57 protein-coding genes, 1 tRNA gene and 1 other annotated feature (2 of these 59 only partly in view) are annotated in these 57,671 nt (G+C 35.6%); of the genes, 42 read left to right on the top strand and 16 right to left on the bottom strand.

The features are described from left to right. Nucleotides 1-21, bottom strand: partial view of an MFS transporter gene (locus HNR32_RS13980; RefSeq protein ID WP_260162409.1) — the beginning only. 420 nt of this gene lie to the left of the window's left edge; the window shows 21 of its 441 coding nt (coding positions 1-21); it begins with the start codon at nucleotides 19-21; its stop codon lies beyond the left edge, outside the window. Further along, nucleotides 1-217, bottom strand: partial view of an MFS transporter gene (locus tag HNR32_RS13975; protein WP_260162408.1) — the 5' portion only. It extends 8 nt beyond the left edge of the window; only the first 217 of its 225 coding nucleotides appear in the window; it begins with the start codon at nucleotides 215-217; the stop codon falls past the left edge of the window. Before HNR32_RS13975 ends, HNR32_RS13980 begins: the two co-directional genes overlap by 29 nt. A 261-nt stretch (nucleotides 218-478) precedes the next feature. On the opposite strand from HNR32_RS13975, the gene HNR32_RS00280 reads away from it, so the two are divergent. Continuing rightward, complete coding sequence (locus tag HNR32_RS00280) at nucleotides 479-1,369, top strand: helix-turn-helix domain-containing protein (RefSeq protein WP_183858792.1); 891 nt, start codon at nucleotides 479-481, stop codon at nucleotides 1,367-1,369. Between the two features lie 250 nt (nucleotides 1,370-1,619). Here the strand turns inward: HNR32_RS00280 and HNR32_RS00275 are convergent, their stop codons facing one another. The 3 genes from HNR32_RS00275 to uxaC form a co-directional block, all read right to left on the bottom strand. Further along, nucleotides 1,620-2,546 carry an EamA family transporter gene (locus HNR32_RS00275; protein WP_183858791.1) on the bottom strand — a complete coding sequence of 309 codons (927 nt, stop codon included), beginning with the start codon at nucleotides 2,544-2,546 and terminating at the stop codon, nucleotides 1,620-1,622. 198 nt (nucleotides 2,547-2,744) lie between these two features. Next, nucleotides 2,745-4,193 carry a glycoside-pentoside-hexuronide (GPH):cation symporter gene (locus HNR32_RS00270; protein ID WP_183858790.1) on the bottom strand — a complete coding sequence of 483 codons (1,449 nt, stop codon included), beginning with the start codon at nucleotides 4,191-4,193 and terminating at the stop codon, nucleotides 2,745-2,747. A 124-nt stretch (nucleotides 4,194-4,317) separates the two neighbouring features. Then, nucleotides 4,318-5,727, bottom strand: coding sequence for a glucuronate isomerase (gene uxaC / locus HNR32_RS00265; protein WP_183858789.1), 1,410 nt, complete (start codon nucleotides 5,725-5,727; stop codon nucleotides 4,318-4,320). A 389-nt stretch (nucleotides 5,728-6,116) separates the two neighbouring features. On the opposite strand from uxaC, the gene HNR32_RS00260 reads away from it, so the two are divergent. The 5 genes from HNR32_RS00260 (at nucleotide 6,117) to HNR32_RS00240 (ending at nucleotide 9,375) form a co-directional block, all read left to right on the top strand. Beyond that, the gene (locus HNR32_RS00260; protein ID WP_183858788.1) at nucleotides 6,117-7,103 is read left to right on the top strand and encodes a LacI family DNA-binding transcriptional regulator; all 987 of its coding nucleotides are present in this window, start codon (nucleotides 6,117-6,119) and stop codon (nucleotides 7,101-7,103) included. A 124-nt stretch (nucleotides 7,104-7,227) separates the two neighbouring features. Next, nucleotides 7,228-8,175, top strand: coding sequence for a permease (locus tag HNR32_RS00255; RefSeq protein WP_183858787.1), 948 nt, complete (start codon nucleotides 7,228-7,230; stop codon nucleotides 8,173-8,175). Nucleotides 8,176-8,184: 9 nt separating this feature from the next. Next, nucleotides 8,185-8,508, top strand: coding sequence for an ArsR/SmtB family transcription factor (locus tag HNR32_RS00250; protein ID WP_183858786.1), 324 nt, complete (start codon nucleotides 8,185-8,187; stop codon nucleotides 8,506-8,508). A 25-nt stretch (nucleotides 8,509-8,533) separates the two neighbouring features. Beyond that, nucleotides 8,534-8,761 (top strand): thioredoxin family protein, encoded by a 228-nt coding sequence (locus HNR32_RS00245; protein WP_183858785.1) that lies wholly within the window; start codon nucleotides 8,534-8,536, stop codon nucleotides 8,759-8,761. Nucleotides 8,762-8,982: 221 nt separating this feature from the next. Next, nucleotides 8,983-9,375: a PTS-dependent dihydroxyacetone kinase phosphotransferase subunit DhaM gene (locus HNR32_RS00240; RefSeq protein WP_183858784.1), complete on the top strand. Its 393-nt coding sequence runs from the start codon at nucleotides 8,983-8,985 to the stop codon at nucleotides 9,373-9,375. A 42-nt stretch (nucleotides 9,376-9,417) separates the two neighbouring features. On the opposite strand, the gene HNR32_RS00235 is transcribed toward HNR32_RS00240, so the two are convergent. Genes HNR32_RS00235 through HNR32_RS00225 form a run of 3 tightly spaced genes read right to left on the bottom strand, consistent with a single transcriptional unit; the run spans nucleotide 9,418 to nucleotide 12,521 of the window. Continuing rightward, on the bottom strand, nucleotides 9,418-10,071 hold the full coding sequence (locus tag HNR32_RS00235; protein ID WP_183858783.1) for a hypothetical protein: 654 nt from the start codon (nucleotides 10,069-10,071) through the stop codon (nucleotides 9,418-9,420). Nucleotides 10,072-10,095: 24 nt separating this feature from the next. Beyond that, nucleotides 10,096-10,305 carry a hypothetical protein gene (locus HNR32_RS00230; protein WP_183858782.1) on the bottom strand — a complete coding sequence of 70 codons (210 nt, stop codon included), beginning with the start codon at nucleotides 10,303-10,305 and terminating at the stop codon, nucleotides 10,096-10,098. A 23-nt stretch (nucleotides 10,306-10,328) separates the two neighbouring features. Beyond that, a complete protein-coding gene (locus HNR32_RS00225) occupies nucleotides 10,329-12,521 on the bottom strand; it encodes a heavy metal translocating P-type ATPase (protein WP_183858781.1) in 2,193 nt (730 codons plus the stop codon). Nucleotides 12,522-12,734: 213 nt separating this feature from the next. Between HNR32_RS00225 and ispE the strand changes: the two genes are divergently transcribed. The 12 genes from ispE (at nucleotide 12,735) to HNR32_RS00165 (ending at nucleotide 26,321) form a co-directional block, all read left to right on the top strand. Beyond that, nucleotides 12,735-13,604, top strand: coding sequence for a 4-(cytidine 5'-diphospho)-2-C-methyl-D-erythritol kinase (gene ispE, locus HNR32_RS00220; RefSeq protein WP_231038212.1), 870 nt, complete (start codon nucleotides 12,735-12,737; stop codon nucleotides 13,602-13,604). 24 nt (nucleotides 13,605-13,628) lie between these two features. Then, nucleotides 13,629-14,324: a GntR family transcriptional regulator gene (locus tag HNR32_RS00215; protein ID WP_183858906.1), complete on the top strand. Its 696-nt coding sequence runs from the start codon at nucleotides 13,629-13,631 to the stop codon at nucleotides 14,322-14,324. Further along, on the top strand, nucleotides 14,317-15,693 hold the full coding sequence (gene glmU / locus HNR32_RS00210) for a bifunctional UDP-N-acetylglucosamine diphosphorylase/glucosamine-1-phosphate N-acetyltransferase GlmU (RefSeq protein WP_311636151.1): 1,377 nt from the start codon (nucleotides 14,317-14,319) through the stop codon (nucleotides 15,691-15,693). Before HNR32_RS00215 ends, glmU begins: the two co-directional genes overlap by 8 nt. Nucleotides 15,694-15,859: 166 nt before the next feature. Then, a complete protein-coding gene (locus tag HNR32_RS00205; RefSeq protein WP_183858779.1) occupies nucleotides 15,860-16,834 on the top strand; it encodes a ribose-phosphate diphosphokinase in 975 nt (324 codons plus the stop codon). Nucleotides 16,835-16,941: 107 nt separating this feature from the next. Further along, on the top strand, nucleotides 16,942-17,757 hold the full coding sequence (locus HNR32_RS00200) for an undecaprenyl-diphosphate phosphatase (RefSeq protein ID WP_375782626.1): 816 nt from the start codon (nucleotides 16,942-16,944) through the stop codon (nucleotides 17,755-17,757). Between the two features lie 123 nt (nucleotides 17,758-17,880). Then, nucleotides 17,881-18,507, top strand: coding sequence for a GGDEF domain-containing protein (locus HNR32_RS00195; protein WP_183858777.1), 627 nt, complete (start codon nucleotides 17,881-17,883; stop codon nucleotides 18,505-18,507). Further along, nucleotides 18,504-19,202, top strand: coding sequence for an EAL domain-containing protein (locus HNR32_RS00190; protein ID WP_260162407.1), 699 nt, complete (start codon nucleotides 18,504-18,506; stop codon nucleotides 19,200-19,202). The genes HNR32_RS00195 and HNR32_RS00190 overlap by 4 nt, the downstream gene beginning before the upstream one ends. A 109-nt stretch (nucleotides 19,203-19,311) precedes the next feature. Next, nucleotides 19,312-19,896: an aminoacyl-tRNA hydrolase gene (pth, locus tag HNR32_RS00185; RefSeq protein ID WP_183858775.1), complete on the top strand. Its 585-nt coding sequence runs from the start codon at nucleotides 19,312-19,314 to the stop codon at nucleotides 19,894-19,896. Nucleotides 19,897-19,907: 11 nt separating this feature from the next. Further along, a complete protein-coding gene (locus tag HNR32_RS00180) occupies nucleotides 19,908-21,116 on the top strand; it encodes a radical SAM family protein (RefSeq protein WP_183858774.1) in 1,209 nt (402 codons plus the stop codon). A gap of 430 nt (nucleotides 21,117-21,546) precedes the next feature. Beyond that, a complete protein-coding gene (locus HNR32_RS00175; protein WP_183858773.1) occupies nucleotides 21,547-22,329 on the top strand; it encodes a CheR family methyltransferase in 783 nt (260 codons plus the stop codon). Between the two features lie 108 nt (nucleotides 22,330-22,437). Further along, nucleotides 22,438-23,577 (top strand): exonuclease SbcCD subunit D, encoded by a 1,140-nt coding sequence (locus tag HNR32_RS00170; RefSeq protein ID WP_183858772.1) that lies wholly within the window; start codon nucleotides 22,438-22,440, stop codon nucleotides 23,575-23,577. Beyond that, nucleotides 23,577-26,321: an AAA family ATPase gene (locus tag HNR32_RS00165; RefSeq protein WP_183858771.1), complete on the top strand. Its 2,745-nt coding sequence runs from the start codon at nucleotides 23,577-23,579 to the stop codon at nucleotides 26,319-26,321. Before HNR32_RS00170 ends, HNR32_RS00165 begins: the two co-directional genes overlap by 1 nt. A 35-nt stretch (nucleotides 26,322-26,356) precedes the next feature. Here the strand turns inward: HNR32_RS00165 and nrdG are convergent, their stop codons facing one another. The 5 genes from nrdG to HNR32_RS00140 form a co-directional block, all read right to left on the bottom strand. After that, entirely contained in the window at nucleotides 26,357-26,860 is a 504-nt protein-coding gene (nrdG, locus tag HNR32_RS00160; RefSeq protein ID WP_183858770.1) for an anaerobic ribonucleoside-triphosphate reductase activating protein, read from the bottom strand. Then, nucleotides 26,847-27,131 carry an anaerobic ribonucleoside-triphosphate reductase gene (nrdD, locus tag HNR32_RS00155; RefSeq protein ID WP_183858769.1) on the bottom strand — a complete coding sequence of 95 codons (285 nt, stop codon included), beginning with the start codon at nucleotides 27,129-27,131 and terminating at the stop codon, nucleotides 26,847-26,849. The genes nrdG and nrdD overlap by 14 nt, the downstream gene beginning before the upstream one ends. 33 nt (nucleotides 27,132-27,164) lie before the next feature. Next, nucleotides 27,165-29,435 carry an anaerobic ribonucleoside triphosphate reductase gene (locus HNR32_RS00150; protein WP_183858768.1) on the bottom strand — a complete coding sequence of 757 codons (2,271 nt, stop codon included), beginning with the start codon at nucleotides 29,433-29,435 and terminating at the stop codon, nucleotides 27,165-27,167. A gap of 326 nt (nucleotides 29,436-29,761) precedes the next feature. Further along, the gene (locus HNR32_RS00145; protein WP_183858767.1) at nucleotides 29,762-30,478 is read right to left on the bottom strand and encodes a glucosaminidase domain-containing protein; all 717 of its coding nucleotides are present in this window, start codon (nucleotides 30,476-30,478) and stop codon (nucleotides 29,762-29,764) included. Between the two features lie 17 nt (nucleotides 30,479-30,495). Next, nucleotides 30,496-31,800: an NCS2 family permease gene (locus HNR32_RS00140; protein WP_183858766.1), complete on the bottom strand. Its 1,305-nt coding sequence runs from the start codon at nucleotides 31,798-31,800 to the stop codon at nucleotides 30,496-30,498. A 356-nt stretch (nucleotides 31,801-32,156) separates the two neighbouring features. Between HNR32_RS00140 and HNR32_RS00135 the strand changes: the two genes are divergently transcribed. Next, entirely contained in the window at nucleotides 32,157-32,783 is a 627-nt protein-coding gene (locus tag HNR32_RS00135) for a hypothetical protein (RefSeq protein ID WP_183858765.1), read from the top strand. Between the two features lie 46 nt (nucleotides 32,784-32,829). Here HNR32_RS00135 and HNR32_RS00130 read toward each other — a convergent pair whose 3' ends face one another. Both HNR32_RS00130 and HNR32_RS00125 read right to left on the bottom strand, forming a co-directional pair. Next, on the bottom strand, nucleotides 32,830-33,597 hold the full coding sequence (locus tag HNR32_RS00130; RefSeq protein WP_221300523.1) for an amino acid ABC transporter ATP-binding protein: 768 nt from the start codon (nucleotides 33,595-33,597) through the stop codon (nucleotides 32,830-32,832). A 2-nt stretch (nucleotides 33,598-33,599) separates the two neighbouring features. Next, nucleotides 33,600-34,244: an amino acid ABC transporter permease gene (locus HNR32_RS00125; RefSeq protein ID WP_183858764.1), complete on the bottom strand. Its 645-nt coding sequence runs from the start codon at nucleotides 34,242-34,244 to the stop codon at nucleotides 33,600-33,602. Between the two features lie 242 nt (nucleotides 34,245-34,486). Here HNR32_RS00125 and HNR32_RS00120 point away from each other — a divergent pair, with 242 nt between their 5' ends. Further along, nucleotides 34,487-35,284, top strand: a complete 798-nt coding sequence (locus HNR32_RS00120) for an amino acid ABC transporter substrate-binding protein (RefSeq protein WP_183858763.1) — start codon at nucleotides 34,487-34,489, stop codon at nucleotides 35,282-35,284. A gap of 55 nt (nucleotides 35,285-35,339) precedes the next feature. On the opposite strand, the gene HNR32_RS00115 is transcribed toward HNR32_RS00120, so the two are convergent. Further along, entirely contained in the window at nucleotides 35,340-35,735 is a 396-nt protein-coding gene (locus HNR32_RS00115; protein WP_183858762.1) for a nitrous oxide-stimulated promoter family protein, read from the bottom strand. 198 nt (nucleotides 35,736-35,933) lie between these two features. On the opposite strand from HNR32_RS00115, the gene HNR32_RS00110 reads away from it, so the two are divergent. The 22 genes from HNR32_RS00110 to aroF all read left to right on the top strand — a co-directional run bounded on the left by HNR32_RS00110 (nucleotide 35,934) and on the right by aroF (nucleotide 57,275). Next, entirely contained in the window at nucleotides 35,934-36,995 is a 1,062-nt protein-coding gene (locus HNR32_RS00110; protein ID WP_183858761.1) for a methionine ABC transporter ATP-binding protein, read from the top strand. Further along, a complete protein-coding gene (locus HNR32_RS00105; RefSeq protein ID WP_183858760.1) occupies nucleotides 36,964-37,617 on the top strand; it encodes a methionine ABC transporter permease in 654 nt (217 codons plus the stop codon). Before HNR32_RS00110 ends, HNR32_RS00105 begins: the two co-directional genes overlap by 32 nt. Before the next feature lie 78 nt (nucleotides 37,618-37,695). Further along, nucleotides 37,696-38,514, top strand: coding sequence for a MetQ/NlpA family ABC transporter substrate-binding protein (locus HNR32_RS00100; RefSeq protein ID WP_183858759.1), 819 nt, complete (start codon nucleotides 37,696-37,698; stop codon nucleotides 38,512-38,514). A 290-nt stretch (nucleotides 38,515-38,804) separates the two neighbouring features. After that, on the top strand, nucleotides 38,805-39,980 hold the full coding sequence (locus HNR32_RS00095) for a type III PLP-dependent enzyme (protein ID WP_183858758.1): 1,176 nt from the start codon (nucleotides 38,805-38,807) through the stop codon (nucleotides 39,978-39,980). Nucleotides 39,981-40,331: 351 nt separating this feature from the next. Further along, nucleotides 40,332-41,789, top strand: coding sequence for an aminotransferase class I/II-fold pyridoxal phosphate-dependent enzyme (locus HNR32_RS00090; protein ID WP_183858757.1), 1,458 nt, complete (start codon nucleotides 40,332-40,334; stop codon nucleotides 41,787-41,789). Next, nucleotides 41,779-42,447 carry a dTMP kinase gene (locus HNR32_RS00085; RefSeq protein WP_183858756.1) on the top strand — a complete coding sequence of 223 codons (669 nt, stop codon included), beginning with the start codon at nucleotides 41,779-41,781 and terminating at the stop codon, nucleotides 42,445-42,447. Before HNR32_RS00090 ends, HNR32_RS00085 begins: the two co-directional genes overlap by 11 nt. Nucleotides 42,448-42,712: 265 nt before the next feature. After that, complete coding sequence (locus HNR32_RS00080) at nucleotides 42,713-43,168, top strand: YaaR family protein (RefSeq protein ID WP_183858755.1); 456 nt, start codon at nucleotides 42,713-42,715, stop codon at nucleotides 43,166-43,168. After that, nucleotides 43,168-44,151, top strand: coding sequence for a DNA polymerase III subunit delta' (holB, locus tag HNR32_RS00075; RefSeq protein WP_183858754.1), 984 nt, complete (start codon nucleotides 43,168-43,170; stop codon nucleotides 44,149-44,151). The genes HNR32_RS00080 and holB overlap by 1 nt, the downstream gene beginning before the upstream one ends. A gap of 12 nt (nucleotides 44,152-44,163) precedes the next feature. Beyond that, nucleotides 44,164-44,994 (top strand): PSP1 domain-containing protein, encoded by an 831-nt coding sequence (locus tag HNR32_RS00070; protein ID WP_183858753.1) that lies wholly within the window; start codon nucleotides 44,164-44,166, stop codon nucleotides 44,992-44,994. Next, entirely contained in the window at nucleotides 44,978-45,721 is a 744-nt protein-coding gene (locus HNR32_RS00065) for a tRNA1(Val) (adenine(37)-N6)-methyltransferase (RefSeq protein WP_231038222.1), read from the top strand. Before HNR32_RS00070 ends, HNR32_RS00065 begins: the two co-directional genes overlap by 17 nt. Nucleotides 45,722-45,742: 21 nt before the next feature. Beyond that, nucleotides 45,743-46,819, top strand: a complete 1,077-nt coding sequence (locus HNR32_RS00060) for a PAS domain-containing protein (RefSeq protein ID WP_183858752.1) — start codon at nucleotides 45,743-45,745, stop codon at nucleotides 46,817-46,819. Between the two features lie 63 nt (nucleotides 46,820-46,882). Next, on the top strand, nucleotides 46,883-47,494 hold the full coding sequence (locus HNR32_RS00055) for a GGDEF domain-containing protein (RefSeq protein ID WP_183858751.1): 612 nt from the start codon (nucleotides 46,883-46,885) through the stop codon (nucleotides 47,492-47,494). Between the two features lie 91 nt (nucleotides 47,495-47,585). Beyond that, entirely contained in the window at nucleotides 47,586-48,452 is an 867-nt protein-coding gene (gene rsmI, locus HNR32_RS00050; RefSeq protein ID WP_183858750.1) for a 16S rRNA (cytidine(1402)-2'-O)-methyltransferase, read from the top strand. A gap of 104 nt (nucleotides 48,453-48,556) precedes the next feature. Next, nucleotides 48,557-50,497, top strand: a complete 1,941-nt coding sequence (gene metG / locus HNR32_RS00045) for a methionine--tRNA ligase (protein WP_183858749.1) — start codon at nucleotides 48,557-48,559, stop codon at nucleotides 50,495-50,497. After that, a complete protein-coding gene (locus tag HNR32_RS00040; protein ID WP_183858748.1) occupies nucleotides 50,497-51,264 on the top strand; it encodes a TatD family hydrolase in 768 nt (255 codons plus the stop codon). The genes metG and HNR32_RS00040 overlap by 1 nt, the downstream gene beginning before the upstream one ends. A 164-nt stretch (nucleotides 51,265-51,428) precedes the next feature. After that, the gene (locus HNR32_RS13970) at nucleotides 51,429-52,415 is read left to right on the top strand and encodes a resuscitation-promoting factor (RefSeq protein WP_183858747.1); all 987 of its coding nucleotides are present in this window, start codon (nucleotides 51,429-51,431) and stop codon (nucleotides 52,413-52,415) included. A gap of 165 nt (nucleotides 52,416-52,580) precedes the next feature. Beyond that, a complete protein-coding gene (gene rnmV / locus HNR32_RS00030) occupies nucleotides 52,581-53,144 on the top strand; it encodes a ribonuclease M5 (protein WP_183858746.1) in 564 nt (187 codons plus the stop codon). Further along, on the top strand, nucleotides 53,129-53,983 hold the full coding sequence (gene rsmA / locus HNR32_RS00025) for a 16S rRNA (adenine(1518)-N(6)/adenine(1519)-N(6))-dimethyltransferase RsmA (RefSeq protein ID WP_183858745.1): 855 nt from the start codon (nucleotides 53,129-53,131) through the stop codon (nucleotides 53,981-53,983). The genes rnmV and rsmA overlap by 16 nt, the downstream gene beginning before the upstream one ends. 33 nt (nucleotides 53,984-54,016) lie before the next feature. Next, nucleotides 54,017-54,772, top strand: a complete 756-nt coding sequence (locus HNR32_RS00020; RefSeq protein WP_183858744.1) for an exodeoxyribonuclease III — start codon at nucleotides 54,017-54,019, stop codon at nucleotides 54,770-54,772. A 63-nt stretch (nucleotides 54,773-54,835) separates the two neighbouring features. Next, nucleotides 54,836-54,922, top strand: a tRNA-Leu gene (locus HNR32_RS00015). A 173-nt stretch (nucleotides 54,923-55,095) separates the two neighbouring features. After that, nucleotides 55,096-55,342: a binding site (T-box leader), on the top strand. A 42-nt stretch (nucleotides 55,343-55,384) separates the two neighbouring features. Next, nucleotides 55,385-56,221, top strand: coding sequence for a prephenate dehydratase (pheA, locus tag HNR32_RS00010; RefSeq protein WP_183858743.1), 837 nt, complete (start codon nucleotides 55,385-55,387; stop codon nucleotides 56,219-56,221). A 22-nt stretch (nucleotides 56,222-56,243) separates the two neighbouring features. Beyond that, nucleotides 56,244-57,275 (top strand): 3-deoxy-7-phosphoheptulonate synthase, encoded by a 1,032-nt coding sequence (aroF, locus tag HNR32_RS00005; protein WP_183858742.1) that lies wholly within the window; start codon nucleotides 56,244-56,246, stop codon nucleotides 57,273-57,275. Nucleotides 57,276-57,671: the final 396 nt, after the last annotated feature.

The following is a 57,671-nucleotide window of genomic DNA, read 5'->3' as shown; positions in this document are numbered from 1 at the left end:
GAATCCCCATACTGGGGGCATCTATGGCATCTAATAATCGAGTAGCCAACAAAATTGTGCCAGTCACGCCAATAGATAATCCGTAAACATCAGTATAGAAATAAAGCAGATATGAACCAATAATGCAATATAGTAAATTACCGCAGCCGTCGGTCAAAGCATAACTGAGACGACAAACCAACGGCAGCTGTTTTTCATGAACAGAATTATCTTTCATAGTATTCACCTTGTTTAGATAAAATAGATTTTAGAGAACATAGTTGTACAACTTGTATGTAGTATATTATATTTTTTGAAAAAAAATAATTAATAAAATAGACAGAAAATATAATATAATTAACATAATAAGTATAATATAATTAACATTTTTTGTAGGAAATTTAATTTTTTAAGAGATAAAAAACATCAGATAATAAAATATATAAATAAAAATTGCCGATCTAAGTAATATAATAAAATGCACATGGAGGGAGTAAAGATGTACATAATATTTGAATGTCCACCATTGCCATATTTAATTGTCGGGGGAATATCATTATATAGGAAAGGAGATAGTCATTTACGCCGTATTATGCCACATACATTTGATGTTATTTATGTAAAAAGTGGTCGCTTATATATGGAAGAAGATAGGAATAGATTTATTGTGGAAAAAAATCAATATCTTATATTACCACCACAGCGACTTCATAAAGGCTATAAATGCTGTGATAGTGAAACAGATTTTTATTGGCTGCATTTTTATACGACAGGAGATTTCTTTTTTGCCCAGCAACCGTTATATAATCGCAATGCTCCACAAAAAGCAAATTACCAGTTTACTAAAGAGCCTTTTCATATATCAATAGCACAATATGGTGACGTTAATAAAGAAAATTCAGGGGAATTAGAAAAATGTTTAGATAAAATAGTGCAGGTAAGAATTGATAAAAATATTCATCGTAAAAATTTTTATGCTTCGGCAGTTTCGCAGATAAAAAATCAACAGTTATTTTTTACGATATTAACATTACTATGTGATACTGAACGCTTGGTAAATAAAAAAAATACAGCAGAAAATATTTTTGATTACTTACAGTTGCATTATCGTGAAGCTTTTGATTTAAAAAAATTGGCAGATATTTTTTCATTTCATCCAGGTCATATTATACGCTGTGTAAAAAAGCAATATGGTATAACGCCACTGCAATTATTTTTGCATTTACGCATAGAAAAAGCACAGCAATTATTACAAGAAAATAAAATGCCAATTGAAACTATTGCTGAGCAAATAGGTTTTAATGATAAAGCTTATTTTTCTAAGCAGTTTAAAAAAATAGTAGGAACGACACCATCAGATTATCGAAAAAAATTTTTTAGTAGTAATTAGTAATTTTTATTTATAAAAATTTTAAAAAATTCGATAAATAATAAAGCAGCTGGCTGGACAGAAAGCCTATGCGGATATATATCAAAAAGATAAAGATATTAATGCCAAAAACCATTTGCAGGCATACAATCCAGCAGGAAATTATGCTGGTGATATGATTGCCAAAATCGTGAATGAAGTTTTTGCACATTAAAATAATAATGCCGTCGGTCATATGATATTAATGGTATGACTGACGGCATTATTTATATTAAGTTTTATTATGAGTGGGTTTAAAATTTTTTATTAATATACTGGAAAAATTTTCTAGATATTTTTGACCAAAGACATGAATTAAAAGTCCCAGCATAACTAATAGTACACCGATAATTTGATAAACTGATAAATGTTCATTAAATAAAATAGCTGAGCTGGCAATACCGACAACAGGAACTAAGAGCGCAAGCGGGGAAACAAGACCAGCTGGATATTTGGCTAGAAGCTTACTCCAGATAACATAGCCAACCAAGCTGGCGATATATGCTAAGTAAATCAGTGAGGAAATTGTTGTTATGTCAGCTAAATGCCAGGCGTTTAACCATGCGGCAGGCCCCTCGATAAAATACGATAAGATGAGCAAGGGAATAATAGCAATGGCGCCTGACCAGACGACTAGTGATAAGGCAGAATAGGCAGGAGTACCAATACTTGATTTGCGGGTTATGATATTCCCCATGGCCCAGCTGGCAGCAGCACCTACAGTTAAAATAAATCCCAGTAAGGTCATATTAACGCCATGCTGTGCACCAATGACAGCCATACCACAGGCAGCTGTCAATAGGCCAAGAATATGGTTAATATGCCATTTTTCGGCTAAAAGCGCAGCCGCAAATATCAGGGTAAAGAAAACCTGCGCTTGTATTATTAGAGAGGCAAGCCCTGATGGCATTCCCAGCTTCATGCCCATAAACAAAAAGGCGAATTGTCCGGTATTTATAGTAAGGCCTAAGGCAATAAGCCAGCGCCAAGCAATAGGTGGACGCGGTATGATAAAAATCAAGGGGAAAGTTACGGCACAAAAGCGTAGTGAGCCTAACAATAATGGTGGAACAGTATTAAGGCCGATGTGTATGGCAATGAAATTTAGTCCCCATATAACAACGGTCAATAGCCCTAAGCATGTATCTTTCTTATTCATGGTAAAACCTCCCCATATAATTGTTTATATTTATAAAATTGCCTGATAAGAAGTTTTATAAATGAGTATTGATATATATTAACATTTGTTGATAGAACAGGCAATATAAAGAAAATTATATAGTGGAATTTGCGAAAAAAATGAGCCGTTAAATACATAGAAACAGTATTTAACGGCTCGTTTTTATAAATTATAATATTATTCTATTTTTCCTTTTTCCCAAAGACCATTACTAAGATCATCGGCAACTTTGCGATAATTTTTATCGGATAATTTATAAAAGATGCCAATTATAATCGCAGCGGCACCGAGAGCAATACCAGGATAAAGTGTCATGGCAGCTTTGATGCCCGTAAGTGTTTCAGGGGATTGAGTCGAATTAGCCATATAACCAGTTAATACTAAAATACCAGAGCTTATGATAGCCGCAATTGCTTGGGCAATTTTGCGGGAGAAATTAAAAGCAGCATAAGTAATCCCTTCTTTGCGTATGCCATTATGCCATTCACCATAGTCAATAACATCGGAGACAAAGGCCCAGGTAATACCATTAGGAATTGCCAAGGCAACGTAACCAATAGTAACTAAAATAACAAAAGCATAAATATTGGTTGTAATTACAAAATTGAGAATATTAGCAATAAAACCTATTATTAAACCAGTAACCGCGGTTTTTTTCTTGCCAAATTTACTGACTAATTTAGGGATAAGGAGAATGCCTAAAACTGAGCAGCCCATCATGATACCGTTTACTATAGGCTGTAGAGCCATACTGCCTAAATTATATTGGCAGAAGAAGATCATCATTTGATTATTGGTATTCATAGCAGATATTGTAAATAAAGTCATTAAGATAAGACACAGCAGGGGCTTGTTGGTGAAAACTACCTTGAGATAAGCGGAAAAGCCGGCTTTTTGTTCAGCTTTGGTGTTACGCATTACTGGTACATGTTCTTTGGTATTGCGATAACATATATAAAAACCAAGAACACCTATTATCGCCATAAATATAGCAGCGACAAAAAAACCATGATGAGGATTGTCAAAAGACATTACAATGGGAACAAAAGCAATGCCGGTGATTAATTGAGCGCCGATAGAGCCTGCTTGACGAGTGGTGGCCAGCTGGCTGCGTTCGTTGACATCACGGGTCATTACGCTGGCTAAGGAACCATAGGGAATATTGGTAAAAGAATAAACAAGTCCCCAAGCCATGTAGGCACCATAGGCAAATAATATTTTTTCTGGTGTGGAAAAATTCGGCATAGTAAAAGTAACAATAGTTAAAAGTGCAAGCAATATACTTGATATCATCATTACCGGTCGGAATTTACCACGGGCACCGATATTTTTCCGTTTATCAATTAAAGAACCAGCAATAGGATCCATAAAAGCATCAAATATTTTGGTGAAAGCAAATATGCCGGCAACAGCAGCTGCTGGTATGATGCAGATATCTATCCAGTATTTTGTTAAATAGGCTTGGCCTAAGTCGAACATAAAACCGTTGCCGAAATCGCCGAAACCATAGGAAATTTTTTCTTTCCAGGATAGTTTTTTGAAATGGGATATTTGTGATTCAACTACCTGTGTACCATTTTCTTCATGTGACACGCTGCCAGATGGATGCGGTATTGCATGTTGCATATATATATCCTCCTAAAATAAATAATATTTATAAAATTCAATGAATTATATTTAATATAGTTATTTAAGCTGCAATATTTACATTTTATTACTGTTAATAAAATGTAAATATTGTTGTTAATGATTATAAGGTAAATTTAAAATAATTTATGGCATTATTATATGAGATATTTTGGACTAATTTGCCAAGGTAATTAAGATCATTAGGATATTCACCATTTTCTACTAAATTACCTATGAAATTACAAAGAATACGGCGATAATATTCATGACGGGGATATGACAGGAAAGAGCGTGAATCAGTTACCATGCCTAAGATATTGCCAAAAACAGATAAATTAGCGATACTGGTCATCTGATTAAGGATACCATTTTTAGTATCATTAAACCACCAGGAGCAGCCTTGCTGAATTTTGCCATATATATCAGGCCCCTGAAAGGAGCCAATTATCGAACCTATTAAAGCATTATCTGCCGGATTAAGCGAATATAAAATAGTTTTTGGCAGAATATTTTTGTATTGCAGGGCATTGAGAAAAGCAACAATCCCTTCTGCGCAATTATAAGTTGCAATACAATCAAAGCCGGTATCAGGCCCCAATTTATCAAACATAATTTTACTGTTATTGCGCAGAGCAGAGTAATGGATTTGCATAGCCCAGTTGCGTTTACTATATTCTTCGGCTAAAAAAGATAATAAGCAGGTTTGGTATTGTTCTTTTTCTTGGAGGCTGATTACTCCATTATGCAAGGCTTTTTGTACAATGCTGTTTATAGTTCCTTCGTCAGCAGGAGTATAGAACATATATTCTAAGGCATGGTCAGTAACCCGGCAGCCCATTTGTGCAAAATAATCCATACGCAGCTTCATTGCAGCACGAATATTATCCATAGTTTTTATGGTAAAACCAACAATTTTTTCCAATTTATTTATGTAATCGGAAAAAGTGCTGCTGTCAATACGCATAAGGGCATCAGGACGCATTGCCGGAAAAACTTTGGCTGAGCAGAGCTTTTCCGCTTGTATTTGTTTATGCCATTGCAAATCATCTGCTGGATCATCAGTAGTACAAATAATCTTTACATTTGATTTGGCAATTAAACCTTGTACGCGAAATGAATCCTGCTGTAGTTTTTCATTGCAGATATTCCATATTTCTTCAGCATTATGTTCGTTTATGATTAAATCACAGTCAAAAAAACGTTTTAGTTCCAAATGAGTCCAATGATATAGGGGATTGCCAATTGATTTTGAAAGGGCTTTCACAAATTCTAGAAATTTTTCTTTATCAGAACAAGTATTGCCAGTAATTTTTTCTTCGGGAGTACCATTACTGCGTATCAAACGCCATTTGTAATGGTCACCACCCAGCCAAACCTGGGTAATATTGCTGAATTGTTTGTTTTGGGCGATTTCCTGCGGTGAGATATGGCAGTGGTAATCTATTATGGGCATTTTTTGGGCATAGTCATGAAATAATATTTTAGCAGTAGGGCTTTCTAATATAAAATCATCATCCATAAAACTTTTCATATATTTACCTTCTTTTTATAATGTAAGCACTTACAATTTATAAACATAAAATACCACTTTAAAACATGTTTGTCAATATATAAAAAAAATTCAGTTAATTCAATAAAAAATAAATACAATTATATTATGTTTCGCATTGTGCTAATTGAAATTTAGATGCCTGAAAGGCTCCCCTGTAGGGGAGCTGGCAGCAAAGCTGCCTGAGGGGTTAACCCTTCCAACTTGACTTCGTCAAGCCACCTTCCCTATGCTGTAGTTCTTAGTGCTTTAGCACTTTAGAAATACAGTACACACTGTGCAGGGACGGCTTTAAGGACACACTAGTTTATTAACTAGCACAACACGAATTATGTTATAATAATGTAAAAACTAACAGGTCGGGGTACAATATGACAATATATGATGTTGCTAAAGAATGCGGGGTATCTATTGCTACGGTATCACGGGTATTAAATGGCAGCGGCAGGGTAAGTTCTAAGACAAAAGAAAAAGTTTTGGCTGTAATGAAAAAACAAAATTATCAGCCTAATCCGTTTGCACGAGGATTGGGGCTTGATAGCATGAAAATGATCGGGGTAATATGCACAGATGTATCGGATGCTTTTTATGCTAAAGCAGTTTCACTTATTGAAGAATATTCGCGACAAATAGATTGGAATGTCCTTTTAACTTGTACAGGCCATGGCAAGGAGGAAAAATACAAATTTGTTGAGTTTTTATTAAATAAACATATTGATGCCTTAATAATTATTGGAACACCATTTGTGCATAAAAAAGATCTGTATCATTTTGAAAAACTTGGGAGTAGAATTCCTATAATAATGATTAACAGCTATATGGAGCTGCCAAATGTATATGGGATTATCTGCGATGAAGCGGCAGCAGTGCAGGATGCTGTTGATAAATTACAGCAGCAGGGCTGTAATTCAATTGCCTATTTTTATGATTCTTTAACATATAGTGGACGGCAAAAACTCACGGGTTACCGAGCTGGAATAAAAAAATATCATTTGAACGCAAAATGTGAGCTGGAATATAAGGTTGAAAAATCATTTGAACAGATGAATACGCTTATAAAAAAATTACTTGCCGAAAAAGTTTTTTTTGATGCTTTAGTTACGTCAGAAGATATTTTAGCAATTGCTGCCCAGAAAATCTTGTTGCAGGAAAATAGGACTATGCCTATTATCGGCTGTAACAATTCTATTTTGGCCCAGTGTTCTACGCCTGCATTAAGTAGTATTGACAACAGGCTGGATATTTTATGTAAGGCGGCAATAGAGGTTTTAACCAAATTAATGAATAATGAAACAGTGCCGACAAAGATGCTGTTTACAGCTAATTTAGTCGAACGTGAAAGTTTCCAAGCGAAATAATAAGATGATATTTGCTGTTTGTAAAATAAAAAGCATGATTTATGATTATAAACAGCAATATTTTATTGCAATTTTCATTAATATATTATAATATTATCATATAGTTATATAGAAGGAGGAAAATATGTTACAGACATTAGCGGATACGCTGGTATATGATTTATTAGGATTATCAGCCCAAAGTATGTTGGGAGCAGCTTTAAATTTTTTTATTTATGATAGTATAAAAATATTTTTAATGCTGTCTATTATTATTTTTTTTGTATCAATATTGCGCTCATATTTTCCAGCGGAACGAACTAAAAAACTTTTAAGCCATAGACGGCAGTTTTTTGGCAATATAGCGGCAGCTTTATTAGGGATAGTAACACCGTTTTGTTCATGTTCGGCTGTACCGGTTTTTATTGGCTTTATTGAGTCGGGAGTACCGCTTGGGATTACATTTTCTTTTTTGATAGCGTCCCCCATGGTAAATGAAGTAGCCGTAATAATGCTCTGGGGCTTGTTGGGATGGAAAATCATGTTGATATATATTATATCAGGGTTAGTGATTGCCATAATTGCTGGTATTATAATGGGACGACTAAGACTGGAAAGATTTGTACAGGACTATGTTTATGAAATGAAACTGGGAGAAAATGAAATTGCTGATCAATCCTTAAGGGAACGCATGGAGTATGCTGCAAATTATACTAGACAAATATTAAAAAAGGTAGGGCTTTATGTAATAATAGCAATTGCCATTGGTGGTTTTATCCATGGCTATGCTCCAGAAGATTTATTAGTTCAGTATGCTGGGCGTGACAGTATTTTAGCAGTACCCGCAGCAGTATTAATAGGAGTGCCTTTATATTCCAATGCCGCGGGTATAATGCCTATTATTACAGTGCTTATTCAAAAAGGTCTGAGTTTGGGAACGGCACTGGCATTTATGATGGCGGTGACAGCATTGAGTTTTCCTGAAATGATTATTCTGCGCAATGTTTTAAAAACACCATTGTTAGTCATTTTTGTGGTAATATTATTTATAAGCATTATGTTTACAGGATATTTATTTAATTTTTTAATGTAGGAGGCTCTTATGGCTGAGGATATCGTATTTAAATTGTCAGCAGATTTTTTTAAGACACTGGGACACCCGGTGCGAATAAAAATATTAAATCTGCTAAAAGGCGGCGAGTTATGCGTTTGTGAGATGATAGATAAAATTGATATAGAGCAGTCCAACCTATCACAGCATTTAGGAATGCTAAAAAAACAGGGCATTATCGACTCACGCAAGGATGGACAGCGGGTCATTTATTGGATTGCCTATCCACAGGTATTGGAGCTTCTGGGGATTGTTGAAATGATATTGAGTAAGCAGATAAACGCCAGTCATAATTTGTTGAAATTTTTACAATAACATAGAAAAGAAAGGATTGTTTATAATGAAAATTGAGATTTTAGGTATGGGTTGTGCAAAATGCAAGGATTTATATATGGCGGCTGAGCAGGCCGTACAGGAAGTGGGAATAGAAGCTCAGATAAACAAAGTAGAAGATATAAAGCAAATAATGCAGTATGGTGTTATGACCACTCCGGCATTAGTTATAGATGGCAAGGTAAGAGCTGCGGGCAAAGTCATATCAAAAGATGAAATAAAACAAATGTTATAAAAAATAGCTTTTATTGTGTATGATTTAAAAAAATATTGTATAATATGCATTGGCCAAAGGATATATGATATAATAAATATATCTTTTGGCTATATATTTTTAATAGGTATAAATAATAAAACCATTTGTTTAAGGATTATAATTACTAAGGAAAGTAGTCGTTGTTCATAATGGTAATTTCAAGATTATTTAAATAATTCAATAAGCAAGGTGGATGATATATGGTAGAAATAGTAATTATATCACATAGCTTAAAAGCAGCTGAAGGAATAAGAGATATTGCTAAGGAAATGGCAATTCCCGGACAGGTAATTGAAGCTGTTGGCGGTGATAAGGGAAAATTAGGAATAGATTTGGATATGGTTGAAGAAACTATTGAAGGATTAGAGAAAAAAGATGGTGTTGTTATATTTGTTGATTTAAATAGTGCTATTATTTGTGCCGAAATGATAAAGTTAAAAGATAATATAAATAATGCTAAAATATTTATTGCTGATGCACCTATTTTAGAAGGAACTATTGTGGCAACAGTAGAGGCGTCGTTAGGCAGTTCGGTGGAAAAAGTGTTAAAGGTTGCTGAACAAGTAAAGTATTTGTCAAAGAAAAATATGTAAAAAACCAGCTTGTGCTTTTAGCATAAGCTGGTTTTTTACATATTATAACGTATCGGTAATACTGCCAGGTTGTAAATCACTCGTTAATACTTTTTGCCATTCGGCAATTATCGAATGGGGAATTGTATAACTTTTTTCAATTGTAGTAGAATTTTTTTCCAGTGATTGTTTTACATAAATTTTTTGCATCTGGCCATTTTTATCTTTTTTATAATCTACATTACTGCCATTGGTAATTACAGGGAAAATAACATTTACGGTATCAGCAGTGTACAATGCATCAAGGTCAGCGCTTTTTAGTTTGAATGAAATAAAATATTGGTCATTATAATAAACTTTTTTTAACGGTAAAACATGTGTTTGCCCATCTTTTGTATATTCAATTTGGGGTGGGCAGTCCTTATCAAATAATAAATCAATTAATTCAGTCTTGGAAGTTATATCTAATTCAATATGGGCACGGAAGTTTGTTTTGCTGCGATTATAAAAGCGTGTTGATTTTACATAAATAGAAAAAATATCTGCTGTTTTGATGGCAGTGGTTTGAGCGGGACTATTTTCAGATAGTGGTTCCTTGTAGGTAAAGGCACTTTCCATAGCAACGGTGTTGTTGACTTCACTTTGACGAATTTCGGCATTAGCTTTTAGTGGAACAATAAAAAAGAGCAGTAATAAAACAAATAAGATTTTTTTCATAGATTCAATATCCTTTAATTTTTTTTAAGAGTGTTCGATTTTGCTGATAGTAAATCCCTCATCTTTGAGGGCATCATATAATATGCTTTCCTCAGTGGAACAATCTAGTGATATATAGTTGTCTGTTAAGTTTGTTTCATAAATTTTATGCATGCCTTCCAAGTCACCCAGTGCGGCAATTATACATTTAGCACAATCTTCATCAAAGGATTTTTCAATATAGAGTTTAAGCATAGTATTACCCTCCCTGTAAGCAATTATTTATTAAAAATCAATGTGGTAAATATAGTTCTGCCCATAATTAAAATATTGATTATGGCACAAAGACAAGCTGCGGTTATGGGTGAAAGACTTATTGATATCCAGTGATAAATACCGCCAGCAGCAATTATACCACCTATTATACTCATTAATAAAGCTAAAAGAATATTTTGTTTCATACTTTTTATTGATTTGCGAGCAAAAGTGATAATATGGCAAAGACTGCTGAAATTATCGTTGAGGCAAACTATATCAGCGGCATCAATAGCAATACTATCAGGATTTTTGTTATTAAAAAGTATGCCAATATCAGAGGTTTTAAACGCATCTGTATCACGGCCCTTATTACTGATAAAAGCAATTGTGAGTCCCCGTGTATGCAATAAAGCAATTTCTTTGGCTTTATCAGTTAAGGATAATTCCGAGCGGAACTGATTTATTCCAAGTTTTTTGGCAAGCGCCTTAGCGGTATGGTTGTCATCACTGGTAAACAGGATAGTATTTATTTTATTTAAATTATGTAGTTCATGCGATAAGTCATTGCGCAGCGGATCTTCAATTATTAAGACACCATGACAATATTTGTCAAGCGAAATAAATATTGGAGTGAAACCATCACGAGCAGCCTGATAAGCTTTGTCTTTTAATTCAGCGCTTATATTAATACCTTCAGCTTTAAGCCAGGCAGCTTTGCCTACGCGAATAATTTCTCTGTTAATAATAGCTTCAACACCATTACCGGCAATTAACTGCGACGAAGAAATACGCTGAGTATGAACTTTATTTTTTATTGCAGAATTTATTATAGCTGAGGCTAGATGGTGTTCATGACCATATTCGGCACTAGCGGCTAATGCCAACAGGCTTTTTGGTAATAGACCCTCTGGATGAAGGGCGATTACTTTGGATTGACCGGTAGTTATAATGCCGGATTTTCCTAAAATGAGAGTATCAATATTACCAAGATTGCTTAAGGCACCAATATTTTTAATAAAGATACCAAGGCGAGCGCATCTTATTATAGCAGCACTTAACAATAAATTCTTGGCTGCAACAATATTGTATGGACAAATAATGATTGTTACTGCGGCAAAAATTGTTATTATAAATGATGACGATTTGCCGGCAAAAAACCAATAGGAAGCAGCAATACATGCTACGAATAATGATAGGATAGTAAGAATATTACTAAGCTTGTTTATACGGGGATAGGCAGCTGGCGAATTTATTAATGCATTATAAGATAGTTGTCGTAGTTTATATAAAAGAGTATTGGAATTGGCAGCAGTGATACGGTATTGAAAAGTACCCTTGATGTTTTTCGTCTGAGCATAAACTAAGTCATTAGTTGATTTAGCTTTAAGGGAGGAATCGCCAGTAATGATTGACTCATCTATCTGGGCATTGCCCCACGAGATTTCACCGTCAGCCGGAAGAATATTGCCGGGTTTTATTATAAGAATATCATCCTTTTGTAGTTCAGCAATGGGAATGGTTTTTTCTTCATCGCTATCAAGATCAAGCCGGCATGCCGTTGCTGGCAGATTACCTATAGGATATTCAGCTGTACGAAAAAATTCTTTTTTTATTATATCGGCGATAAGCCTTAGTGTTGTTGACAGCACCAATATAGTAATCAGCGGCATAAAATAAAGTTTATCGTAGGACTGCATAAATAATTGGTAGCAGCTAAATAAAAATAAACTGCAGGTGCTTACAGCAATGGGTAAATCGGGTGAGAGACTTTTTTTAAATAAAGATTTAAAACTATGGGCATAATAGTAGTAATTTAGCAGCATTGTTATAAGGGCAAGTGTTAATTGACTATAGGGGATAAATTCTGTACGGAATAGCTGCATAACGTTTGTTGACAAAAATAATTTTTCACTATCCGAAAAATATAGTAATAAGCAGAAAATAAATATTATTATAGATAAAATAGCGGAAAAAACTTTTATTTTTGAGAAAAATAGTGGAATTTTTTCGATAAAAGCGGCTTCGTAGCCGGCAGTGTTTAAAATAGTAAGTGTAAAATCAGGGTCAAGTTTTTTGGCAACAATTATAACTTGGTTATTTTCAGGAACAAAACTAATATTTTTAATAGCAAAGTGTGAGGAAAAAAGCAAATTTATATCGTTGCTGTTAAAATCAATTGATGTGTTATAAAGCTGAAAAATATATTGTAACATAAGGGGTATCCTCTAAATGATAATTATTAGTAAGAAAAATTATAATTTTAATATATTAAATTATAAAATAGGATTATTTCAACTTCATTATGCGATTTATAACTAATATTGTCAAGAAGAAAGGGAGAAAGTATTGCTGTTTGCGGAAAAAATTGTTACAATCTTATTATATTTGTATATAATAGAAGTATTTCCCAATGGAGTGAATTGTTTTTGAAAATAACAGCTAATGGAAAGATAAATTTAACACTGGATATTCTTGGTAAACGTGATGATGGTTATCATGAAGTAGAAATGATTATGCAAGCGATAGATTTGCATGATGTAATTATGGTTGAAAAAAATGATAGTTGCGATATAATACTAGATTGTAAAGTAGACGGTGTCGACGATGATAAAGATAATCTTATATATAAAGCGGCCCAATTATTTTTAAAAACATATGATGTAAATTGTGGAGTAAATATATCCCTGCAAAAAAATATCCCGATAGCTGCCGGTCTGGCCGGTGGCAGTGCTGACGCAGCAGCGGTACTGCGCGGCTTAAATGAGTTGTTTGCTTTAAATAAAAGCGATGACGATTTATGCGAACTGGGCGGGCAGTTAGGCTCAGATATTCCTTTTTGTATAAAGGGGGGGACAATGCTGGCAACAGGCCGCGGTGAAAAAATTGCAGCTGTTGATGCGATGCCGGATTGTGCCTTTGTAGTAGTAAAACCTAAAATAGGTGTTTCCACAGCCTGGGTATATAATAATTATAAAGCGGAAATAGTTGAGCAGCATCCGGCAACAAAATCCATGCTGGCGGCGTTATGCAATAAGAGTTTGGATACAATATGCAAAACCTTGGATAATGTCTTGGAAAGTGTAACTATAAATAGATATCCTCAGCTGCAGGAGTATAAAAAAATGCTTTGTACATATGGGGCCAAGGCAGCACTTATGTCCGGCAGCGGTCCTAGTGTTTTTGCTGTTTGTGATGATAAAAAAAAGGCTGAAGATGTAGCCCAAAAATTTGCGGCAAAATATAAAGATCTCAGTGTATATGTGACATCACCCGTAAATGAAAATAAGGGGAGATAAAAAGTGGAAACAAGAAAAAAACTTATGCCTATAAAGCTTGACAGCTATCAACCGTTGCGGGAAGTTGTTTTTGAAACTATGCGCAATGCAATAAGGACAGGAATATTAAGACCCGGTCAGCGTTTGATGGAGATACATGTAGCGGAAGAATTAGGTGTAAGCCGCACACCAGTGCGCGAAGCAATCCGCAAACTGGAACTAGAAGGCTATGTTATAATGATGCCGCGGCGGGGAACATATGTAGCTAATTTATCTATTCGTGATGTCAATGAAGTATTTGAGATACGAACTGCTTTGGACTCACTGGCTAATGGTTTGGCTGCTGAACGCATTTCTGATGATGAGCTTGAGGAATTACAGCGTTTACTGGTAAAAATAGGTGAATATATCGAAAAAAATGACATGAATAAAATAGTAGAGATCGATACTAAATTTCATGATTTATTATATAAAGCCAGCCGTAACAATCGATTGGTGGGAATTATTTCCAATCTACGTGAACAGCTGACCAGTTATCGAACCAAGTCAATGTCTTATCCGGGACGTTTGCGGGAAACGCTCGATGAGCATCGCCGTATTGTCGATACGATTGCTCAGGGCAATGTTTTGGAGGCACAAAAAGCAGCCGAAAAACATATGGAAAAATCCGAGCAGACATTATTAAAAAGCATGAAAGATTTACAGCAAGATGATGATATAGAAGAAAAGGAAAGTGAATAATTTGAGTACTGGGGAATTTTCTACAATAATATTAGCAGCTGGTAAAGGCACACGCATGAAATCTGATTTGCCAAAAGTTTTGCATCGTGTTGGCGGTAAGGCTATGGTGAATCATGTGATTGATGCGGCAGTAGCTGCTGGAGCTGTGAAAAATATTGTAGTTGTCGGTTTTGGTCGTGACAAAGTAGCAGAAGTTGTCGGTGATGCTGTACAGGTCGTAGTACAGGAAGAACAGTTAGGAACTGGTCATGCTGTATTGCAGGCAAAAAAATTAATAAATGATGATGACACTGTCATGGTTTTATGCGGTGATACACCATTATTGACAGCTAAAATGCTGGCCAATTTTTATGATATGCATAAATCTGAGCATGCTCAGGCATCAGTGCTAACGGCTGTTATGCCTAATCCTACCGGCTATGGTCGAATTATCAGGGCTTTTAACGGGGATGTTAAAAGAATTGTTGAAGAAAAAGATGCCACTACTGCTGAAAAAGCAATAACCGAAGTTAATACAGGTATATACTGTTTTAATGGCAAAGATTTATTTGCAGCACTTGATAAGGTCGGTCATGATAATGCCCAGGGAGAATACTACTTACCCGATGTATTAGAAATATTGCAGCAGCAGGGTAAAAAAATAGCAGCTATGGCTGTAAAAAATTACGAAGCAACTTTAGGGATAAATTCCCGTCAAAATTTATCCGAAGCGGAACGTATATTACATCGCCGTAAAAATCGTCAGTTAATGGCGGAAGGTGTGACGATAATGGATCCGGCTACTACATATATTGACGTTGACGTAACTGTAGGTCGTGATACAATTATTTATCCGTCAACATGGATTGAAGGCCAGTCAAAAATTGGCAGCAATTGTGAGATCGGTCCATGCAGCCGTTTTAGTGATACCATGATTGGTGATGAAGCCGTCATTTCTTTTACATATGCTCATGAATGTGAGATAGGGGCAAAAACTACTATAGGACCATATGTACATTTGCGTCCAAATACCAAAATTGCCGCTGGTGTGCATATTGGTAATTTTGTTGAAGTAAAAAATTCTAATGTTGGGGAAGGCACTAAATTGCCGCATTTGAGTTATATTGGCGATAGTGATATTGGTTCTGGTGTAAATATGGGCTGTGGTACAATAACAGTAAATTATGACGGTAAAGTAAAACAACGCACTGTTATTGAAGATGATGCTTTTGTTGGCTGTAATTCTAATTTAATTGCTCCAGTGACTGTAGGTAAAGGCTCTTATGTGGGAGCTGGCTCTACTATTACTCAGGATGTTCCGGCTGGTGAATTAGCTGTGGGCAGATCACGCCAAAAAAATATAGCTAAATGGAAAGACAAAAGAAATTAAAATAATGTATTGAAATTATAAGTGAGCAAGATATATAATAGAAGAACCTATTATAGTTTTGCTCATTTATAATTATGGGGATATGGTTTATAAAGAACATATTATAAAATATGTATCTTTTATAATAAAAATTTATTTATGCATATGAATTGCAGGAGGAGAGTTAATGATTTTGGACACAGACAAACTATGTATTCTTACCGGTAACGCCAATTCTCAGTTGGCACAAGAGGTGGTAGATTATATAGGTGTTGAACTATGCCATGCGTTTGTGGGACACTTTAACAACGGTGAAACTCAGGTTATGATTAGTGAAAGCATCAGAGGTAAGGATGTTTTTATTATTCAGCCGACAAGTCAGCCGGTAAATGATAATCTGATGGAATTGCTTATAATGGTAGATGCTTGTAAAAGAGCATCAGCACGCAATATAACAGCAGTAGTGCCATATTATGCGTATGCGCGTCAGGACAGAAAAACACGCGGTCGTGAACCTATTTCAGCAAAGTTAATCGCCAATTTAATGACAACTGCTGGTGTAGACAGAGTAGTTACTGTTGATTTACATGCTGGTCAGATACAGGGATTTTTTGATATCCCAGTTGATCATTTAGCAGCAGCGCCAGTATTAGCTAGATATATTCGGGAAAAGAAATTATCTAATATTGTTGTTGTATCACCAGATCTTGGTGGTGTTACACGTGCCCGCAGCTTAGCGGATAGATTAAATGCCCCAATTGCAATTATTGAAAAAAGACGTCCAATGCCAGGTAAGGCCGAAGTTATGAGCCTTATTGGTGACGTAGAGGGCAAAGATGCTATAATAATCGATGATATCGTTGATACAGCTGGTTCTTTATGTGAAGGCGCTAAAGCCTTAAAAGCTCGTGGCGTTAAATCAATATATGCTTGCTGTACTCATGGTATATTGAGTGATCCGGCAATTCAGCGCATTGATGAGTCTCCGATTGATGAATTAGTTATAACTAATACTATAGCATTATCTGAAGACAAGGTTTCCAGTAAAGTAATTACATTGTCAATGGCACCGGCTATTGGTGAAGCTATTGCCCGCATATACACACAAACATCAGTAAGTAAATTGTTTGACATGGCAGATGCTGTACAGACTAAGGTATAACTCTTGTTGTAATATGCACTAAATCCAGCCTTTCCTTATTAAGGAAAGGCTTTTTTTAGGAAATATAATAAAAGATTTATTATGGGAGAATATTAATTTTGGATGTAATTATAATACTAAAAGCGGTAATTTTAGGAATCGTTGAGGGGTTGACCGAATGGCTGCCTATAAGCAGTACCGGTCATATGATTTTAGTCAATGAATTCATAAATATGCAGGTAAGTCCTAAGTTTATGGATATGTTTTTGGTCGTGATACAATTGGGGGCTATTTTAGCTGTCGTGGTATTAAACTTTACTCGCTTAAATCCTTTTAGTACTAAAAAGACAAGCGTAGAAAAAAAGCAGACATTTTTGCTTTGGCAAAAAGTTATAATTGCCTGCATACCCGCAGCAGTCATTGGGCTGATTTTCAATAACTACATGGAAAAGCATTTTATGAATGCTCATGTTGTTGCTTTTACTTTAGTTTTATATGGTATTTTGTTTATTATCATTGAAAATTATAACAAACATCGTCAGCCGGTAATAAATACACTCGAAGAGCTTGATTATAAAAGAGCATTCATTATTGGTGTTTTTCAGGTGTTGGCACTTGTTCCGGGAACATCACGCTCAGGATCAACAATTATCGGTGGCTTATTGTTTGGGACATCGCGTTATGTAGCAACTGAATTTACATTTTTTTTAGCAATACCAGTGATGTTTGGTGCCAGTTTTTTGAAAATAGTAAAATTTGGCTTGAACTATTCAATGCAGGAACTTGTGGTATTAGTAGTGGGGATGATTGTTGCCTATATCGTATCAATTATATCGATTAAATTTTTATTGCGTTATATAAAAAATAATGATTTTAAAGCTTTTGGTTGGTATAGAATAATTTTAGGACTGATAGTCTTTGCATATTTTATTGTCTTAGGGTAAAATATAATTGTGATTGAATAAAAGTTTTCATTCAGCAAATGAAAGCTTTTATTTTTTTGTTGATAATCATATCAGAAAGACTGATATTTGCTATAATAAATATATTCAAAAGGAGGTATATTTATGTTTGCCAATGATGTGGCTGTTTTGGCACAACTTGAAAATTTGCAAAAACAGCTGGACTATCATAAGAATTGTGATATTCTAACCGGTTTAAATAACAGACAGATATTTTACGAAAAAGTAAGTAGGTTGCTTAATAGTAATGCGGAAAAAATAATGATTTGTGTAGATATAGAAAAATTTAGTTTTATAAATTCAATCTATGGTATAAAAATAGGCGATAAAATATTGTGCAGTATTGCTGGCAGTCTGCAAAAAAAGTTTATGGAGCCGGAATATGTTTTAAGTCGCATGGCTGGCGATGTTTTTGCTATATTTACCAGTGCTGACAATGAGAAAAAAACAATAGAGAGTATATTTGAAATTTTTGCCGCACTTTCTGTTCCCATGGAAGTAGTTCCGGCAATTGGCATTTGTCCTTCCGATGAAGCGGCAACAGCCAATTTTTTATATGATGGGGCTGTAATGGCTCTTCGCTCGGTAAAAAAGAATTATTTTAAGCATGTAGCTTATTTTAATAATGCAACAAGAAAAAAATGCAGGAAGCACAAGAGCTGCTCAACGATTCCAATAAAGCATTGGCAAAGGGCGAGTTTAAACTTTATTTTCAACCTAAATGTAATATGAATAACGGCGAAATTGTCGGCGCTGAAATACTTGTTCGCTGGGAGCATCCGCAAAAAGGAATCATTTCACCGGGAAAGTTTATTCCTTTATTTGAGGAGTCAGGGTTTATTGAACGACTTGATACATATATATGGGAAGAGGCCGTACGATGGCTGCGCAACCGTATTGATAATAAAAAAAATGTAACTCCAATTTCAGTGAATATATCGCGTATGGATGTAGTTGATATAGATGTATATAAAATTTTAACAGAACTAATAGAAAAGTATGATATAAGTCCAAAACTGTTAGAACTGGAAATAACCGAAAGTATTTATGTCGATAAATCTGAGCAGATTATAAATCTATCAGCCAAGTTAATGGATTATGGTTTTAATGTTCTAATTGATGATTTTGGCAGTGGTTATTCCTCGCTTAATATATTAAAGGACATAAAGGCTAATATTTTAAAAATTGATATGCGATTTTTAGAATCAAGTAGCAAAAAAGGTCGCGATATAATTAAAACAGTTGTTCATATGGGACAATGGCTTAATATGTTGATAATACCAGAAGGCGTGGAGAAGCAGGAACAAGTAGATTTTTTACGTAAAATAGGCTGCATTTATGCGCAAGGATTTTTTTATTATCGCCCTATGGCAAATAAAGAGTTTGAGGAGTTAATAGAATGTTCGCCGCTTGATAAAAATAAGTAAATTACATAAGAAATATCATGGATAAAATATTGGTTTATATTATTGCGTAGTACACATATTAATACTAATAATTACAAGCTAGGGAGACAATATAGGAGGATTTTTTACGATGAAAATAATTACCGGATTAGGCAATCCCGGACTGGAATATAGCAAAACAAGGCATAATGTGGGGTTTATGTTTATTGACGCATTGGCAAAAAAATTAGCGGTGACTAATTGGCAGGAAAAATTTAAGGCACTTACAGCGCAGGCGATGATAGGTTCAGAAAAAGTATTATTGGTAAAACCATTGACCTATATGAATTTAAGTGGTGAGGCAATTGCACCGGCAATGAATTGGTATAAAAGTAATTCTGATGAGCTTATTGTAGTTCATGATGATATGGATTTGCCGCCAGGATTGATAAGAATTCGCAGTAAAGGAAGTTCAGGCGGTCATAACGGCATCAAATCAATAATTAACTGTACCGGCAGTGATGAATTTGTGCATGTGCGTATAGGAATAGGCAGACCGCTGCCTAACTGGAAGGTAAATGACCATGTTTTGTCCAAGTTTTTACCAGAAGATCAAGCTGCAGTGGATAAAGCCATTAATGATTTAATACCAGCTGTGGAATGTATTGTAACGGAATCTGTGGATAGAGCCATGAATAAGTATAATCCGCGTAAAAATAAAAAGAATAATAAATAAGGAGAATGAAGATGAGTACGGCCAGTATTACACTGCTTTATGCTGATGACAGCGGCGATATTTTTGATGCCCCGGGAGTAGCGGCAATGGGAAAAAGTGGCACAAAAAATATTGCACTGAGCAAAAAAGATTTGATTCCATTACCGGAAGATGCAGAATTAATTGCCCTGCCGCAAAGAATGCCCTTGGGAGAAAAAAATAATGAGCTGCTGCCAATTTTGGGGCAGGCAGTAGCTGCGATTTTACCAGCCGGCTATATAAGATTATATGCACCTGCTTTTGCTAAAGAAGAAGTGGCTGAGGAATTATCTGCAGAAGCCTATACGGCAGTAGCCTTATATAAGGGGGAAATATATGCAGCGGCCGCTTATACTGAATTTGACGATATGTGGGATTCAAGTCGCTATAACACCGAAAGTTTGGCTGGCCTTATTAATCAGACTAAGCGGGATTTGCCACAGAATAATCTGGTAAATAAGATGGCTGAATATGCACTGGAACTTTATAGTTGTACAGCGCAAAACTTGTTTTATCGCCGCTGGGAAACGGAAATTCCAGTAACAGAATGCTGTAATGCTAAATGTTTAAACTGTTTGCTTGAGGCTCAAAGCGATGAAGTTGATAGTATAGCTATTGCACAGGAAATGGCAGATGTAGGGACATATCATTTAAGTAATGGTAATGATGCCGTACTAAGTTTTGGGCATAATTGTGAAGGGGAACCGGCACTCATTGCTGATGATATTGCGGCAGCGATAAAAATGATACGTAGTAAAACGGATAAAGGCCAAATAAATATTAATACGAATGCTGGCAATACAGCGGCGATAATGAAAATCGTTGATGCCGGGCTTGACAGAATGTGCGTGAATATTATAAGTGCCATACCGGAAAATTATAAGGCTTATTATCGTTCTGATTATGATTTTGATGATGTTATGCAGTCACTGATTTATGCTAAAAGCAAGGGCGTATATATCACATTGGACATGCTGTATTTTCCAGGTTTTAATGATGATAAAAAAGAAGCAGCAGCTTGGCGTAAATTTTTACGAAAAACGTCAGTTGATAAGATTCAGGTACGCAATTTAAATATTGATCCTGATGTTTTTTTAGCAGTTATGCCGCAGTTAGAAGATGCCTTAGGGCTTAAAATGTTTTTAGGTGGTTTAAAAGGCGAATTTCCTGATATGGCCATTACTGCCATTAGTAATAGTTAAGTAAATAAGTCTTTAAATTACAAGCGTAAAAGAATAATGGGTATTTATATATTTAGACAGGTATTTACAACTTCCAGGACGAATAAGAACTAAGATAGTTTAGTCCTGTTTTAAGCGGGAATGAATTATTAACAGTAACCAGAAGAGAGACTAAGGGATAGTTTTATTGACAGTAATATGACTTGAGTGGTAAAAGAAGATAGTTAAAAATCCCTGATTTATCCGAGGACTGCTTGTTCAATACTTGATATTTTCATTGGCGTGTAAAGAACGGCTAAGTCGCAGGAAGCGCTTTTTCTGGATTTTAGTTTTAATCAAGGATGAATGGAATATGAATAAGAGGAAGATATGCCATAATTTACACGTAGACAAAACATGGGGAGTACCCACGTATACTATTAAACATAACAAAATAGGGGGCAGGGATAATATGGATGAACGGGATTGGAGTACTTTTAAACAAAAATTAAATGCCAAAGCAGGTATAGATTTAGATTTATATAAAGAAGCACAGATGAAGCGTCGTATTAATAATCTTGTTATGCGTAAGGGTTTTAAAGGTTTTACTGAATATTTTGATTTTGTGGTTAAGGATAAAGATGAGTTTGCTTCATTTATTGAGTATCTAACTATAAATGTATCAGAGTTTTTTCGTACGCCGGAGAAATTTTCGGAGCTGGAAACTACTATAATTCCAGAACTCTTAAAAAGAAGTTCTAAACTTAATATTTGGAGTGCTGGCTGCTCTATCGGAGCTGAACCGTATTCATTGGCAATGATATTGGCAGAAAAGACGCCAGGCGCCAGACATCGTATTTTAGCCTCAGATCTTGATGTTGATATATTGGAAAAAGCCAAGGAAGGTATTTATACAGAAAATGAATTAAAGGCTATTTCCTTGGGACGTAAGCAAAAATATTTTACTAGAAATGAGAATAATAAATATGTGGTAAGTCCTGATATCAAAGCAAAAATTGAATTTCGCCGCCATAATTTATTAAAAGATCCATTTGAATCTAATTTTGATTTGATTTTATGCCGCAATGTTGTTATTTATTTTACAGAAGAAGCTAAAGATAAATTATATCGTAATTTTTTCCAGGCTTTAAAACCGGGCGGTATTTTATTTGTAGGTGGAACGGAAGCTGTACTGAATTATCGTGATATGGGCTATGAGAACCATCGTCCGTTCTTTTACAGAAGACCATTATAATATAATGGAATTATGCTGTTAGCAGCAATGAGAAGTTATTGTAATAATTTACAATAACTTCTTTTTTATAGAAATATAGTAAAGACGGTTATATTTAGGAGAATAATAATGAAATTTGCCCATATTGGTGACTTACATATAGGAAAACGTGTAAATGGTTTTTCAATGCTCGAAGATCAGCGATATATATTAAAACAGATAATAGGAGTGCTGCAGGAAAATAAAGTGGATGCTGTTCTAATGGCTGGTGATATTTATGATACGCCTTTGCCGCCCATAGAGGCAGTACGACTGTTTGATGAATTTTTAACGCATTTGGTGCAGCTGCGAATAAAGATTTTTATTATCAGCGGTAATCATGATTCCGCTGATAGATTGGCTTTTGCAGCCAGACTGTTGGAAAAAAATAATGTATATATTCATTCAGTGTTTGAGGGCAATACACAACCAATAGCTATTGAAGATAAATATGGACTGGTAAATATTTATATGCTGCCATTTATAAAGCCGATACAAATAAGAAAAATTTGGCAGGAAGAAGCAGAACACATATTAACTTATGATGATGCAGTACATTTAGTTATAGATAAAATGGAACTGGACAAAAAGCAGCGTAATATAATAATAGCCCACCAATTCATTACAGGAGCAGCTACAAGTGATTCCGAGGAATTAAGCGTAGGTGGACTCGATAATATTTCGGTTGATTGTTTTGCTGATTTTGACTATGTGGCATTGGGCCATATTCATCGACCGCAAAAGATAATTAAGAACAATATACGCTACGCCGGCTCACCGCTCAAATACTCTTTTTCGGAAACCAGCCATAAAAAAACACTGCCGATTATTGAAATAAAAGAAAAAAATAATATGAAAATATCATTTATTGATTTATTGCCGCAGCATGACTTACGAAAAGTAAAAGGATTATATAAAGATATAACATTAAAAGCCAATTATGAAAGTACTGCTATAGACGATTATATTAGCGTAACATTGACTGACGAAGAAGAGATTCCCGATGCTATTGGCAAATTACGCAGTATTTATCCTAATATTATGAAGATAGATTATGATAATACAAGAACAGGCAGCAATAATGTTGTTGATAACACTAACACTGCCTTACAAAAAAAACCACTGGATTTAATGAACGAGTTTTATAAACTGCAAAATAATAAAGAGCTTAGCAGTAAACAATGTGATTTTGCGCAAAAAATTATTGAAGAAATATGGGAGGAAAAATAATGCGTCCTCTACAATTGATATTATCAGCATTTGGTCCTTATGCTGATAAACTTGAGGTTGACTTTAGTAAACTAGGAGCAAAAGGTCTTTATCTTATTAGCGGTGATACTGGAGCTGGTAAAACTACTATTTTCGATGCGATTATTTATGCTCTATATGGGGAGCCCAGCGGCAGCATTAGGGAAAGCAATATGTTTCGCAGCAAATATGCTGATAAAAACACCGAAACATTTGTGGAGCTGGTATTTTTATATAATAATAAAACATATAAGCTAAGACGCAATCCTGAATATGAGCGTCCAGCTAAGCGTGGTGACAAAATGGTTGTGCAAAAACCTTCAGCTCAATTGGAAGCAGCTGATATGGAGCCGCTAACAGGATTAAAGGAAGTCACTGAGTATATTGAAAATTTAATTGGTCTTGATCGAAGCCAGTTCACTCAGATTGCGATGATAGCACAAGGGGATTTTTTACGAGTATTGTTGACGGCGACAAAAGAACGCAGTGAAATATTTCGCAAAATATTTAATACCAGTCGTTATCAGCAGCTACAGGAGCAGATAAAAAAAAGTGCTGACAGCAGCAGTAAAAAGTTAGAAAAGATAAGTCAGGAAATAGAGTATTATAAAAATAATATTTTATTGTCAGCTGGGCAACAATTACCAAATACGCCTGTATTGGATGAGTTTATTACAGCGCTTGACACATATATAAATACTGATAAAGAGCAGCAAAAACAGCTGGATAAATTATTACGGGAAAATGAAGAAAAAACAGCCCAAAATAATACATTCATTGGTCAGGCTCAGACCATTATAAAGATTCGCCATGATATAAAAAACAGTGAACAAGCCATAAAAGACAGTCAAAATATTAAGGAGGAGTACAAGCACAAATACATAGCAGCCCAAAATTGCTATGACAAAGAATATAAGCAGGTATTAGCTGAAATAGTAACGATAAAGGATAATATGCGTTTATATAATGAATTGGACAGCCTGATGCAGGAAATAAATACAGGGCAGCTTAATATGCAGCAGCTAAACAATAAAAAAACAGCAGCAGCTATGGAGAAAAAAAGTATGGAAACACAGCTGCTGCAGATAAAAGAAAAAAAGACTAGTTTAGAAAATATTCTGGTAGAAAAAGAACGCTGTGAAAAAATATGTGCAGACATGGCTAGGCAGCTGAATGAACTAAAGAATATACAGCAACAGATAAATGAGTACAATGATATGCTGTTGCAATGCAGAAAGCTACAGCAGCAGTATAAGGAAAAACAGCAGGAATACCAGTCTGGGCAAAAAAATTATGCTGTACAGGAAAAGGCTTATCTTGATGAACAAGCTGGATTTTTAGCGCAGGGGTTACAGGAAAATGAACCTTGTCCTGTGTGTGGTTCCTGCCAGCATCCACAACCAGCACTATTAACAGTAACAGCGCCATCACAGCAACAGCTTGCCGATGAAAAACAAAAATTGCAGTTATTGGAAAAAAAGGTTAATGAGCTCAGCAGCCAGGCAGGGAATATAAAAGGACGTTATGATGCTTTAGGAACAGCTATAATGGAAAAAGCCCGGCAAATAATCGGAAGGGTAGACAAAAGCCTGATAAGAGAACAGGTTAAGGAAAAATCGGTTATTATTGAAACAGAGCAGCAGTCCGAACAGGAAAAGCTGGTAACTATCGAAAAAAATGTTTTATTAAAAGAGCAGTTGGATAAAAAATTGCCATTATTGCAGCAGCAGCACGATGAAAAAAATAACCAGATATATAAGCTGGAACAGGACATAGCAGTTTTAGCTGCAAATATCGAAAGCAGCAATATCAAATATGAAGAATTAACGAAAAAGCTGACTTTCGCTGATAAACAGACAGCGCTGCAAGCGTTGCAAAATAAAGAAGAATACAGCAATGTATTAAATGATAATGTTTTGCAGGCAAAAAAATATTACGATGAAAAAGTCAACTTTATAGCCAATGAAAAAGCAAAGCTTGAGGTATTAAATAAACAATTAAACGATGATAGTATCTATGATATGGAGCAATTGCAAAATGAGCATAATACATTGCTGCAACAAAAGGAAGAATTGACAGCCAGCAGTCAGCAGGTAAATATGCGGGTGGTAAATAATAATAAAGTGCGAGAAAATATTGTTAAGCAAGCTGCTGCTTACGAAAAAATATTAACAGAATTTATTTGGCAAAAAGATTTAGCTCAGACTGTCAATGGCATGCAAAGTGGTAAGGATAAAGTGACGTTGGAAACATATGTGCAGATGAATTATTTTGATAGAATCATTACTCGTGCCAATACAAGGTTCATGGTTATGAGCAGTGGACAATATGAACTAAAAAGGCGGATAGATGCAGAAAATCTGCGCAGTCAAAGTGGCTTGGAATTAGACGTTATTGACCATTATAATGGGACAACGCGCAGCATAAAAACATTGTCAGGCGGAGAATCCTTTAAGGCATCATTGGCTCTGGCTTTGGGACTCGCCGATGAAATACAGTCTTCGGCTGGTGGTATACAAATAGATACAATGTTTGTTGATGAAGGTTTTGGGACGCTTGATGAGGAATCCTTAAAACAGGCGATAAAAGTATTGCACAGCCTGACTGAAGGCAATAAACTTGTAGGGATAATATCACATGTACCGGCATTAAAACAGCGTATTGATAAACAGATAGTAGTCAGTAAAAATATGTATAAAGGAAGTACATTAGAAATTATTACATAAAAAATGCTAAGCAGAAATTTTCTGCTTAGCATTTTTTAATCAAGAAGTTTAAGGACAATTTTATTTTGTTGGCGGCTGGCATTCATATCAATAATACGCTGATTACGGCTGCCGCGAAAAGTTAGTGTTAAATCGCGCTGCTCCAATAAAAATCGGCCATCAATCAGAGTATCGGTGAGACTCAATAATTTATCAATAGCAGCATTGTGCATATCCTGCAGCTGTTCCAAAGTGTAGCCGGTATATATTGTTAAATCAAGACTAAGCGTATGAATTTTTTCAGCAATATAATTTAGTGGCAGCGGCTGCAAAAACGGCTCACCACCGCTAAAGGTAACACCGGATAATAAAGGATTTTGTTTAATACGCTGGATTAAATCATCGGCATCGACTAATTTACCCTTATTGCAGTCATGTGTCTGCGGATTATGGCAGCCAGGACAATTATGGGGACAGCCTTGGGTAAAAATGGTAAAACGATAGCCCTCACCGTCTACTATTGAATCATCAACAGTACCAGCAATTTTAATTGAGACCATGTTTTACACGATCATGTACTTCGGCCTTTTTGGCATTGTTAAAACGTTCAGTAGTTCCAACTAAATAGCCGGTTATGCGGCGGATTCTTTCAAATTTTGCCGGACGCAGTTTATAATCAAGTTCAACATTACCGTCATTATTAGCGGCAATATTAAGATATTGTAATTTATTAGCGGATAATTTTTCAATGTGATTGATATAATTAACGATTTCGTTTTGTGACATATCAGGCACATTATTTACAGTTACTTCAATACCATTTACTAACATAGAAAACACTCCTTTAAGATAAATAAATTTATATTATTGTATTTTGATACGCGGGATTACAAGATGGTGCAGATGTTCTTCTTCGCGGCGGCCGCACTTAGGGCAGACATCATCAATGATGCCGGTATAGCCGCAAATAGGATCACGGTCAACAGGATGATTAACGGAACCGTAGCCGATGCCGCTGTCATGCATACAGCGGATTATAGCTTCAAATGCTTTAACGTTTTTAGTTGGGTCACCATCCATTTCAACATAGCTTATATGACCACCGTTGGTTAAAGCATGATAGGGAGCTTCTAATTGAATTTTTTTATAGGCACTTATTGGATAATAGACGGGAACATGGAAGGAATTTGTATAGTAATCGCGGTCAGTAACACCAGTAATTTTACCATAGCGTTTGGTATCAATTTTTACAAAACGACCACTTAAACCTTCAGCCGGAGTAGCAATAACCGAGAAATTGAGGTGGGAACGATTAGATGCTTCATCCATACGCTGACGCATATGATTGATGATTTTAAGACCAAGCTGCTGTGCTTCTTCACTTTCACCGTGATGTTTGCCAATAAGTGCTTTTAAGGTTTCGGCTAAACCGATAAAACCTACCGTCAAAGTACCGTGTTTTAATATATCGCCAATAGTATCGTCAGCAGATATTTTTTCTGAATCAAGCCAGATATGTTCTCCCATCAGGAAAGGATAATTACGGCCTAATTTAGCTGCTTGAATTTTAAAGCGATGCAGTAATTGCCGGATAACAAGCTCAAGCATACCATCAAGATCAGTAAAGAATTTATTGATATCACCATGCGCTTCAATACCCAAACGTGGCAGATTGATGCTGGTAAAGCTCAAATTGCCGCGGCCGCAGGTCGTTTCATGCGAAGGGTCATAAACATTACCCATAACACGGGTACGACAGCCCATATAAGCAACTTCTGTATTATAATCGCCCTTTTTATAGAACTTTTTATTAAAGGGAGCATCAAGAAAACTAAAATTAGGAAATAATCTTTTAGCTGAAGTTTTTATAGCTAGTTGAAACAGATCATAGTTAGGATCTGTGCTGTTGTAATTTATTCCTTCTTTTACTTTAAATATCTGTACAGGGAAAATAGGTGTTTCATTATTGCCCAGTCCGGCTTCTGTTGCCAATAATAGATTTTTAATAGCCATGCGTCCTTCAGGTGAAGTGTCAGTACCATAGTTGACAGAGCTGAATGGTACCTGGGCACCAGCACGTGAATTCATGGTGTTTAAATTATGGATAAAAGCTTCCATAGCCTGATAAGTGATAGCATCAGTTTCATTTAAGCCCGTTGTAAAAGCATAATTATGCGCTTGTTGGGCGGCATTAGCATCAATAGATTGATAATTGTGCTCAGACTGATGCAGCGGCAGAAAATTGACTAAGGCTTCACCAAAAGCAGGAGCATCAGTTATTGTTAATTTTATTGCAAGGCTGTTTTCGATTTCTTTAGCCAATAATTTGGCATCAGTGAGGGACATATCAAGAATTATAGTAAAATATTGTGCTAGTGCTTTAAAATATTGTTTGCGGAAGGTTTTACCAACACCGGGAGCCATAGAGAAATCAAAATTAGGTACGGCCTGACCGCCGTGCATTTCATTTTGATTAGCCTGGATGGCAATGCAGGCTAAAGCAGCATAAGAGCGAATATCATTTGGTTCACGCAATGCACCATGACCAGTAGAAAAGCCATTATGGAATAACTTTAATAAATCAATCTGGCAACAGGTTTCAGTGAGCATGTAAAAATCCATATCATGAATATGGATATCGCCGTCGACGTGAGCCGCAGCAATATCTTTAGGTAAAATATAATTATCAATAAAATATTTGGAGCCTTCAGAGCCATATTTCAGCATTGTTCCCATGGCAGTGTCGGCATCAATATTGGCATTTTCGCGTTTTAAATCAGCGTCAGCGGCATTTTTAAAGGTAAGCTCACTATATATATCCATTAAATCAACTTTGGCTTCACGCATTTTTGTATGCTCAGCCCGATAGAGAATATAAGCTTTGGCCGTGCTGGCACAATTATCGGCAATCAGTACACGCTCTACAGCATCTTGAATTTGTTCCACGGTAGGAAGATTAAATTTTGCTATTTCTTCAATAACCTTATTGCTGAGTATATTTAATTTATCTGTTGAAAAAGTAGCATCGATAGATTCTAAATTAGCCTTTTTTATTGCATTAGTTATTTTGGGGAGATTAAAAGGAACGATATCACCGGTACGTTTTTTTATCGATTTAATAACTGATTTTATCATTGTATGCTCCTATATGTGCATAAATTAAGTATTTGAAATCAATTAAATCCATTTATTCGATGATTAATCCGCTTTACTGCATAGCCAAAACTATGTAGTAAAGCGGATTAAATGAAGTGGAAATTGATATTATACAAATACGATGCACTGAAATTAATAATGAAATTATACTATATATAGATATCTATGTCAATTTAAATACAATATCTAGTAATAGTATGATTAAGCTAAAGCGGCATTATATAAGCGTTGAAAATAAAAATATAAAAATTTTATGGCAAGAAAATACCGCCAATCAAAAAAGAATGACGGTAGTAAAATAAGTATCAGGAGTTTAATATAGCTTCATATATTTTTAAAATATTTTGTCCATAGGTTTTACCGGGAACGGCCCAGCGACCATTAAGATCCTTCCAAGTATTTAATGTATTGGGACGATAAACCGAACGTACTAGTGAATAGCGGGGATCAACGATGGGTTCACTAGGTTGGCGATTGGAAGCATAAGCTAACAAATGCTGAATATGGGCCCGAACACCTAATAATGAATTAGAGAAATAGGCTCCTTTTACAATAGTACTGGTGGTTCCAAGACCACAGTAATTGTTTTGGTCAGGTGTTACTGTACCGCCATAGCGGAAAAATCCAGTTTCTACAAGAGCCTGGGCAAAAGCAACATCTGGGCGCACACCTTCGCGGCTGCCTTCTTTGTAATAATAAGAAACAAGCTGTTTAGGGGTGACCGAAATTTCAGGATTAGGATTTACTTCGAGCAGATAACGAACACACTGTTCAGGTGTTGCCAGTGGTTTTCCCAATATGGAATCGTTATCGGCAACAGGAGGGGCAGCTGGTTTGTTATCATATTGTGTTAGTATTTGCTGTATTTTATCAGAAAATAAATGGGCTTGTCCAGCCGCAGTATTATTTTTAGTAGAATCAATATTATCGTGATGACGAGCAGCATAGCTGTATGGAGTAGTGGTTAAAATAAATACAACAACTGTTAACAAAATAATTGTCGATGATTTTAGTTTAAACAATAAGAAAGCCTCCTGAATTAATGATTCATCATAATAAATTGTATAACAAATAGTACTAAAAATACATATAAAAGTGGATGTACCTGACGATATTTACCACGGAATATTTTAATTAATGGATAAAGGATAAGACCAGCACCGACGCCATTAGTTATGCTGTAAGATAAAGGCATCCAAAATAGGACAAAAAATGCTGGCAGGGATTCTTCAATATCTGTCCAATTAACCTGATTAAGGTTACCCATCATCAAAAAGCCTACGATGATTAAAGCCGGTGAGGTTATGGCAGGAGCTGAAGCTAATACCTGAGCTACTGGCGCAAAAAACAGCATGCAGAAAAATAAAAATGCTACGACAACAGCGGTAAAACCAGTACGGCCACCAGCCGCAACACCAGTACCAGATTCGACATAAGAAGAAGTTGGGGAAGTACCGAAGATAGAGCCGATAGTACTAGCAACCGCATCGGCTAAAAGTGCACTTTTTACATTAGGAAAATGACCGTTTTTCATTAATCCTGCTTGGGAGGCAACACCAATCATTGTACCAGTGGTATCAAATAAGGTAACAAGGAAAAAGGTGAAAATTATAGCGAAGAGGTTTGGTGAAAAGGCTCCCGCAATATCAAGATGCATAAAAGTAGCATCAAGTCCAGTAGGCAGACTGAGGATGGAATGAGGCAAAGGTATATAACCTAAGCAAAATGAAACAATAGCAGTAATGAGCATGCCTAAAAATATTGCAGCGGGTACATCATTTACGAGTAATATAATAGTTACGATAAGGCCTAAAATAGACATATAAGCGACTGGTTCAGAGAAATTGCCTAAAGTTATGATTGTAGCAGGGGATGCTACTACCAAATGGGCATTCTGCATGCCGATAAAAGCAATGAACAGACCAATACCACCGCTTATACCAGCTTTTAGTGAAATAGGGATGGCTTCAATCAGTGACTGTCGAAAGCCAGTTAAAGACAATAATAAGAAGATGACAGAGGCAATAAATACACTGCCTAAGGCAGATTGCCAAGGGATGCCCATACCTAATACGATAACAAAGGCAAAATACGCATTCATTCCCATACCTGGTGCGATAGCAATAGGGTAATTAGCAATAAGTCCCATTATTAAAGTACCAACTATAGACGCTAAAATAGTAGCAACAAATACACCGTGAAAATCCATACCGGTTTTGTTTAGCACGCTGGGGTTAACAATAATGATATAGGACATTGAGACAAATGTAGTAATACCAGCTAATATTTCAGTAGATAAGGTGGTATTACGTTCATTGAACTTAAATTTGTCGTTCAAAAACATTAAAAGATCATCCTCCTAAAAATAATAAATGAAATTTTCATTTCAAAAATATTATACTATGCACAAAATAACGTTTTTATTACGATTAATTATCAATAAATGGTGACATAATATAACTTGCCATATAATTGTACTAAAATAGTGTTAATTAGGCAAGGTGAAATAAATAATACTTACTTAACAAAGAAGGATGTTTGTAAAGCTAAATATGCTAAAAATAGCAAATTATGCTTAATAAATCCCTAAAAAACAACGGATAAAAGTAAAAAGCGTATTATATAATGAAAGATGTCTTATTTGTTTTACAATAATAGTATGATATAATTAAATTCAAATAAAGTAGGAGGTAAAAAGAGGTGTATGGAAAAAAGAGTATTTTAGGAATAGTTTTTGTGCTGGCAACCATGCTTATGAGTAATATAGCAATTGCCAGTGTAGTAGTGCCAACCGATATTTATGAGTGGGTGCAGGCATCACCGCGTATAAGTTACTATTTTAATAAACAAGAAATGAAATATCCAGCTAAAGATGATGGAACAACCAATACAGATGTTTTAGAAGTACCTATATTAGAACAATATGATTGGATAGAAATACAGGATGTAATCGAAAAAAGGCGTTGGAATAATGAAGACGTTAGTAATTTCAATGATTTATGGGGCAGTGAATCAATTGTACGTATTGATTTAAAAGCACGTACAGCTACTTATGTGCAGCAAAGTTATCTTGATAGTAATTGGAATCAGATAGCACAGATAGCGTCGAATCGAGTTGATAAAATTGATGAAATGACGGATAAAAATCTTGATAATATTTTTTATAATAAAATAATTGAATATGCTAATGAACATAAGCAGGAAATTATTGAGCGTCATGGTTTAAAAATAGATACTGACGATAAGTCATTAGTTAAAGACCAGTCATCACATAAAACAGCAAAACAAAAGATACAGGAAATATTAAAAACATACGAAAAAAAATGAGCGCAATGTAAAAAACCAGTCAGAATCATTGATTCTGACTGGTTTTTTATTTTAACATATTAGTAAGAAAAGATTTTGTTCTTTCTTCCTGCGGATGGGTGAAAAATGTTTCAGGATTGCCTTGCTCAACAATATTGCCATCTGCCATAAAGATAACATTACTGGCAACATCTCTGGCAAATCCCATTTCGTGTGTTACGACAATCATGGTCATATGTTCTTCGGCTAATTGCCGCATTGTATTTAAGACGCCGATTGTCAGCTCTGGATCAAGAGCTGAGGTTGGTTCATCAAACAGCATTATATCAGGTGACATGCACAGGGCTCTGGCAATAGCAACACGCTGCTGCTGTCCACCGGATAAGCGGCTGGGATAAGCATCTTTTTTGTCGAACAGGCCGATTTTATGCAATAGATCTTCAGCAATGGGTAAGACTTCATCTTTTTTCATGTTTTTTACCTGTACGGGTGCTTCTAATAAGTTTTCTAATACAGTCATATGAGGAAAAAGATTAAACTGCTGAAAGACCATACCCATGCGGGATAAAATACGTTTTTGCGTAATTTTATCGGCATATACAGCTTTATTGTTGACGCTGGTTGTGAGAAAATCTTCGGCAACCTGAATAGTGCCGTCATCGATAGTCTCGAGATTATTTAAGCAACGCAAAAGAGTGGATTTACCAGAACCAGACGGGCCGATAACAGCTAAAACATCACTTTTGTTTACTTCAATGTCTATTCCTTTTAAAACAGAAATACCATTAAAGCTTTTATGGATATTATGCATTTTAATTATAGGCTGATTATTCATTATTACACCTCATATTTTCCGTAATGTGCTTCAAGACGTTTGAATATCCATGTTAGGATAAAAGTCATAACAAGATAGAAAATAGCAGCAACAATAAATGGTGTCATATCGAATTCTCTTTGTACAATTGTTCGGGCTACACGCAGTAAATCATTCATAGCCAAAATATAAATAAGGGAAGTGTCTTTAACCAAATTGATGGTTTCGTTGCTGATTGGCGGTAATACGCGGCGAATTACCTGAGGTAAAATTATGCGGCGCATGGTCTGAGGATAGGACATGCCAAGGGTTTTAGCGGCTTCATATTGACCGCGGTTTATTGATTGGATACCGGCACGGAAGATCTCGGCAAAGTATGCGGCATAGTTTAAAACAAAAGCTAATAAAGCAGCACTTATATCAGAAAGTCTGATACCAACCATAGGCAGGGCAAAATAAACAAATAATAATTGAAGCATTAAGGGGGTACCACGCATTATCCAGATATACAACTCCATAAGCCAGCTTAGCGGCTTTATTGTTGATAAACGTGATAAGGATACTAGTAATCCAATTGGAATTGACAGTATAAGAGTTATAAAAAATATGTTTAATGTGGTTTTTGTGCCTTCCAGCATTAATAAAATAGTATTAACGAGATTGTCCATACGTAAGCTCCTAAGAAAATTTAGTTTTGTAACTAATTAAAGTATTAAGAAAGTCCAAGCACTATTTTACAATAAATATGATGAAATTACAAAAAAAATATAGTAAAATAAGTATATTTTTTTATTCCTTTTACATTTTAATTTTTTATTGCAATAAAGTAATTGCTGAATTATAATATAATTATTGTGCGTGAGGCTATATAAATCGAGTGTTTTATATATTTAATTTGGGGGAATAGTAAATGAAAAAAATAATTATGCTGTGCTTAGGTATTATGACAGCAGGTCTTGTCCTTGCTGGCTGTGGACAGCAGGCAAAGCAGGCAGCACCAGATGCTGGCAAGGCTGGCAAAATAGTTGTTGGTCTTGATGATAATTATCCACCAATGGGCTTTAGGGATGAGAATAATAATATAACTGGTTTTGATGTTGATTTAGCTAAAGAAGCTGCAAAGCGTTTAAAAAGAGAAGTTGAATTTAAGCCGATTGACTGGTCAAGTAAAGAAGCGGAACTTAAAAGCGGACGTGTTGATGTATTGTGGAACGGTCTTGATATAACAGAAAAACGTAAAGAAAATATGCTGTTTAGTGATCCTTATATGGATAATCGCCAGATAGTTTTTGTCAGAAATGATTCTGCAATAAAGACAGCAGCTGATTTAAAAGGGAAAATAGTTGGTACGCAAAGTGGTTCTACTGGCGAAGAAAATATAAATAAAGATGCTAAATTAAAATCATCCTTAAAAGAAGTAAAAGCATATCCTGATTTTATTGCAGCATTTATGGACTTGGAAAATGGACGTATTGATGCAATTGTTGGTGACGAAATTACAGGACGTTATTATATGAGTAAACATCCTGATAAATTTGCTGCGCGTGATATTGTAATTGGTGATATAACCAGCTTTGGTATAGGCTTTGCCAAAGATAATCAAAAATTGCGGGATGAAGTACAAAAAGTGTTAAATGAAATGAAAAAAGATGGAACAATGGCTAAGATATCACAAAAATGGTTTGGAAAAGATATAACAAAGAAATAAATAAACTAAAAAAGATGCATTCACTTAAAAGTGAGATGCATCTTTTTTAGTTTATTTATTTTTTCTGACCTTGTTTTTGCTTCATATAAGCAAAGCCCCATTCTTTCATCTTTTGTTTGACAAACATTATAGGGTGACGGAAAAACATCCTTTTTTGTGAACCTTTCATTATTTTGCGAAATTCTAAAGTTTGTTTTTGGCCAAAGCAGGGAGTATCGCAAATATGACATAATGGCTTAGTAATACCATATGGACAGCGCTGGATTTTTGTCATTACCGTCATTAAAAGAGCATTGCATTTAGGACATAAAGCTTTGCCCGCAGTGTTGTGATGAGCATGGCAATAAACGCCAAAAGCTTTTCTGATAGTCTTTTTTTCTTCAGGAACAGTGTTTTTTATTGGAGCCTGTTGATTAGTACGCTTATTAAAAAAGCGAGAAAAAATTCCCATTATAATTCCATCCTTATTTTAATCAGATAAATGCTGTTAACTTTATTTATTTTACGTTGTATTGCTTCTAAAGTCAATGCCTGTATTGCTTTTATGGGCTTTTATGAACACTGTAAAGAAGGCATTTACATTGACATTACATTGTTTTTATGATAAACAAATATATTATAGATATTGTGAGAAAGGAAAGTGTAAACAATGATAAAGCTTTCCCATATAAAGAAAGTATATGATACTCCAGCAGGACCATTGCCGGCATTAAAAGATGTTAGCCTGACAATTGCAGATGGAGAAATCTATGGGATTATTGGACTGTCAGGAGCAGGTAAATCAACTTTGGTTCGCTGTATAAATATGTTGGAGCGGCCTACAGCAGGTACAGTGGAAATTGATGGACAGGATTTAACTAAGCTTGATGACAGCCAATTGCGAAAAGTACGGAAAAATATAGGGATGATATTTCAGCAGTTTAATTTATTATCGTCGGCAACGGTTTATGATAATGTTGCTTTTCCCTTAAAACTAGCAGGTATTGATAAAAAAACTATTAGCCAAAAGGTAGAACCATTATTAGAGATGGTGGGGCTGGAAAATAAAGCTGGGCAGTATCCTTCTCAGCTATCTGGGGGACAAAAACAGCGTGTAGGTATAGCTAGGGCCCTTGCCAGTGACCCTAAGATTCTTTTGTGCGATGAAGCAACTTCAGCGCTTGATCCGCAGACAACGCAGTCTATTTTAAAATTGATTAAGGATATTAATAAAAAACTAAATATTACCGTAGTAATAATAACGCATGAAATGCAGGTAATAAAAGATATTTGTGATAAGGTAGCGGTAATAGACCATGGTATTATTGCTGAAAAAGGTACTGTTATAAAAGTATTTACCGAGCCGCAACAGGAGATAACACACGATTTCATTAGTGTGCTGCTAAGTGACGAGCTTCCCAGTGCCTTTAGAAATCAGCCGGTATCAGCAGTACCGATAGAAGATGGCCATTTATTGATGCGGCTCACATTTATTGGGGAATCCGCCGATGAACCGGTTATAATGCGCCTGATAAAAAAATATGATGATATTGATGTAAGTATTTTATTTGGTGACTTAGACCAGATACAGATGGTGCCATATGGACGAATGATAATAGGTATTACTGGTGATACTGATAAAGTAAAAATGGCTGAAGAGTGGCTTAAGGAACAAGATTTGAAAGTAGAGGTGATTGGCTATGTCAAACGACATGATATTGCTGCTAGGTAAATCATTGTGGCAGACAGTTTACATGGTTTGTGTATCAATGGCAATTGCTTCTGTTATTGGGATACCATTGGGTATATTATTAGTGACAACAGCTAAGGAACAAATATTGGAATGTCAGGTATTAAATCGTATTATTGCCACTATTGTTAATGCTGTTCGTTCAGTACCATTTATCATTTTAATGGTGGCAATTATTCCCTTGACTCGTATGCTGGTAGGTACATCTATTGGTACGACGGCGGCTATGGTACCATTAACCTTATCGGCGATTCCATTTATTGGACGTCAGGTAGAAAATTCTATCAGGGAAGTTCCCTATGGTTTAGTTGAAGCAGCATTATCCTTGGGGGCTACACCATTTCAGATAATTCGCCATGTATTGCTGCCAGAAGCTTTGTCGAGTATTGTAGCGCAGCTGACCACTGTTATAATTGCATTGATAGGAGCTTCCGCTATGGCTGGTACAATTGGCGGCGGCGGAATTGGGGATTTAGCCATACGCTATGGATATCAGCGATTTCGTCCTGATATTATGCTAATAACAGTAATAATTTTAATTGTATTGGTGCAGATTGTTCAATTTGCCGGCAATTATACTGCTAAGAAATTGAATAAAAAATAGTATGTATTTGTTGCGAAATAATTAATTATAGGGTACAATTAATAGCAAAACACTTATAATTAATAAGGAGGAATTATTTTGAAAAAGGTATTATTGATAATTGCAGCGTTGGGAATCATGATGATGGCTTTTGCTGGCTGTGGTTCTAACCAGCAGGCAGATAAGGCTGCGTCAGGTAAAACAGTACTCAAGGTAGGGGCTACACCTGTACCGCATGCTGAACTTTTAGAACAGGTAAAAGCGGATTTGGCTAAAGAAGGAATTGATTTGCAAATTAAGGAATTTAATGACTATGTACAGCCTAATATAGCACTTAATGATAAAGAACTTGATGCCAATTTCTTTCAGCATACACCTTATCTAGATAATTTTAATAAAGAACATAATATGCAGTTGGTAAATGCTGGTGGTATTCATATTGAACCAATGGGTGTGTATTCACATAAAGTAAAAAAGCTTGCTGATATTAAAGATGGTGCACAAATAGCAATTCCTAATGACCCTACTAATGGTGGACGGGCATTATTGCTGTTACAAAAAGCTAAGCTTATTAAATTAAAAGACGGTGTAGGCGTAACAGCTACTGTACAGGATATTGTTGATAACCCAAAACATATCAAGATTACTGAAATTGAAGCGGCTCAGCTGCCACGTTCGCTTGATGATGTCGATGCGGCTGTTATTAACACTAATTTTGCAGTTCAGGCTAACCTTGTACCAACGAAGGATGCTTTGATAATTGAAGATTCCTCATCTCCATATGTTAATATTGTTGTTGTAAGAAAAGGCGACGAAAACCGCCCTGAAATCAAAAAGCTAGTAGCAGCACTGCAATCGGAAAAAATAAAGAAATTTATTCAGGAAAAATATAAAGGCGCTATAGTTCCAGCATTTTAATATAGTTTAAAAATCGTCAGGCATATGTCTGGCGATTTTTTTTTGCTTATTTGCCATAGGGACAATAACTTTAAAAATTTTTATGATAAAAAGTAGCGGGCAAAGCATTTTTTTGTTAAAATAAAAGGAAAAATATATTGCTTTTTTATAGTGATAGTTATATATTTAGTTACGTGATTAATATGATAAATATGCGATGTATTTTTATTCAATAATAATTACGGCTGTTTAAATACAGCTTGATTATATAATAAGTACAGAGATGTATGGCAAAGAATAAGGGGAGTGTTATGAAGAGTTTCAAATTAACAAAAAATCAAGCGGAGTTGTTGGCTAAGAAGTATCCTACACCGCTTGCTATCATTTCAACTGATAAAATAGAAGAAAATTATCGTTTTTTGCAGAAAAATATGCCGCGAGTAAGGGTGTTTTATGCTATGAAGGCAAATCCTTCACCGATAATTATTAATAAAATGATGGAACTTGGAGCAAGCTTTGATGTTGCATCTGGCGGAGAAATAAACACACTAACGCAAATGGGCGTTAGCGGTGATAAAATGATATATGCAAATCCCATAAAAACTGTGCAGGGTCTTAAAACTGCTGCCGAGTGTAATGTGGATAAGTTCACTTATGATACTGAGCAGGAAATTGCTAGGATGGCGCAATACAATCCTGGCGCAAAAGTACTTCTTCGTTTACGTATAAAGAATGCCAAAGCACTTGTTAATTTGAATGAAAAATTTGGGGCGGGTCCTGATGAAGCGATAAGTTTATTGCAAAAAGCAAAAGAACAGGGGCTTAATCCGATTGGACTGGCAATTCATGTTGGTAGTCAGACTCTGTCTACAGAACCGTACCACGAAGCTTTTGCTATGTGTCGAACTATTATAGATGAAGCAAAAAAACAGGGGCTTGATTTAAAAGTACTGGATATTGGTGGTGGTCTGCCTGTTCCGGCACCAGATACCTGTGTGAATTTAGAAGCAATGGTTAAAGATATAAATGAAAGTTTGGAAAAAACTTTCCCTGATATAGAAATTTGGTCAGAACCAGGACGCTATATCTGTGGGACAGCGATGAATGCTGTTATGCGAGTTATTGGCAAACAGGCTCGTGATGGTCAGATGTGTTATTATTTAGACGATGGTGTATATGGCATATTTACAGGGGTTTTTTATGATCATTGGGAATATGAACTTAATACTTATAAAGCAGGAAAAATGCTGCCATCAACATTTTTTGGACCTACCTGTGATTCACTTGATGTTATCAGCAAAAGCTATTTGAGTCCTGATTTAGATATGGATGATATTGTAGTAGCTTGTGATTGCGGGGCTTATACTACAGCTGCTTCAACTGACTTCAATGGTTTTGAAAAGGCAAAAATACTCCATTGGGAAGCTGAAAAAGCTCAGTTGGTAAAAGTACTTGCTGAAAAAGACAATTGTGAGCAGGCTATTTAATGCTAATGGGGTGATTTTATCTCAAGTATAATAAATGTTTTTATACTGACTGCTATAATATTATTTATGTACTATAGTATGGGAAGCCAAGGTGATCCCGGCTTAAAAAATATACATATAGCAGGAATTGTTTTGATAGCAGCAATCGTTATTGTTATTAAAATGTATTGGAATCGATATAGAAAAAAATAGTAAAATATGTAGTGAAATAATGATTTATGCCGCCTGAATATAGATGCTATTTTCTGGCGGCATTTTTTTGTCAGTAAATATATTTAGCCGGCTAACAGCATAAGATTAAGTATACTAGGCATAATAGTTTAATTATGAAGCAAAAGTGAGAGATAATTTATGAGACAAAGTAATGTACCAATTATAGAAGCACTGTATAAATATGTTGCTGATGGAGCTGTAGCTTTTCATACACCCGGTCATAAACAGGGCAAATCAGTACCGGAAAAAATAAAGGATATGGTAACACCGTTGGGCTTTAAAATGGATGTTTCTTTGATGGCAGAGCTCGATGACTTGTTTGAACCAGAGGGATGTATAAAAGAGGCACAAGATTTGGCCGCTGAACTTTATGGCGCAGATGATTCATTGTTTATGATAAATGGTACGACTGGGGCAATTCATGTAATGATAATGTCAGTCGTGGGTCCAGGAGAAAAAATCATTGTGCCGCGTAATGTTCATAAGAGTATATTAGGGGCAATTATACTAGCGGGAGCACAGCCTGTTTTTGTTGAACCGGTTATTAATAATGAGCTTGGTTTGGCAATGGGCGTAACTATGGAAAAACTTCAGGAAGTTATTGAAAAAAATACTGATGCTAAGGCTGTTTTATTGGTTTATCCGACTTATTATGGTGTAGCTAGTGATATAAAAAAGATAGCAGAATTGGTACATACATATAATATGCCTTTATTAGTAGATGAGGCTCATGGACCTCATTTGAAATTTTCCCAGCATTTGCCTCAGCAGGCAATAGATGCCGGTGCAGATATGTCGGCACAAAGCACTCATAAAATATTATCTGCTTTTACACAAACCTCAATGCTGCATGTAAAGTATGATTATATAAAAAAAGAACGTGTATCTATGATGAATGGGCTTATTCAGTCGACAAGTCCCAATTATTTACTGTTGGCTGGACTTGATGCCGCCCGTTGGCAGATGGCACAATTTGGTGCGGATATGATTGATAATGCATATTTATTAGCACAAAAATTGCGCAATGCTATTAATGAAATTCCTGATTTATACTGCTTCGGGGATGATATAAAAGGACAGCCAGGCTGCTTTGCTATTGATTATACGAAGGTAACGGTTACTGTTAAAGGTTTGGGAATTACGGGCTATGAAGCAGAACAGATACTTCGTTATAAATATAAAATTCAGTGTGAGCTGGCAGATATGTATAATGTGTTATTTATAATTTCCTTAGCGGACGGCGAGGAAGAAATTAATATTTTATTAAAGGCATTACAGTCCTTGGCGGTGAATTATAATAAAGTGGCTGTTGCAGTCCCTGTGATTGCTCAGCCAGCTATGCCGCAAATGAAATCACTGCCGCGTGAGGCTGTTTATGCTGCTTATAAGATAATCGATTTTAAGAAAAGTGTGGGACAAGTCTGCGCAGAAACTATAAGTTTTTATCCGCCGGGAATACCGCTTATATATCCAGGCGAGGTTATTACTGCCGAACTGATCGATTATGTGCAGCAGGCAATAGCTGCAGGGGGGAAAGTGGCAGGACCATTTGATGCTAAATTAAACAAGATAAAGGTGATTAGTGATGCGAGGTAAATTAATTATAATTGAAGCAGGCGATGGTTCCGGCAAGGCTACTCAAACCAGCGAGTTATATAATCGTTTGCAAAAAGAATACGGTAATGTATATAAAGTAGAATATCCTGATTATGACAGTGAATCATCAGCATTAATAAAAATGTATTTGCGCGGTGATTTTGGCAATTCCGCGGATTCTGTTAATGCTTATGCCGCCTCAACTTTTTTTGCTGTTGATCGTTTTGCCTCATATCAAAAAAAATGGAAACAGCCCTATGAAGACGGCGCTATAATCTTAGCAGATAGATATACAACTTCTAATATGGTTCATCAGGCAGGAAAAATAGATATAGAAGAGAAACGCAATGAATTTTTAGATTGGCTGTGGGATTTGGAATTTGTCAAAATGGGACTGCCAAAGCCGGATTTGGTTGTTTTTCTTGATATGCCAGTGCAGATAAGTGATAAACTCTTAGAAAAAAGAGGTTCTTCATCAGGCAACAGAGATATTCATGAAGAAGACAGTGGTTATCTGCATCATTGTCATGACGTATATAAACAGATGGCTGATAAATATGGCTGGAAAACAGTACAGTGTGCTAGAGCTGGTAAAATTCGCTCAATTAGTGATATTCATAATGATATATATGCATTAGTAAATGATTTATTAAAGTAGGTAAATATATTAATTGATATTGGTTGATATATTATTCTATGAGAATAGGAATAATAATATTTTATTGGAAGAAACATTATGGTTGCGCTGTTAGTTTTATTGCCAAAAATTATAAAAGCAATTATAATTATTATATAAAAGGTATAAATATTACATTGGTTGAATAATTATGCTGATAAATATTAATGTTATTTATGGTTTGCTGTAAGAAAATATTATAAATTAGTGATAATTAAGTAATTTGTTGTAGAGTAAGGTGAATGATATGCTAAAAATAGATCCTTTAAATAATCCTAAGCAACAATTTTTTACAAAGACGGAAGGAAGCCGTGAAGTCCAAGTAAAGGAACAGGTTGGCGAATTTTCTACCGAATTGGCACAAAATCAGGAAGACATGTCTATGGAACAATTAAAAAAATTGTTTGATAAAGTTTCTGAGCAGGGTGCTAAGTTGACTAAAACACCTACGTATGACGAGCTGAAATCATATCGTGATGTTGTAAAGAAATTTATTGGTGAAGCTGTTACCAGAATGTATTCAATGAATTCACAAAGCGGCTGGGATAGACTAGGCAGGCAAAAAGTTTATACTACGGTACGCAAGGTCGATGATAAGCTGGAAGAAATGGCAGAAGAAATCCGTTTAGGGCAGGCCAGTGCACTGACAATAGCAGCCAAGCATGAAGCTATTTGCGGCATGCTGGTTGATTTATATATGTAATGCAGTGGAATGATATTGTTGGGCATGAGCAGATAATCAGCAATTTGCGTACTATGCTGGAAACAGACCATTTACCACATGCCTTGTTGTTTTTTGGCATGGAGGGAATTGGCAAGGCATTAACGGCTAAAATGCTGGCAATGGCCTTACTGTGTAATGCTAAAAACAGACCCTGTGGAGAATGCCCGTCCTGTCAGGCCTTCATTAAGGGAACACATCCTGATTTTTTCCTGTTGGAACCAGATGGCAAAACGGTAAAAATGATAAAAATTGAGCAGCTTCGTCAGATGCAGGCTGATATATCACTGGCACCATATTTGTCGGATAAGCGCGTAGTAATAATTGATGGAGCTGATAAAATAAATGAAACAGCTGCCAATGCATTACTCAAAACTTTGGAGGAACCAGTAGGGAATATATATTTCATATTGACAGCCAACAATAAGGAAAAAGTTTTAGCCACTATTCTATCACGCTGTGTAAATATATATTTTTCATTACTTGATAATGAAGCAGTAATGAATATATTACAAAAAAAAGAGATTGCGGCTGGTGCTGCTTCTAAATTGGCTGACTTATCTGGTGGAAGTATCAGACAGGCGTTGACATTATATGAAAATAATGGCTTAGAAAATCGTGATATGGCTTTTAAATTTTTAAAAGATGTTTTTATATATTCAGATGAAAATATCTGGCAGATTACAGATGTTTTATTAAAATTTAAGCGCGAGCAGCTAAATGAATGGATATTTTATTTACAGATGTTTTGGCGTGATATGATAATTTTATATAATAAGGATAATATAAAATTATATAATAGTGATATGAATGATGAGCTAATTGAGCAAAAATATATTTGGAATTTACAGCAGATATTTATGGCTGTAGAGTATAGTCAAATAGCTGAACAGCGTTTGATGTCCAATGCTGATATGAGGCTTATAATAGAAGAATTTATACTGAAATTGCGTAATTTAAAATAAGGAGTTATTCTAGTGCAGACAGTAGTAGGAATACGTTTTAAAAAAGCGGGTAAAATATATTATTTTTCTCCCGGCAAACATAATATAAAAGTTGAAGATGGTGTGATAGTTGAAACAGCACGCGGTGTTGAATATGGAACAGTTGTTATAGGAAAAAGAGATGTTCCCGATAGTGATATTGTTCAGCCTTTAAAAAATATTTTGCGTAAGGCGACAGCAGAGGACTTGAAAAAAGTTACAGAAAATAGAGAAAAAGAAGCAGAAGCTTTTGTAATATGTGAAAAGAAGATAGCGATCCATCAGCTGCCAATGAAACTTATTGGCGTGGAATATACTTTTGATGTGAATAAAATAATATTTTATTTTACAGCTGACGGGCGAGTGGATTTTCGTGATTTAGTTAAAGACTTAGCAGCGATATTTCATACCAGAATTGAATTGCGTCAAATAGGCGTGCGTGATGAAGCCAAGGTTATGGGCGGGATTGGTTATTGCGGACGCTCACTTTGTTGCGCAACTTTTTTGGGCGAATTTGATCCTGTTTCAATACGAATGGCCAAAGACCAAAATTTATCGTTGAATCCTACAAAGATATCAGGGATATGTGGTCGCTTGATGTGCTGTCTCAAATATGAAAATGATATGTACTGTAATGCTAAATGCTGTAAAAATAATATAGTTGCTCCGCCCAAAAGAGGCAGCCGTGTAGTTTCTGTTGATGGAGAGGGAAAAGTAATATCCGTTAACGAACAAAAAAGAACAGCTACAATATTGCTTGATGATAAACATACTATCGTTGCATCATGGGATGATGTTATTGAAAAAGATGAAGATGATGTATGATCTAAAGCCTTTTGAACGTATAGATGACTTATTAACAGATGGTTTAAAAATAATTCAAAATGAAAATGAGTTTTGTTTTTCCTTGGATGCTGTATTATTAGCACATTTTGCTAATGTCCATAGAAAAGACTGTGGACTTGATTTGGGAACAGGAACAGGTGTAATACCGCTGCTTTTAGCCAATAAAGCAGCAAAAATACATGCATTGGAAATAAATCCAGTAACGGCAGATATCGCTAAGCGAAATGTTATTTTAAATAATTTATCAGAAAAGATTATTGTACAGCAGGCTGATTATCGTAATATAAAAGAAATATTTTCAGCACAATTTGCTGATTTTGTTATAGTTAATCCACCTTATCGTCCGTTGCAGAAGGGATATATTAATGATATTGACGGTGTAGCCAAGGCTCGTCATGAAATAACAGCAACGCTTGCTGATGTTATTGCGGCAGCTCATTATACGCTGCGTTTTCACGGCAGATTTACCATGGTGCATTTGCCTGAACGTTTAGCTGAAATAATAGTACAGATGAGGCAAAATAATATCGAACCCAAACGTATTCGATTTGTCCAGCCGAAAACTGACAAGCCGCCGAATATGGTGCTTATTGAAGGTGTTCATGGAGGGGCTATAGGTGGTTTGAAAGTTGATAGGTCGTTGATAGTGCATAATGACGATGGTACTTATACGGAAGAACTTATTAAATATTATTATCCTGATTGATGGCTACTATAATGGGCTAAAATGAAAGAAGGGAATAATGTGGATAAAGATGCAATTAAAAAATATACAGAAAAGATTTTGCTGGATTTTTTTCAAAATCATAATTGGCAGGCAGCTTTATCGGCATTTCATCCGGAACATTTTTGTTATATTCCAGCTGGTTTAGCAAGTTCAATAACATCACATGAGCTTTTAGAAAAAGAGTTAAAGAGTTTTTCCATACAGTACAAAAAAACCGTATTAAAAGATTTAAAAACTGAAGTGCAGGTAAATACTGACGAATATATTGTGGTAGCGGTTGTGTTTTGTTTACAGATAGATGATTCTGTATATGGTAAATATTATAAAAGTCTGCGGCGTATAAGTATCGTATTTGTACCGTATAAAAATACTTATAAAGTAGTAAATTATCATATAGCTAAACCCAGTCATGATTTTGATACTGATGGCTACATCCCTCAAAGTATCAATAGTGACAGCTATGCGCTTATGCAGCAAAAACTTGTAGAAAAGAAAAAACAGATGGAGTTGATTATTCATAATACTGCTGGTGGTATAAGAAGCAGCTATTGTGATGATGAATTTACGATTTTTTATGTAAACAAACAGCTTTATAAAATACTAGGTTATAACTATAAAGAATTTATGCAGATGTGCAATGGGAATGTGCGGGGAATGATACATCGGCCGGATGCGGGCAAGACAATTGCCCAGATGAAAAAATCATTGGAAATGACAGGGGCATACAACAGCCAATATGGTGTAAGAAAAAAAGATGGATCAATGCTGTGGATGATGGATATTGGCAAAAAAATAAAAAACGCTAATAACCAAACAATAATAAGCAGTATAATAAATGATATAACACCTTTGCATACAGCACTGGAACAGTTGAGAATAGAAAAAAACACTAACGATATTTTATTTGAACTATCGAATGAAGTGATTTTTCAATATGATGTGAAAAAAGATGAAATTTTATTAAAATATAAAAATAATAAGAATAAGAATATAAATAAAAAAATATATATAAAAAACTTAGAAGAGCTAAAGCTTTATAAATTTTCCGAGGAAAGCATACAACGCTTACAAGACTAGGTAAATATCATAAAAGAGCAGACGTTTTTAACCAGGCCGATTATTGATTTTACAATTTATCAGATGGCCGAAGGAAAAGCTTTATGGTGGCAGGTCAGGGGCATTGGCATGCTTAATTTTGAGCATAAAGTAATAAGTGTCATTGGCAAGCTTATAAATATTACAGATAATGTTTGTCTTAAGGAAAAAAGTAATAAGGATGCGTTAACGGGGCTATATAATCGTGAATTTTTAATGAATGCTATCAATAATATAGTAAAAAAGGCAAAAAAATATTATGCGCTGGCTGTATTTGATATTGACCATTTTAAGACTATTAATGACTTATTGGGTCATCCAATCGGTGATCAGGCATTAATATTAATTGCCAAGGTAGTGGAAAAGATAGTTTCAGATAAAATAATATCTGCCCGTATTGGCGGAGATGAATTTGCTATATTTTTTTCAGGAATAAATGATCAAAATGATATTGCAAAGAAAATGAATGAACTTATGCATAAAATAAAAAGGGAAGGTTATAGACAAAATATTTCTTTGAATTTAAGCATTAGTATTGGTGTTTCTTCATTATACAAAGAAAAAATAATTAATTTCAGTGAATTATATCGTCAAGCTGATATTGCATTATATCAGGCAAAAAACAGCGGACGTAATTGTCAGGTATTTTACAAATAAACGTATTTATCTTATACTACTAGAGTATACTAACGAGAATATTAACAAAACCACTCACGCTAGAGTGGTTTTTCTATGTAAGGAGTGCCTAATGCTGAAGAAGGAAAAAGGGACATTATATTTAGTAGCAACCCCTATTGGTAACCTTGATGATATGACTTTTCGTGCAGTAAAAATCCTGCAGGAGGTGGATTTAATTGCGGCCGAAGATACTCGTCATACTAGAAAATTATTGACTCATTTTGACATTCATGTGTCTTTGACCAGCTATCATGAACATAATAAATTGCTAAAAGGTCCTGAATTATTGGCGAAATTACTTGATGGAATAAATATTGCAGTTGTAAGTGATGCGGGGCTGCCGGGAATTGCTGATCCAGGCAGTCATATAGCAGAGCTTGCCATTGAAAATAGTATACAGGTAGTGCCTGTTCCAGGAGCTAATGCTGCCTTAACAGCCCTTATTGCCTCAGGCCTTGATACGGTTAGATTTTCTTTTATTGGATTTTTACCTAAGAAGAAAAATAATCGTCAGGAGCTTTTGCAGCGACTAAAGAATAACACAGAAACGCTGATCTTTTATGAAACACCACATCGTTTAAAAAAAATATTAAAGGAACTGGAACAAGGATTAGGTGAAAAGCGCCAAATTGCTGTTTGCCGTGAGCTTACCAAAAAATTTGAGCAATTCATACGCGGCAGTATAAAAGAAATGAATGAGTATTTTGCCCAAAATGAGCCACGCGGTGAATTTGTCTTAGTTATTGAAGGAAACAATGAGGCTGGTCTTGTTGAAGAAACAGTAGAAATTGCACCAGTGGCTTACGTAAAGCAGCTTATGCAGGATAATATAAGCAAAAAAGATGCCATAAAAAAAGCAGCTAAAGATTTATCCATGAGTCGGCGGGAAATTTATAACGCTGTGCTTAAGGACGAGGAGTTAAATAAGTCCTATTAATATTTAGAGAAAATGCTGCTATTTATGACAACAGTAGCATTTTTTTTACAGATAAAGTATAATTTAATTTTAGTTAATTTCATTAATATTTTGGAGGTCTTCTTTTGGAAAAAAAATCATTTTATATAACAACACCTATTTATTATCCTAGTGCCAAATTACATATTGGACATGCATATTGTACCACTATTGCTGATGCTATTGCCCGTTATAAACGTCTTAGTGGTTTTGACGTATTTTTTTTGACAGGCTCTGATGAACATGGGCAAAAAATACAGCAAAAAGCCGAAGAAGCAGGTATAACACCAATAGAATATGTTGATAAGATTGTGGCAGGGTTTCAAGATTTATGGAAGCGCTTAAATATATCACATGATGATTTTATTCGTACAACGCAAAAGCGTCATAATGATGTCGTACAGGAGATATTCCGTCGTATTTATGATAAAGGTGATATTTATAAGGGCGAATATAAGGGGCTTTATTGTACACCTTGTGAATCTTTTTGGTTGGAACGCCAATTAGTTGATGGAAAATGTCCGGATTGTGGACGTCCGGTAAAAGAAGTCAGTGAAGAAGCCTACTTCTTTAAAATATCTAAATATGCTGATCGTTTACTAAAATATATAGAAGAAAATCCTGATTTTATTCAGCCCGTATCACGCCGTAACGAAATGATAAACTTTATTAAACAAGGTTTAGAAGATCTTTGTATATCACGTACTTCATTTAGCTGGGGAATACCGGTACCAATTGATGAAAAGCATGTTATTTATGTGTGGTTTGATGCTCTGTCCAATTACTTAACACCAATCGGCTTTTTAGATGACCAGGAAAGATTTAATAAATACTGGCCGGCTGATTTGCATTTGGTCGGTAAGGAAATTGTACGTTTTCATACTATAATATGGCCAATTATATTGATGGCGCTTGATTTGCCATTGCCCCAAAAAGTATATGGTCATGGCTGGCTGATCGTTGATGGTGATAAGATGAGCAAATCTAAAGGAAATGTTGTTGATCCGGTTGGTCTTATTGAAGAATTTGGTGCTGATGCCATAAGATATTTCCTATTAAGAGAGATAAATTTAGGACAGGATGGTAATTTCTCCCGCGATGCGCTTATATCCCGTATAAATTCTGATTTAGCCAATGACTTAGGTAATTTGCTGCATAGAACCCTTAATATGATTGGAAAATTTAATAATGGTGTTTTAGGTGAATTGTCAGCAGTGCGTCCTGTAGATCAGAATCTTATTGATGAAGCCGAAAAAACTGTAAATGAATATAAAAAACTTATGGATAACATGGAATTATCAGATACTATAAAATTAGTATGGATGTTTATCAGCCGTACCAATAAGTATGTTGACGAAACAATGCCATGGGCATTAGGCAAAGATGAAACGAAAAAAGATGAATTAAATAGAGTTTTGTATGATTTGGTAGAAAGCCTGCGGATAATAAGCATTTTGATTTTCCCATTTATGCCGACTACAGCTGAAAAAATTTGGCAGCAGTTAAATTTGACAGGAAAAATCAGTGAAATAAATATTGCAGAAACTGCCTGGGGGGGCTTGCCACAAGGACTTCATGTCAATAAACCGCAACAGCTTTTCCCTCGTATCGAGATAGAAAAAGAACAAGAAGAGATAAAAAATATACCTGAAACAAAAAAACAAAATAATAAAAATGTTAAAGTGTCACAAGATGATAAAGATGGTGCGGGTATGATCACGATTGATGATTTTTCTAAGCTTGATTTACGGGTTGTAGAAATAAAGGCGGCCGAGCCTGTTCCTAAGACCGAAAAATTGTTAAAAATCACTGTAGATCTTGACGGTGAAGTGCGCACAGTAGTGTCAGGAATTGCAAAATTTTATCAGCCTGAAGAACTTGTAGGAAAGCATGTTGTATTAGTTGCTAATTTAAAACCAGTTAAACTACGCGGTGTAATGTCACATGGTATGCTCCTCGCTGCTTCAAAAGATGACGCATTGAAAGTAGTGGAAGTCGATATGCCGACCGGAAGCCGGGTGAAATAATGCTCATTGATACCCATGCACATTTAGATGATGCTCAATATGATGAGGATCGTGCCGATGTTATTAAACGGGCAACTGCTGAAGGTATTGAAAAGATAATCAATATGGGCGCAGATATAACATCTTCGTATAAATCAGTTGAGCTGGCTAAAACATATGATATGGTTTATGCCGCCGTTGGCATTCATCCAGAAGATGCTGATAAGATGACAGCAAAAGATGATTATATATTAGCGGAACTGGCTAATGAAAACAAAAAAGTAGTAGCTATTGGCGAAATCGGACTTGATTATCATTTCCGCACTGATAACAAGGAGATACAAAAGCGGGTATTTATCAGACAGCTGGATATTGCCCGTCAGCTGCATCTGCCGGTTAGTATTCATGACAGAGATGCACATGGTGATTTGATGCAGATCCTAAAAAATGAAGGGCGCAAAATAGAAGGGGTAATTCATTGTTATTCCGGTAGTGTGGAGATGGCTAAAGAATTATTCAAGCTTGGCTGGCATATTGGAATAGATGGACCGCTTACTTTTAAAAATGCTGCTAAATTGCCAGATGTTGTACAGATGATGCCGCTGGAAAGATTGTTGCTGGAAACTGATTGTCCTTATTTGGCACCAGTGCCCAATAGAGGAAAAAGAAATGAACCAGCCTATGTAAAACATACAGCAGAAAAAGCAGCGCAGCTCCGGAATATGGCATATGCGGAATTGGCAGCAATAACAACAGAAAATGCTAAAAGATTATTTATGAAAGAATAAATATAACAATATTATCCTTATTGCTCGTAGAGTGGGCAAATAATAACGATATAGTGCCAAAAAAGCATAAATGTATATGGTAAGTATGAAAAAATGCTGAAAATCCTATCGATTTGACATAAGTGTAAAGAACATGTTATAATCCCCAAAATAGGAGGTAGGCAATGACTATTAAAGAATTATTCTTACAACATACGAAATTTGCCAAGGTATTATTGTGTTTGACATTGGTTTTTATAATGTCAATTGTAGTCGGTTTTTCTGGAAACAATAAGACTATCTATATCGTTGCGGATGGACAAACAAAGACCATACGTACAAGTGATGATAATCCGCAAAACATAATAAAGCAGGCTGGTGTAAAGTTTGCTGCAAGTGACAAATATACTATATCGACTCAAAATATAACAACGGGAACAACGATAACTATTCATCGTAATGTGCCAGTTAAAGTGCAAGTAGATAATAATACCAAGGTAATAGAAACAAATGCTGCTGATGTGAAAGCATTGGTGAAAAAATTGGGGTATAATCCACTGGATTATGATACTGAACCTGGGGTTCATGCTGAGTTGCGACCTAATATGCTCATAAAATTGGAACCGCTAATTGCAAAGATTACTTTCCGTAATATGCAAGAACCGTTTGGAACGGTTTATCGTGAAGATGATTCCTTGGAAAAAGGAAAAACTAAAGTTGTGCAACAAGGGCAGGAGGGAACAGCGCGTCTTATGGTAAAAGAATACTATAAAGGCGGTACCAAGGTAGACGAAGAAATACTGCAAAAATCTGTTACGGCACAGCCAGTACCAGAAGTGGTAGCTAAGGGGACTTATCAGGAATATCAGGCAGATTCTGGTTATATTCCTCCGTATGAATATGCTATGGATGTAGAAGCTACAGCATATCTGCCAAGTGATGGCAGCGGCAGTGGATATACAGCAACAGGCATGAGAGCAGGAAGAGGCGTTGTGGCTGTTGATCCTAATGTTATTCCTTATGGAACCAGATTATATATACCAGGATATGGTGAGGCAGTAGCCGCTGACACCGGTGGTTTTTCCGGTCGCCGCATTGATTTATGTATGGAGTCTTATTCAGAGGCAATAGGCTGGGGACGTCGTGATGTCAGAATATATATACTGAAATAGTTTACTGTGCCGTAAAGGCACAGCTTTTTTTTATCTGAAACACTGATAAAAATGGTATGGTTTGCATGTATAGTAAATAATATATTGATTTTTTATAGTGATTAAGAGAAAATATAATAATAATATATTTTCATTGTAGGATTGCTATATAAATAGGAGCGAATAATGATAAAAGAAGTTTTGGTAGTAGAAGGGAAAATGGATGTTGTAGCCATAAATAAAGCCCTCGAAGCAGATTGTATAATCACAGGTGGTTTCGGTTTAAGCCGGCAGACAGTAAAAAATATAGGGCATGCTTATAAAAAACGCGGCATAATTATTATGACCGATCCAGATAGTGCCGGAGAAAGAATCAGGGCATGGCTTACACGAAGGTTTCCTAAAGCCAAGCATGCTTTTGTGCCAGTGGTTGAGGCAACAGCCCATAATGATATCGGAATTGAACAGGCTTCACCAGAATCAATATTAAAAGCTTTAGAAAAAGTGCGTACCCCCAATTGGCAGGTGCAGAATACTTTTACAGCGCAGGACCTGATTCGTGAGGGACTTAGCGGCGGATTGGATTCGGCAGCAAAAAGAGCAAAAGTTGGAGCAGCATTAGGAGTGGGGTATGCTAATGCAAAAGTATTTTTAAGGCGCTTAAATACATATGGAGTAACAAAAGAAGAATTTATAGTGGCACTAGAGAAAATTAATGAGAAGGAGGTGCATGAATGCAGCATCCAATAATTGCTAAAAAAGAAGTAACGCAGTATATCTTAAAAAGATTTGGCATTCATATGAACAAAAAATTAGGGCAGAATTTTTTGATTGATGAAGAAATAATTACCGGGATAGTCGAGGCCGCCGAGATAACATCTGATGATGTAGTGCTTGAAATAGGTCCGGGAATTGGAACACTGACACAAGGGCTATTAGAAACAGGGGCACAGGTTTATGCAGTAGAAATAGATAAAAATTTATTGCCAGTATTGGAACACACCTTGGAAGGCTATGAAAATCTGCAGATCATTAATGCCGATATATTAAAAACAGATATAAAAGAATTAATAGGCAATAGGCCGTTTAAAGTAGTTGCTAATTTGCCGTATTATATAACAACACCAATCATAATGGCACTATTAGAAGAGGCTTTGCCCATAACAAAATTAGTAACAATGGTGCAAAAGGAAGTGGCACAGAGAATGGCAGCTGCTCCCGGCAATAAAATATATGGAGCCTTGTCCGTAGCTGTTCAGTACTATAGTAGGCCGGAAATTGCCTTTACAGTTCCGCCTAATTCCTTTATGCCACCGCCGGAAGTAGATTCGGCTGTAATTGTCTGCGATATTTATAACGATAAACCAGTAAAACCGATTGATGATAAAATATTTTTTCAGGTGGTAAAAGCAGCTTTTGGACAGCGGAGAAAAACTTTAACTAATTCTCTGGGATTGTTAGGACTGCCTAAGGAGGAAGTACGTGAACTTTTGGCACAAGCCCAGATTGATGCCAAACGACGTGGAGAAACCTTATCATTACAGGAATTTAAAATATTAGCTGATATTTTGGCACAAAAAAATGAATAGTTTTTATTAAAGGTATAAGGGAGAAGTGATAATATGAAATTTATATCATGGAATGTAAATGGATTAAGAGCCTGTGTTAAAAAAGGCTTTATGGAATCATTTGCTCAGCTTGATGCTGATTTTTTTTGCCTGCAGGAAACGAAAATGCAGCCTGACCAATTAAAATTGGACTTACCAGACTATAGTCAGTACTGGAATAGTGCCGAGAAAAAGGGCTATTCTGGTACGGCAATATTTTCAAAGCATGAACCACTAGACGTTTTTTATGGCGTAGGAATAGAAGAACATGATAAAGAAGGCCGAGTTATAACACTGGAAATGCCACAGTTTTATTTAGTTACGGTATATACACCAAATTCGCAAAATGAATTAGCGCGTCTTTCTTATCGCATGGAATGGGAAGATATGTTTGCTGACTATTTAAAAAAACTTGAAGAGAAAAAACCAGTAGTTATTTGCGGTGATTTAAATGTTGCACATAAGGAAATTGATTTAAAAAATCCTAAAACTAATCACAAAAATGCAGGTTTTACCGATGAAGAACGTAATAAATTTAGTACTTTGCTGGAAAAGGGGTTTGTGGATACATTTCGCTATTTATATCCAGATAAAGAGTCCGTGTACAGCTGGTGGTCGTATTTGCGTAAAGCACGTGACAGAAATGCTGGTTGGCGCATAGATTATTTTTTAGTATCCGAAATGCTGAAAAATAATATTGTCGAAGCGGAGATATATAGTGATATTTTGGGCAGTGACCATTGCCCGGTAGGCTTAGAATTAAAAATATAAAAAAGCATTGACAAGATAAGCTTTTAATAATATAATATTACATGTTCTGAAGCATTATTTAATGCCGTTGTGGCGGAATTGGCAGACGCAGCAGACTCAAAATCTGCCGCCTTTACGGGTGTGTGGGTTCGACTCCCACCAACGGCACCATTTGTAAATAAAAGCTCCCCTTTAATTAGGTGAGCTTTTTTGTTTTTATATAATTAAATAATAGTATAATTAGCAACAGCAGGGTATTTTATGCTGAAAAAGAAAATATATAATATATACTTGCAATGGAAAACTACATGTGTTATTATAATATCACTTTCAATTGTATATGTGTAAAAACGAAGAACGGGAAAAGTAAGTTGTTATATTTATCACAGAGAGTCCTGGTAGCTGCGAGCAGGATATATATATAATTACCCAAGTTCACCCGGGAGTTGCTCACTGAACGTTTTATGTAGGTGAAGCCGGAGCCCCACCGTTAAAAGAGGGGAGAGTATCGGCCTAATGGCCCGTACTTCGATGAGATAATCGCTGATGCGATTAAATAAGGTGGTAACGTGAGCAGACCTCGCCCTTTGTATTGGGTGAGGTTTTTTTGTTGCATAAAAGGAGGGATGAACTATGGCTATATTAGCTTTTCTTGGCCCACATGGTACTCATAGTGAAGAAGCTGCTGCTTATATAAATGATTTTTGTAAACAAGATTGGTCACTGCAGCCGTACCGGGGAATACATGAAGCGATTTATGCAGTACATAATGGTGATGCTGACTATTGTTTTGTACCTATCGAAAATTCAATAGAAGGCTCAGTCAGAATTACTTTGGATACATTAATGGATGATATTGATTTAAAAATAAATATGGAATTAATATGGCAAGTGCATAATCAGTTATTGTTAAAAAAAGGCACTACAGCAATTAAAAAAATAATTTCGCATCCACAGGCGCTGGCCCAATGCCGTAAATATATTCAAAAAAATTATTCACAGGCTGAAATAATTGAAGTGGTCAGCACAGCCCATGCAGCCAAAATGGTAGCAGATGGATTGCCTGATGCTGCAGCTATTGCGTCGAAACGTTCAGGACAAATATATAATCTGCAAACAGCTGATGCTGAAATTCAGGACATTAGTGATAATGTTACAAGGTTTATTCTATTAGGTAAAAAACAGGAAATCCTGCACAAGGAAAAACCTGTTAAAACCTTACTGATTTGTCAGATCGATGGTTCTAAAGCGGGCAGTTTATGTGGAGTGCTAAATGATTTTGCCAATAGCGATATAAATATGACAAGAATAGAATCACGTCCCGCTAGGACGGGCTTAGGAAATTATGTGTTTTTTATTGAGATAGAAACAGCAAATGTGTCCGAAGAACAATTAAGAAAGACACTGCAGATAGTGCAGGAAAAATGTTTATGGTTAAAAAATATGGGATATTTCCCAATAATAAAATAAATATATTTGGAGGAAGTAAATAATGATAGTAATAATGAATCCTGATGCTAATAATGTAGAAATTGAAAATGTGGTAAAGGCTATAGAAAATGTAGGACTTACGGCACAGATTATGGAAGGGACTGAGCAAAAGATAGTTGGCATGATAGGCGATAAAAGAAATATTGATCCATTAGCATTAGAAGCCTTACCAGGTGTAGACCATACTGTAGCAATTTCTAAAAGCTATAAATTAGCCAGCAGAGAATTTCATCCACAATCAAGTGTTGTAGATGTTGATGGTGTTAAAATTGGTGATGGAAACTTGGTTGTTATGGCTGGCCCGTGTGCCGTAGAATCATTAGAACAATTATTGGAATCGGCTAAAATAGTTAAAGCGGGCGGAGCACAATTTCTGCGGGGTGGTGCGTATAAACCACGTACATCACCTTATGCCTTTCAGGGATTAAAAGATGAAGGCCTTAAATATTTGGCAGAAGCTAGAAATCAGACAGGGCTGAAGGTAGTAACTGAAGTAACCGAAGTTGAAGCAGTAGAAACAGTAAGCAAATACGCTGATATGCTGCAGGTCGGAGCTAGAAATATGCAGAATTTCCGTTTACTAAAAGAAGTAGGACAATCAGATAAACCGGTATTATTAAAACGCGGCTTGGCGGCTACCCTGGAAGAATGGCTTAATGCTGCTGAATATATTATGAGCGAAGGTAATACGAATGTTGTACTATGTGAACGCGGTATCCGTACCTATGAAACCTATACAAGAAATACACTTGATATGAGTGCAGTTGCTGCGGTAAAACATCTTAGCCATTTGCCAATAATTGTAGATCCTAGTCACGGAACCGGTAAATGGAGAATGGTAAGACCAATGGCGTTTGCTGCTGTGGCTGCCGGTGCTGATGGTTTAATGATGGAAGTGCATCCAAATCCTGCCAAGGCATTATCTGATGGACAGCAATCACTTACCCCGGAAAATTATAATGAAGTGATGAGTGGTATTTTTAAAATAAGAAAGTTCATGCTCGATGAAAATTTATCAATAACTAACTTATGATGAAAAAAAGCTAAAGTTAAATAACCATTAGGAAAACAACAGAATAATTAATTTTCCTAATGGTTATTAGTATATTATTAGAAGAATACGCAATTATAAAACACTTGACATTACTATATTATTTAGATATAATTATTTCTGCGCTTAAGGAAGTGACAAGCACAAAACCTGATTAAACATCAAGTTAAAAAGTTCTTGACACAAAGCAGAAGATAAGATATAATTATTTCTGCGCTTGAGAGAGCGGCAGGGACTTGAAATCATCGAGAGATCGAAAGAAAAAAGTTCTTGACAGAGCCAGACAGTTTAGATATAATATAAAAGCTGACTGTTGAGGCAGGCACCTTGAAAACTGAACAATACATCATTGTTTTAATGTTAAACAACCGGATGTGC

This window comes from Pectinatus brassicae (assembly GCF_014201835.1).
GTDB classification, from domain to species: domain Bacteria; phylum Bacillota; class Negativicutes; order Selenomonadales; family Selenomonadaceae; genus Pectinatus; species Pectinatus brassicae.
The sequence above is the reverse complement of the archived record's forward strand: the minus strand, read 5'-3'. Positions and strand labels throughout refer to the sequence as shown.

Coding starts and splice junctions, on each gene's coding strand:
- HNR32_RS00215 (WP_183858906.1), top strand. CDS start 13,629: ATGCCTATAAAGCTTGACAGCTATCAACCGTTGCGGGAAGTTGTTTTT.
- HNR32_RS00275 (WP_183858791.1), bottom strand. CDS start 2,546: ATGAATAAGAAAGATACATGCTTAGGGCTATTGACCGTTGTTATATGG.
- HNR32_RS00175 (WP_183858773.1), top strand. CDS start 21,547: ATGGATGAACGGGATTGGAGTACTTTTAAACAAAAATTAAATGCCAAA.
- HNR32_RS00085 (WP_183858756.1), top strand. CDS start 41,779: ATGCGAGGTAAATTAATTATAATTGAAGCAGGCGATGGTTCCGGCAAG.
- HNR32_RS00180 (WP_183858774.1), top strand. CDS start 19,908: ATGAGTACGGCCAGTATTACACTGCTTTATGCTGATGACAGCGGCGAT.
- HNR32_RS00115 (WP_183858762.1), bottom strand. CDS start 35,735: ATGGGAATTTTTTCTCGCTTTTTTAATAAGCGTACTAATCAACAGGCT.
- HNR32_RS00260 (WP_183858788.1), top strand. CDS start 6,117: ATGACAATATATGATGTTGCTAAAGAATGCGGGGTATCTATTGCTACG.
- HNR32_RS00170 (WP_183858772.1), top strand. CDS start 22,438: ATGAAATTTGCCCATATTGGTGACTTACATATAGGAAAACGTGTAAAT.
- HNR32_RS00095 (WP_183858758.1), top strand. CDS start 38,805: ATGAAGAGTTTCAAATTAACAAAAAATCAAGCGGAGTTGTTGGCTAAG.
- pth (WP_183858775.1), top strand. CDS start 19,312: ATGAAAATAATTACCGGATTAGGCAATCCCGGACTGGAATATAGCAAA.
- HNR32_RS00040 (WP_183858748.1), top strand. CDS start 50,497: ATGCTCATTGATACCCATGCACATTTAGATGATGCTCAATATGATGAG.
- rsmA (WP_183858745.1), top strand. CDS start 53,129: ATGCAGCATCCAATAATTGCTAAAAAAGAAGTAACGCAGTATATCTTA.
- rsmI (WP_183858750.1), top strand. CDS start 47,586: ATGCTGAAGAAGGAAAAAGGGACATTATATTTAGTAGCAACCCCTATT.
- HNR32_RS00125 (WP_183858764.1), bottom strand. CDS start 34,244: ATGGACAATCTCGTTAATACTATTTTATTAATGCTGGAAGGCACAAAA.
- HNR32_RS13970 (WP_183858747.1), top strand. CDS start 51,429: ATGACTATTAAAGAATTATTCTTACAACATACGAAATTTGCCAAGGTA.
- HNR32_RS00225 (WP_183858781.1), bottom strand. CDS start 12,521: ATGTTACAATATATTTTTCAGCTTTATAACACATCAATTGATTTTAAC.
- HNR32_RS00130 (WP_221300523.1), bottom strand. CDS start 33,597: ATGAATAATCAGCCTATAATTAAAATGCATAATATCCATAAAAGCTTT.
- HNR32_RS00235 (WP_183858783.1), bottom strand. CDS start 10,071: ATGAAAAAAATCTTATTTGTTTTATTACTGCTCTTTTTTATTGTTCCA.
- nrdG (WP_183858770.1), bottom strand. CDS start 26,860: ATGGTCTCAATTAAAATTGCTGGTACTGTTGATGATTCAATAGTAGAC.
- HNR32_RS00020 (WP_183858744.1), top strand. CDS start 54,017: ATGAAATTTATATCATGGAATGTAAATGGATTAAGAGCCTGTGTTAAA.
- HNR32_RS00140 (WP_183858766.1), bottom strand. CDS start 31,800: ATGTTTTTGAACGACAAATTTAAGTTCAATGAACGTAATACCACCTTA.
- HNR32_RS00165 (WP_183858771.1), top strand. CDS start 23,577: ATGCGTCCTCTACAATTGATATTATCAGCATTTGGTCCTTATGCTGAT.
- HNR32_RS00110 (WP_183858761.1), top strand. CDS start 35,934: ATGATAAAGCTTTCCCATATAAAGAAAGTATATGATACTCCAGCAGGA.
- uxaC (WP_183858789.1), bottom strand. CDS start 5,727: ATGAAAAGTTTTATGGATGATGATTTTATATTAGAAAGCCCTACTGCT.
- pheA (WP_183858743.1), top strand. CDS start 55,385: ATGGCTATATTAGCTTTTCTTGGCCCACATGGTACTCATAGTGAAGAA.
- rnmV (WP_183858746.1), top strand. CDS start 52,581: ATGATAAAAGAAGTTTTGGTAGTAGAAGGGAAAATGGATGTTGTAGCC.
- HNR32_RS00060 (WP_183858752.1), top strand. CDS start 45,743: ATGAAAGAAGGGAATAATGTGGATAAAGATGCAATTAAAAAATATACA.
- holB (WP_183858754.1), top strand. CDS start 43,168: ATGCAGTGGAATGATATTGTTGGGCATGAGCAGATAATCAGCAATTTG.
- HNR32_RS00245 (WP_183858785.1), top strand. CDS start 8,534: ATGAAAATTGAGATTTTAGGTATGGGTTGTGCAAAATGCAAGGATTTA.
- HNR32_RS00270 (WP_183858790.1), bottom strand. CDS start 4,193: ATGCAACATGCAATACCGCATCCATCTGGCAGCGTGTCACATGAAGAA.
- HNR32_RS00055 (WP_183858751.1), top strand. CDS start 46,883: ATGGCCGAAGGAAAAGCTTTATGGTGGCAGGTCAGGGGCATTGGCATG.
- HNR32_RS00230 (WP_183858782.1), bottom strand. CDS start 10,305: ATGCTTAAACTCTATATTGAAAAATCCTTTGATGAAGATTGTGCTAAA.
- HNR32_RS00090 (WP_183858757.1), top strand. CDS start 40,332: ATGAGACAAAGTAATGTACCAATTATAGAAGCACTGTATAAATATGTT.
- HNR32_RS00240 (WP_183858784.1), top strand. CDS start 8,983: ATGGTAGAAATAGTAATTATATCACATAGCTTAAAAGCAGCTGAAGGA.
- HNR32_RS00105 (WP_183858760.1), top strand. CDS start 36,964: ATGTCAAACGACATGATATTGCTGCTAGGTAAATCATTGTGGCAGACA.
- HNR32_RS00120 (WP_183858763.1), top strand. CDS start 34,487: ATGAAAAAAATAATTATGCTGTGCTTAGGTATTATGACAGCAGGTCTT.
- HNR32_RS00195 (WP_183858777.1), top strand. CDS start 17,881: ATGTTTGCCAATGATGTGGCTGTTTTGGCACAACTTGAAAATTTGCAA.
- HNR32_RS00255 (WP_183858787.1), top strand. CDS start 7,228: ATGTTACAGACATTAGCGGATACGCTGGTATATGATTTATTAGGATTA.
- HNR32_RS00250 (WP_183858786.1), top strand. CDS start 8,185: ATGGCTGAGGATATCGTATTTAAATTGTCAGCAGATTTTTTTAAGACA.
- HNR32_RS00190 (WP_260162407.1), top strand. CDS start 18,504: ATGAATAACGGCGAAATTGTCGGCGCTGAAATACTTGTTCGCTGGGAG.
- HNR32_RS00150 (WP_183858768.1), bottom strand. CDS start 29,435: ATGATAAAATCAGTTATTAAATCGATAAAAAAACGTACCGGTGATATC.
- aroF (WP_183858742.1), top strand. CDS start 56,244: ATGATAGTAATAATGAATCCTGATGCTAATAATGTAGAAATTGAAAAT.
- nrdD (WP_183858769.1), bottom strand. CDS start 27,131: ATGTTAGTAAATGGTATTGAAGTAACTGTAAATAATGTGCCTGATATG.
- HNR32_RS00065 (WP_231038222.1), top strand. CDS start 44,978: ATGAAGATGATGTATGATCTAAAGCCTTTTGAACGTATAGATGACTTA.
- HNR32_RS00080 (WP_183858755.1), top strand. CDS start 42,713: ATGCTAAAAATAGATCCTTTAAATAATCCTAAGCAACAATTTTTTACA.
- HNR32_RS00280 (WP_183858792.1), top strand. CDS start 479: ATGTACATAATATTTGAATGTCCACCATTGCCATATTTAATTGTCGGG.
- HNR32_RS00205 (WP_183858779.1), top strand. CDS start 15,860: ATGATTTTGGACACAGACAAACTATGTATTCTTACCGGTAACGCCAAT.